Annotated in this window: 50 protein-coding genes, 1 tRNA gene and 2 pseudogenes (1 of these 53 running past the window's edge); 19 read left to right on the top strand and 34 right to left on the bottom strand. The window is 60.3% G+C overall.

Annotation, left to right across the window (positions count from 1 at the left end; genetic code table 11):
- From FS665_RS10840 to FS665_RS10820, 5 genes are all read left to right on the top strand, one after another.
- Positions 1–147, top strand: partial view of a helix-turn-helix domain-containing protein gene (locus FS665_RS10840; RefSeq protein WP_145187491.1) — the final stretch only. It extends 243 nt beyond the left edge of the window; 147 of the gene's 390 nt are visible here — the last part of the coding sequence; its start codon lies beyond the left edge, outside the window; it ends in the stop codon at positions 145–147.
- 63 nt (positions 148–210) lie between these two features.
- Positions 211–849, top strand: a complete 639-nt coding sequence (gene uvrY, locus FS665_RS10835; RefSeq protein WP_145187488.1) for a UvrY/SirA/GacA family response regulator transcription factor — start codon at positions 211–213, stop codon at positions 847–849.
- A gap of 6 nt (positions 850–855) precedes the next feature.
- Positions 856–2,679, top strand: a complete 1,824-nt coding sequence (uvrC, locus tag FS665_RS10830; protein WP_145187485.1) for an excinuclease ABC subunit UvrC — start codon at positions 856–858, stop codon at positions 2,677–2,679.
- A gap of 32 nt (positions 2,680–2,711) precedes the next feature.
- A complete protein-coding gene (gene pgsA / locus FS665_RS10825; protein WP_145187482.1) occupies positions 2,712–3,272 on the top strand; it encodes a CDP-diacylglycerol--glycerol-3-phosphate 3-phosphatidyltransferase in 561 nt (186 codons plus the stop codon).
- 63 nt (positions 3,273–3,335) lie between these two features.
- Positions 3,336–3,411 (top strand) — tRNA-Gly (locus tag FS665_RS10820).
- 163 nt (positions 3,412–3,574) lie between these two features.
- On the opposite strand, the gene FS665_RS10815 is transcribed toward FS665_RS10820, so the two are convergent.
- From FS665_RS10815 to tssB, 14 genes and pseudogenes are all read right to left on the bottom strand, one after another.
- Positions 3,575–6,880, bottom strand: coding sequence for a VPA1262 family protein (locus FS665_RS10815; protein WP_145187480.1), 3,306 nt, complete (start codon positions 6,878–6,880; stop codon positions 3,575–3,577).
- Positions 6,881–8,120: 1,240 nt separating this feature from the next.
- Positions 8,121–8,303 carry a DotU family type IV/VI secretion system protein gene (locus tag FS665_RS10810; RefSeq protein ID WP_145187477.1) on the bottom strand — a complete coding sequence of 61 codons (183 nt, stop codon included), beginning with the start codon at positions 8,301–8,303 and terminating at the stop codon, positions 8,121–8,123.
- Positions 8,304–8,436: 133 nt separating this feature from the next.
- Positions 8,437–8,697 (bottom strand): annotated as a pseudogene (locus FS665_RS10805) (PAAR domain-containing protein); the annotation flags it as partial.
- 25 nt (positions 8,698–8,722) lie between these two features.
- Positions 8,723–9,145 carry a hypothetical protein gene (locus FS665_RS10800; RefSeq protein ID WP_145187475.1) on the bottom strand — a complete coding sequence of 141 codons (423 nt, stop codon included), beginning with the start codon at positions 9,143–9,145 and terminating at the stop codon, positions 8,723–8,725.
- A 406-nt stretch (positions 9,146–9,551) separates the two neighbouring features.
- Positions 9,552–10,082, bottom strand: coding sequence for an Hcp family type VI secretion system effector (locus FS665_RS10795; protein WP_145187472.1), 531 nt, complete (start codon positions 10,080–10,082; stop codon positions 9,552–9,554).
- A gap of 131 nt (positions 10,083–10,213) precedes the next feature.
- Complete coding sequence (icmH, locus tag FS665_RS10790) at positions 10,214–11,083, bottom strand: type IVB secretion system protein IcmH/DotU (protein ID WP_145187469.1); 870 nt, start codon at positions 11,081–11,083, stop codon at positions 10,214–10,216.
- 1 nt (position 11,084) lies between these two features.
- On the bottom strand, positions 11,085–12,422 hold the full coding sequence (gene tssK / locus FS665_RS10785; RefSeq protein ID WP_145187466.1) for a type VI secretion system baseplate subunit TssK: 1,338 nt from the start codon (positions 12,420–12,422) through the stop codon (positions 11,085–11,087).
- A gap of 34 nt (positions 12,423–12,456) precedes the next feature.
- Positions 12,457–13,254, bottom strand: a complete 798-nt coding sequence (gene tssJ / locus FS665_RS10780) for a type VI secretion system lipoprotein TssJ (protein WP_145187463.1) — start codon at positions 13,252–13,254, stop codon at positions 12,457–12,459.
- Entirely contained in the window at positions 13,251–13,814 is a 564-nt protein-coding gene (locus FS665_RS10775) for an FHA domain-containing protein (RefSeq protein ID WP_145187460.1), read from the bottom strand. The genes tssJ and FS665_RS10775 overlap by 4 nt, the downstream gene beginning before the upstream one ends.
- Complete coding sequence (gene tssG / locus FS665_RS10770) at positions 13,811–14,827, bottom strand: type VI secretion system baseplate subunit TssG (protein WP_145187457.1); 1,017 nt, start codon at positions 14,825–14,827, stop codon at positions 13,811–13,813. Before tssG ends, FS665_RS10775 begins: the two co-directional genes overlap by 4 nt.
- Positions 14,791–16,557, bottom strand: a complete 1,767-nt coding sequence (gene tssF / locus FS665_RS10765) for a type VI secretion system baseplate subunit TssF (protein WP_145187454.1) — start codon at positions 16,555–16,557, stop codon at positions 14,791–14,793. Before tssF ends, tssG begins: the two co-directional genes overlap by 37 nt.
- Before the next feature lie 3 nt (positions 16,558–16,560).
- Complete coding sequence (gene tssE, locus FS665_RS10760; RefSeq protein ID WP_145187451.1) at positions 16,561–16,971, bottom strand: type VI secretion system baseplate subunit TssE; 411 nt, start codon at positions 16,969–16,971, stop codon at positions 16,561–16,563.
- Complete coding sequence (tssC, locus tag FS665_RS10755) at positions 16,968–18,458, bottom strand: type VI secretion system contractile sheath large subunit (protein WP_145187448.1); 1,491 nt, start codon at positions 18,456–18,458, stop codon at positions 16,968–16,970. The genes tssE and tssC overlap by 4 nt, the downstream gene beginning before the upstream one ends.
- Positions 18,459–18,474: 16 nt before the next feature.
- A complete protein-coding gene (gene tssB / locus FS665_RS10750; RefSeq protein WP_145187445.1) occupies positions 18,475–18,978 on the bottom strand; it encodes a type VI secretion system contractile sheath small subunit in 504 nt (167 codons plus the stop codon).
- 317 nt (positions 18,979–19,295) lie between these two features.
- Here tssB and vasI point away from each other — a divergent pair, with 317 nt between their 5' ends.
- From vasI to tssM, 3 genes and pseudogenes are all read left to right on the top strand, one after another.
- Positions 19,296–19,928 (top strand): type VI secretion system-associated protein VasI, encoded by a 633-nt coding sequence (vasI, locus tag FS665_RS10745; RefSeq protein WP_145187655.1) that lies wholly within the window; start codon positions 19,296–19,298, stop codon positions 19,926–19,928.
- Positions 19,916–21,385, top strand: coding sequence for a type VI secretion system protein TssA (gene tssA / locus FS665_RS10740; protein WP_145187441.1), 1,470 nt, complete (start codon positions 19,916–19,918; stop codon positions 21,383–21,385). The genes vasI and tssA overlap by 13 nt, the downstream gene beginning before the upstream one ends.
- Positions 21,382–24,989: pseudogene (tssM, locus tag FS665_RS10735) on the top strand (type VI secretion system membrane subunit TssM). Before tssA ends, tssM begins: the two are co-directional and overlap by 4 nt.
- 130 nt (positions 24,990–25,119) lie before the next feature.
- Here tssM and FS665_RS10730 read toward each other — a convergent pair.
- Complete coding sequence (locus FS665_RS10730) at positions 25,120–25,614, bottom strand: LuxR family transcriptional regulator (RefSeq protein ID WP_145187438.1); 495 nt, start codon at positions 25,612–25,614, stop codon at positions 25,120–25,122.
- A 219-nt stretch (positions 25,615–25,833) separates the two neighbouring features.
- On the opposite strand from FS665_RS10730, the gene FS665_RS10725 reads away from it, so the two are divergent.
- Positions 25,834–27,204 (top strand): oligosaccharide flippase family protein, encoded by a 1,371-nt coding sequence (locus FS665_RS10725; RefSeq protein ID WP_145187435.1) that lies wholly within the window; start codon positions 25,834–25,836, stop codon positions 27,202–27,204.
- 55 nt (positions 27,205–27,259) lie between these two features.
- Positions 27,260–27,976, top strand: a complete 717-nt coding sequence (locus tag FS665_RS10720; RefSeq protein WP_145187432.1) for a glycosyltransferase family 25 protein — start codon at positions 27,260–27,262, stop codon at positions 27,974–27,976.
- A 5-nt stretch (positions 27,977–27,981) separates the two neighbouring features.
- Here FS665_RS10720 and FS665_RS10715 read toward each other — a convergent pair whose 3' ends face one another.
- From FS665_RS10715 to FS665_RS10680, 8 genes are all read right to left on the bottom strand, one after another.
- Positions 27,982–29,946 (bottom strand): DNA topoisomerase III, encoded by a 1,965-nt coding sequence (locus FS665_RS10715; RefSeq protein ID WP_145187429.1) that lies wholly within the window; start codon positions 29,944–29,946, stop codon positions 27,982–27,984.
- Positions 29,947–30,085: 139 nt separating this feature from the next.
- Positions 30,086–30,514 carry a GNAT family N-acetyltransferase gene (locus FS665_RS10710; RefSeq protein WP_145187426.1) on the bottom strand — a complete coding sequence of 143 codons (429 nt, stop codon included), beginning with the start codon at positions 30,512–30,514 and terminating at the stop codon, positions 30,086–30,088.
- Positions 30,507–31,673 carry a cupin domain-containing protein gene (locus tag FS665_RS10705; protein ID WP_145187423.1) on the bottom strand — a complete coding sequence of 389 codons (1,167 nt, stop codon included), beginning with the start codon at positions 31,671–31,673 and terminating at the stop codon, positions 30,507–30,509. Before FS665_RS10705 ends, FS665_RS10710 begins: the two co-directional genes overlap by 8 nt.
- A gap of 81 nt (positions 31,674–31,754) precedes the next feature.
- Entirely contained in the window at positions 31,755–33,125 is a 1,371-nt protein-coding gene (gene purB / locus FS665_RS10700; protein WP_145187420.1) for an adenylosuccinate lyase, read from the bottom strand.
- 104 nt (positions 33,126–33,229) lie between these two features.
- Complete coding sequence (hflD, locus tag FS665_RS10695; RefSeq protein ID WP_145187417.1) at positions 33,230–33,853, bottom strand: high frequency lysogenization protein HflD; 624 nt, start codon at positions 33,851–33,853, stop codon at positions 33,230–33,232.
- Complete coding sequence (gene mnmA / locus FS665_RS10690) at positions 33,850–34,974, bottom strand: tRNA 2-thiouridine(34) synthase MnmA (RefSeq protein WP_145187414.1); 1,125 nt, start codon at positions 34,972–34,974, stop codon at positions 33,850–33,852. Before mnmA ends, hflD begins: the two co-directional genes overlap by 4 nt.
- Positions 34,975–35,034: 60 nt before the next feature.
- Positions 35,035–35,475, bottom strand: a complete 441-nt coding sequence (locus FS665_RS10685) for an NUDIX hydrolase (protein ID WP_145187411.1) — start codon at positions 35,473–35,475, stop codon at positions 35,035–35,037.
- Positions 35,476–35,630: 155 nt separating this feature from the next.
- On the bottom strand, positions 35,631–37,856 hold the full coding sequence (locus FS665_RS10680) for an NADP-dependent isocitrate dehydrogenase (protein WP_145187408.1): 2,226 nt from the start codon (positions 37,854–37,856) through the stop codon (positions 35,631–35,633).
- 424 nt (positions 37,857–38,280) lie between these two features.
- Between FS665_RS10680 and icd the strand changes: the two genes are divergently transcribed.
- On the top strand, positions 38,281–39,537 hold the full coding sequence (gene icd / locus FS665_RS10675; protein WP_145187404.1) for an NADP-dependent isocitrate dehydrogenase: 1,257 nt from the start codon (positions 38,281–38,283) through the stop codon (positions 39,535–39,537).
- A 67-nt stretch (positions 39,538–39,604) separates the two neighbouring features.
- Here icd and cspD read toward each other — a convergent pair whose 3' ends face one another.
- Positions 39,605–39,865 (bottom strand): cold shock domain-containing protein CspD, encoded by a 261-nt coding sequence (cspD, locus tag FS665_RS10670; protein ID WP_145187401.1) that lies wholly within the window; start codon positions 39,863–39,865, stop codon positions 39,605–39,607.
- Between the two features lie 231 nt (positions 39,866–40,096).
- Here cspD and clpS point away from each other — a divergent pair, with 231 nt between their 5' ends.
- Both clpS and clpA read left to right on the top strand, forming a co-directional pair.
- The gene (gene clpS, locus FS665_RS10665; RefSeq protein ID WP_003251220.1) at positions 40,097–40,459 is read left to right on the top strand and encodes an ATP-dependent Clp protease adapter ClpS; all 363 of its coding nucleotides are present in this window, start codon (positions 40,097–40,099) and stop codon (positions 40,457–40,459) included.
- 30 nt (positions 40,460–40,489) lie between these two features.
- Positions 40,490–42,760, top strand: coding sequence for an ATP-dependent Clp protease ATP-binding subunit ClpA (clpA, locus tag FS665_RS10660; protein ID WP_145187398.1), 2,271 nt, complete (start codon positions 40,490–40,492; stop codon positions 42,758–42,760).
- 85 nt (positions 42,761–42,845) lie between these two features.
- On the opposite strand, the gene infA is transcribed toward clpA, so the two are convergent.
- The 3 genes from infA to aat all read right to left on the bottom strand — a co-directional run bounded on the left by infA (position 42,846) and on the right by aat (position 44,609).
- On the bottom strand, positions 42,846–43,064 hold the full coding sequence (gene infA, locus FS665_RS10655) for a translation initiation factor IF-1 (protein WP_002553999.1): 219 nt from the start codon (positions 43,062–43,064) through the stop codon (positions 42,846–42,848).
- 101 nt (positions 43,065–43,165) lie between these two features.
- Complete coding sequence (locus tag FS665_RS10650) at positions 43,166–43,873, bottom strand: arginyltransferase (RefSeq protein ID WP_145187395.1); 708 nt, start codon at positions 43,871–43,873, stop codon at positions 43,166–43,168.
- A 55-nt stretch (positions 43,874–43,928) separates the two neighbouring features.
- Complete coding sequence (gene aat / locus FS665_RS10645; RefSeq protein WP_145187392.1) at positions 43,929–44,609, bottom strand: leucyl/phenylalanyl-tRNA--protein transferase; 681 nt, start codon at positions 44,607–44,609, stop codon at positions 43,929–43,931.
- 362 nt (positions 44,610–44,971) lie between these two features.
- On the opposite strand from aat, the gene FS665_RS10640 reads away from it, so the two are divergent.
- From FS665_RS10640 to cysG, 6 genes are all read left to right on the top strand, one after another.
- Positions 44,972–47,485 carry a DNA translocase FtsK gene (locus FS665_RS10640; RefSeq protein ID WP_178108325.1) on the top strand — a complete coding sequence of 838 codons (2,514 nt, stop codon included), beginning with the start codon at positions 44,972–44,974 and terminating at the stop codon, positions 47,483–47,485.
- A 62-nt stretch (positions 47,486–47,547) separates the two neighbouring features.
- Positions 47,548–48,171, top strand: a complete 624-nt coding sequence (gene lolA, locus FS665_RS10635; RefSeq protein ID WP_145187389.1) for an outer membrane lipoprotein chaperone LolA — start codon at positions 47,548–47,550, stop codon at positions 48,169–48,171.
- A gap of 12 nt (positions 48,172–48,183) precedes the next feature.
- Positions 48,184–49,509, top strand: a complete 1,326-nt coding sequence (locus tag FS665_RS10630; RefSeq protein ID WP_145187386.1) for a replication-associated recombination protein A — start codon at positions 48,184–48,186, stop codon at positions 49,507–49,509.
- Positions 49,506–49,880 (top strand): fluoride efflux transporter CrcB, encoded by a 375-nt coding sequence (crcB, locus tag FS665_RS10625; RefSeq protein ID WP_145187383.1) that lies wholly within the window; start codon positions 49,506–49,508, stop codon positions 49,878–49,880. Before FS665_RS10630 ends, crcB begins: the two co-directional genes overlap by 4 nt.
- A 30-nt stretch (positions 49,881–49,910) precedes the next feature.
- Positions 49,911–51,191: a serine--tRNA ligase gene (gene serS, locus FS665_RS10620; protein ID WP_145187380.1), complete on the top strand. Its 1,281-nt coding sequence runs from the start codon at positions 49,911–49,913 to the stop codon at positions 51,189–51,191.
- The gene (cysG, locus tag FS665_RS10615; RefSeq protein WP_145187377.1) at positions 51,192–52,583 is read left to right on the top strand and encodes a siroheme synthase CysG; all 1,392 of its coding nucleotides are present in this window, start codon (positions 51,192–51,194) and stop codon (positions 52,581–52,583) included.
- Positions 52,584–52,621: 38 nt separating this feature from the next.
- On the opposite strand, the gene FS665_RS10610 is transcribed toward cysG, so the two are convergent.
- The 7 genes from FS665_RS10610 to FS665_RS10580 form a co-directional block, all read right to left on the bottom strand.
- Positions 52,622–53,581, bottom strand: coding sequence for a glutathione S-transferase family protein (locus FS665_RS10610; RefSeq protein WP_145187374.1), 960 nt, complete (start codon positions 53,579–53,581; stop codon positions 52,622–52,624).
- Between the two features lie 93 nt (positions 53,582–53,674).
- Complete coding sequence (locus FS665_RS10605; protein ID WP_145187372.1) at positions 53,675–54,679, bottom strand: glycosyl transferase family protein; 1,005 nt, start codon at positions 54,677–54,679, stop codon at positions 53,675–53,677.
- Complete coding sequence (locus FS665_RS10600; protein WP_145187370.1) at positions 54,676–55,011, bottom strand: TusE/DsrC/DsvC family sulfur relay protein; 336 nt, start codon at positions 55,009–55,011, stop codon at positions 54,676–54,678. Before FS665_RS10600 ends, FS665_RS10605 begins: the two co-directional genes overlap by 4 nt.
- Positions 55,008–55,304 (bottom strand): sulfurtransferase complex subunit TusB, encoded by a 297-nt coding sequence (gene tusB / locus FS665_RS10595; protein ID WP_145187368.1) that lies wholly within the window; start codon positions 55,302–55,304, stop codon positions 55,008–55,010. The genes FS665_RS10600 and tusB overlap by 4 nt, the downstream gene beginning before the upstream one ends.
- Positions 55,304–55,663: a sulfurtransferase complex subunit TusC gene (tusC, locus tag FS665_RS10590; RefSeq protein WP_145187365.1), complete on the bottom strand. Its 360-nt coding sequence runs from the start codon at positions 55,661–55,663 to the stop codon at positions 55,304–55,306. Before tusC ends, tusB begins: the two co-directional genes overlap by 1 nt.
- A gap of 1 nt (position 55,664) precedes the next feature.
- Entirely contained in the window at positions 55,665–56,057 is a 393-nt protein-coding gene (tusD, locus tag FS665_RS10585) for a sulfurtransferase complex subunit TusD (protein ID WP_145187362.1), read from the bottom strand.
- An 85-nt stretch (positions 56,058–56,142) separates the two neighbouring features.
- Positions 56,143–57,522, bottom strand: coding sequence for a nucleobase:cation symporter-2 family protein (locus tag FS665_RS10580; protein WP_145187359.1), 1,380 nt, complete (start codon positions 57,520–57,522; stop codon positions 56,143–56,145).
- Positions 57,523–57,671: the final 149 nt, after the last annotated feature.

Here is a 57,671-nt window from a genome sequence, read left to right as displayed (position 1 = left end):
CTGAGCGCTCTTCGGCGTTTGCCAGAGGCTGACAAGGCCGCTTTGCAGCACCTGTTGTTGCGTCTGGCGGGCGAGGCCGTCGGGGGTGAATCGGCCTGGCAGCCACGGCAAAACCGTCAGACGTTTCTGACAGAAGCATTACGCTAGGTCCGCTGTGAAAAATTTTGTTAAGGTGGCGGGATCCAATCGCCCTGTTGACGAGGTGTGTGCTTGATTAGGGTCCTAGTGGTCGATGATCACGATCTGGTGCGAACCGGTATAACGCGCATGCTGGCCGACATCGACGGCCTGCAGGTCGTCGGTGAGGCAGATTCGGGCGAATCGGCGCTCAGACTCGCGCGGGAGCTCAAGCCAGACGTCGTCCTGATGGACGTCAAGATGCCGGGTATCGGTGGCCTGGAGGCGACCCGCAAGCTGTTGCGCAGCCACCCTGACACCAAGGTGGTCGCTGTCACGGTGTGCGAAGAAGATCCGTTCCCGACACGGCTGATGCAGGCCGGCGCTGCCGGTTACCTGACCAAGGGCGCCGGCCTTGATGAAATGGTCCAGGCCATTCGCCTGGCTTTTGCCGGCCAGCGCTACATCAGCCCGCAGATTGCCCAGCAGCTGGCGCTCAAGTCGTTCCAGCCGCAGGGCTCGCCGTTCGATGCGTTGTCCGAGCGGGAAATCCAGATTGCCCTGATGATCGTCGGCTGCCAGAAGGTGCAGATCATCTCCGACAAGTTGTGCTTGTCGCCCAAGACCGTCAATACTTACCGTTATCGAATCTTCGAAAAACTCTCTGTCACCAGTGACGTCGAATTGACCTTGCTGGCCGTTCGCCACGGTATGGTCGACGCAAGCCTTTGATCCCCCATGTCTGAAGTTTTTGATGCCAGCGCGTTTCTTGCGACCTGCAGTGGTCGCCCAGGCGTTTACCGTATGTTCGACGCCGAGGCGCGGCTGCTCTATGTGGGCAAGGCGAAAAATCTCAAGAAGCGTCTGGCCAGTTATTTCCGCAAATCGGGCCTCGCGCCCAAGACCGCCGCGTTGGTCGGGCGCATTGCCCAGGTCGAAACCACCATCACCGCCAACGAAACGGAAGCGCTGCTGCTCGAGCAGAACCTGATCAAGCAGTGGCGACCGCCGTATAACATCCTGCTGCGCGATGATAAGTCCTATCCTTACGTATTCCTCTCGGACGGTGAATTTCCCCGCTTGGGCATTCACCGTGGCGCCAAGAAGGCCAAGGGGCGTTATTTCGGACCCTACCCCAGCGCCGGGGCCATTCGTGAAAGCCTCAGCCTGCTGCAGAAAGCGTTTTCGGTGCGCCAGTGCGAGGACTGCTATTTCGCCAACCGCACCCGGCCGTGCCTGCAATACCAGATCAAACGCTGCAAAGGGCCCTGCACCAACCTGGTCAGCCCTGAGGAATACGCCGAGGACGTACGCCATTCGGTGATGTTCCTCGAAGGTCGCAGCCAGCAACTGGGCAATGAGCTCAATGCTGAGATGGAAAAGGCCGCCATGGCCCTCAACTTCGAGAAGGCCGCCGCCCTGCGCGACCAGATTGGCCTGCTGCGCAGGGTTCAGGACCAGCAGCACATCGAGGGCGGTTCAGGTGACGTCGATGTGGTCGCAGCGTTCGTCAACCCGGGGGGCGCCTGTGTGCACCTGATCAGCGTGCGCGGTGGGCGAGTGCTCGGCAGCAAGAACTTTTTCCCGCAGGTGGGCATCGAGGAGGAAGTGGCCGAGGTCATGGCTGCGTTTCTCTCGCAGTACTACCTGGGCAACGTCGAGCGCGAGCTGCCGAGCGAGCTGATCGTCAATGTGGTGCACGAGGACTTCGAAGCCATCACCGAAGCGCTGCAGACCCTGCGCGGCCGTGAACTGAGCATCAGCCACCGGGTGCGTGGTACCCGGGCGCGCTGGCAGCAACTGGCGGTCACCAATGCCGAGCAAGCGCTCAATGCGCGCCTGGCCAACCGTCAGCACATGGCGGCGCGCTTCGAAGCCCTGGCTGAGGTGCTGGGCCTGGACGAAGTGCCGCAGCGCTTGGAATGCTACGACATCAGCCACTCCAGCGGTGAAGCCACCGTGGCCAGTTGCGTGGTATTCGGCCCGGAAGGGCCGGTCAAGTCCGATTACCGCCGCTTCAACATCGAAGGCGTGACCCCTGGCGACGACTACGCCGCCATGCAGCAGGCCCTGACCCGCCGTTACGGGCGTATCCGCGATGGCGAGGGCAAACTGCCCGACGTGCTGCTGGTGGACGGCGGCAAGGGCCAGCTGAACATGGCCCGCGAGGTGATGCAGGAGCTGGCCTTCACCGACCTGACCCTGCTTGGCGTGGCCAAGGGCGTGACCCGCAAGGCCGGTTTCGAGACGCTTTACCTGAACGATGTCGCCCACGAGTTCACCCTCAAAGGTGACAGCCCGGCGCTGCACCTGATCCAGCAGATCCGCGACGAAGCGCACCGTTTCGCCATCACCGGTCACCGTGCACGGCGCGGCAAGGCCCGGCGCACGTCGACCTTGGAAGACGTCGCAGGTGTCGGCCCCAAGCGTCGCCGCGAGCTGCTGAAACATTTCGGCGGCCTGCAAGAGCTCAACCGCGCCAGTATCGATGAAATCGCCAAAGCGCCCGGCATCAGTAAAAAGCTTGCCGAGTCGATTTATGCCAGCCTGCATAGCGAGTAGAATGCCGGCTCAACCCGCAGCCAGTCGTACCGATGAATATTCCAAATTTGCTCACCGTTCTACGCGTCCTGCTCATCCCGATCTTCATCCTGCTGTTCTACATGCCGTACCACTGGAGTTACCTGGCCGCCAGCACGGTGTTCGCCATCGCTGCCGCCACTGACTGGCTCGACGGCTACCTGGCTAGGCGCCTGCAGCAGAGCACGCCCTTCGGCGCGTTCCTCGACCCTGTGGCTGACAAGTTGATGGTGGCAGTGGCCTTGGTGCTGCTGGTGCAGGTGCATGCGAACTTCTGGCTGACCCTGCCGGCTGCGGTCATCATTGGCCGCGAAATCGTGGTCTCGGCACTGCGCGAGTGGATGGCCGAACTGGGCGCGCGGGCGCATGTGGCGGTCTCCAATCTCGGTAAGTGGAAAACCGCGGCGCAGATGCTGGCCTTGGTGATTCTGCTGGGTAATCCGCCGCTGGTGAGCTTCTGGGTTGTGCTTGGCTATGGTCTGTTGCTAGTGGCGGCAGCGCTGACCTTGTGGTCGATGATTCACTACCTGCTGGCGGCCTGGCCGCACCTGCGCGAAGGCTCCGAGCAGAAATAAACTTTTTTTGAATCAAGGGGTTGACGCCGTTTCAGATATCGCTAGAATGGCACCCATCACGACGCGGGAATAGCTCAGTTGGTAGAGCACGACCTTGCCAAGGTCGGGGTCGCGAGTTCGAGTCTCGTTTCCCGCTCCATATATCGATTTACAGGGCTTCAATGTTCTTTAAATCTTGAAAAAAGACGCTTAGGCGTCTTTTTTCGTTTCAGCTGGAACGTTAAATGTAGGCCCGCAGCGCCGATCTCCGCTATCGCTACCGCTACCGCTACCGCAGGGTGGCACTCGCTACTCTCGCGCAGCTAGTGGCTAACAGCCTGCTGAATGACCTGAGCGAGGCGGTGAGTTTCCAGCTCGCCAGCGTCGCCATCCACATAGCCAAGCAACTCAGTGCTGGCGGCATAATCCCGGAACCTTTCAGGAAGTCGATCGATGATTGCCCGGCTCTCGCGCAGCAGCTCGGTGAGGGAGGGCGTGCGGACTTCACTCAGCGCATCGATTCTTCTGGCTAACCCACAGAGCCAGAGATTTACTTCATGCGCCCTGATATGCGCTTGCCAGCTGACCTGAGCGCTGAAGGGGCGGCGAATCGTACGCGCTAACGTGTTGAAGATTCTCCACAGCTCCTGGACCATCTGCGCTTGCTCCTCATCCTCCAGATAGCGCGTTAGCAAGGCGAGCTCATCGGTGAAGGCTCCATCTGCAGCAAGCTTGAAGTACACGCTTTTACTCTCGGTGAGCGATTCGCGCCACTGGCTCGCCAGCTCGTTGAACCAGACCTTGCATACCTGGGTGCAACTGATGCTTTGCTGCTCCAGCAGGGGCACCAGCAACGATTCGAGGATCCACGGTGTGAGCTGGTGCAACCTGCCCAGGCGTCCTCGCAGCGGTTGCACAAGGTCGTCCAGTTGCTGGTCGGTCAGCGGACCGTCGATAGACTGCACCAGCTTGGTGATCAATGCAGGCTTGATGTCCGCCCCTACATAGTTCGCTTCGTTGATCAGCCAACAAAGTAGCGTTCGCTGAACGCTGGCAGGCCGAACCTGGTCAATCAGGCCAAGCGTTTCAACGCCCCAAGTGCCATCGTTGATAGCGTTCTTGAACGCATCCAGGCCTACCCAGTTGATGATGCTCGACTCACTGCGCAGCAAGGCTTCGATTCGCTCGTGATGCTTGTCGAAACTCAGTGAGAGACAAACAAGCTTCAGCGCCTCGATGACCAGCAGCGTTGGGCGCAAGCCTTTGATGGGGCTGGCACAGACCTCACTTAACCAGTCGACGAGTGCCTGAGGCGCATGAGTCCAGAGCAGCTTGAGCGCGTAGTAGTCACTCCACGCCGTGTCGGGCGGCGAATAGCTGAACGCGTCATGGGGGTTGGCGGCTGACAGCAGCAGTGAAGCGAGTGGCTGTGCGCGGTAGTGCTCAAGGTCCAACAGCGCCTTGCGCGTCCTGGGCTGCAGCGCATCGCGCCGAGCTGGCTCAAGATGCGCGAGCAAGGCGCTCTGCAAGGGCTGCGCGAGAGGCGTTGGGTCAGCTACGTACAGCGGCTCCTGCGAGCAGTGCGCCAGGACGTAGCCAAGCGCGTCCCAGGCCGTGTGGAATTCCTCGAGGGGTAGGCCCTGCGACCAAAACTTGGCGGGTATCTGCTCGAACAGTTTCGGTTCGAGCCGGCCGTCGCTCAACCTGCCTTTTCCATCGAGCTTTGCCATCAGTTCAGCGCCGGACGAGCCTGCAAGTTCTGCATCATCCAGCCACCAGGCGAGCACGTCTCCGGACCTGGGGGCGGCACTGAAACAGGAGCGTTGGTGCAGGGCGTTCGCCTCTGGCTCGTCTGTTGATTCGCTGAACGATGCCGAGTCGAAGATCAGCTTCGCTGACGGCGCATGCTTGCCGTCACCGTGGACCGTGCTCTGCAGGATCTGGTCGCAGTAGTCGAACACCTGCGGCATCACATCCAAAGGGATGGGCGTAGCCAACAGAGGATAGTTGTCGTTGGCGCGCTGGATCGAATTGGACAGTTGATAGCCTGCCAATGGTCGACCGTTGGCGGAGCGGATCAGGATCATTCGATCATGGATCTTGCTCTCTGGAACTGCCAGTACCTTCAACCGTACGTTACCGAAGTAGCCATTGCCCCAGCCTGCGCACTGGTCGAGAAGCTTGCCGATTCGGCCGGGCTTTTGCGCGCCGGCGTTGCCAGGGGCATTCGGCTCTTTTTCAGTGGTAATGATCAGGTAGTCGCCCGTGGCTGTGCCCATTCGGTGCAGCAGTTCGATGCCGACATCTTCCATGAAGGGATCGAACCAGGCGATTTGCGCATCGTGGTGCTTCTCGAAGATCTGACGCAACCACTGCGAAAGCTCAATCCGACTAGTACCGCCACTGTCGCTCAGGGTGAGGAAGAAACGGCCGGTGGACGGCGCTGGGCACAACTGCTTCATGGTGGTTTCAATGGATCTGTTGAGCGCTACCCATGGATCGTCAGCATGCCCTCCAAGCTGGGAGCGTGAGTCGCGCAGTGCTCGGCCTACTCGCGCCGTGGCTTGGAGTTGCGCTTGCTCCTTTGCCGGCACCTGCTTGCTCAACCAGTCGAATCGTCCATTGGCTCGGACAGGCTCGACCACCTGCATATTGAGATTCATGCTGCGCACGAAGTAACTGCCGGTCTGCAGCACCAGGAAGGACACGTCGCCCGAAGCACTGAGCGCGTAGATTTCCAGGGTGAACGATGTGCAAATCTGCTTCTCCAGGGCTTCGAGATTGAAGCGATGCGTGCGGGGGTAGCCTTCATCCTTGCCCAGTCTTGCGGTGTGAGTGGCCAATACGCTGTCGTCGCTATAAGCATTGATCACGACCAATAAATCCGTGGGGTCGCGTGTGAATGCCTCGTACAGAACCAGAGAGGCGTCATCGCCTTTCAAGGTGATGTCGTACCTGCTTTTTTCGGCGCGACTCTGGTTAGGGCTGCAGATGAACTCGAAATCCCCGATCCGCCAGGCATCCAACGCCGTGAAGTCCATTCCTGTGTCTGCGTTCAGACGCTCACATGCGGCTTTCGCTAGCGTCCTATCCAGCCCCTCCAGCATGGCAAACGTCTCTGCTTTGCCGTCGCAGGAGATGGCTGCGCTATCGACGCTGGCATGGGCAGTAGGGCTCAAGCGGCGCGTGCGGAATTGGAACAAGTCCCGCGTCGGCAGGTGCATGACCGGTCGTGCTACCGGTTTCTCCCCGAACAGGAGGCTGCCGAGCTTTTTCTCCACTTTGTCATCAAGGTGGATATCGGCCATTCGACTGGCGCCATGCAGGGTGGTGTTGGCAAACAAGTAATCCAGGAAGATCTTCAGGCGCTGCGTCGAAGTGTGCAACGTGAGGGTATGGGTCCTCGCCCAGCAACCGTCGTAAAGGACCGTTTTAGCGCTGCAGCTGCCGCTCCATTTATGCGATTGATGACAGCCTGCCAGCGAACGAGCATAGAGAAAGCGTAGCTCCGTAGCGCCTGCGCGATCGATCTCGAGAATCCAGAGTTGCGTGGTGGTCGCTTGCTGATCCTGCCCGAAGAGGTCGTGCAATCTGTAGTCTGAAGCCAGGAGATGGAATAGGGTGGTCATAGGGCGTCCTTTTGCGAGAAGTCGGGGACAGGCCCGGAGCCCATTGCCTGTGGGGTAGGTGCGCCGGGTTATGTCAATTTGATATCAGGCTGGAAGGGCAGCAGTTGACGGAGGGCAATGTTGGGAGGAAAAAGGAGCGTTTTATGGGCAGGAATCTTGCCGGACGCTACCGACGAGCCGATCATTCTGACCCTCGAGGAACTCAACTGCCTGCTCGACGGATTTGATCTGTAGCGAAATCGCCCTCATCAAGTTCTGACGCCGCGCTACGTGGCGTGACCCGGTATGACCCGGGGCATGATCTCTCTATCCGATGGCCTTGCGGATGATCCTGTCTAGCCCAAGCAGCTGCTGCTTGAGGCGCTTAATCGCCTGGAGGAATCGGACCAGGCTTACCAAATCCTCATCGTCGACCTGAAAGAACAGATCAAGCTGTTGCGCGACCGTCGCTCTGGGCGCAAGTCCTCATGAAAATGCTAATCGGGCTTCGTCAAAGTGTGAATCTTGCGAGTGGCTGCTGAAGCCACCATGGGATTTGGGTCTGTGGATAGCATGTGCAGAATATCACTTGGAACTTTGGGGTTGCATGCTATTCGGTGCCTTATCGTAGGGTCCGTGTCACCTGCGAGTCGCTCGAATACTAGTCTGCTGAGCTTTCGCTTAGTTGCTATTTTCCAGCGAACATCTATGTCTAGGCTTCGTGATAGGTGATCTACTATGTTGTCGGGAATATTTTTGTTTGCAGCTACGCATCTTTCGAGTTGAGGGTCTTTTCTAAGCACTTCAGTCCACACCTCAGTTGAAGCGGTTTGATGCGCAAATGTGACATCTTCGTCATTATCAGACAGGTTCTTGAATTCTTCGGCGGTATGGATCATTTATTTGCCCTTCTTGTCCTTGCAGCGCATTCCTTTAAGGTTCATCTTTTTTCCGGTGGGACCTTTGTGTTTTCCAGTCATGTAGTCACCATACATATCAGCATCCTCTTGATGTATTAACTGGTCGCCGTACTGTTTCATTACTTTCCAGGTTCATGGAGCCGAGCGCGTTGTAAAAACGCGCGGCGTAAGTGCACTCAAGACCGTAACGAGGAATCCCTTCCAGGTCGCCGCACTAGCTTCCTAGAATCGTGTAGGAAGTTTCGCTAAATACAGCACTTATCGTTTTTATGGGTGTAGCCGAACTTGCTGCGCCTGTCGGCGCAGTGACTGTTGAGTCAAATCAATTCGGCCAGGCCGAGTTATGGCTGCAGCAAAACTTGCAGCGAAGCCAATCCTTGTTCGGTGATGCCGTTTAGTTTGCTGGCAAAGTACATATAGACGCCGGTACAGAACACACCCATGACCGCCCAAAGGGTCCACCAGGGCAGTTGGCGGTTCATGCGATAGTGCCGAGGCGCCACGTTGGTGAACGGGTCGGTCAAGCGTTGTGAGGGATCCTTGGGGTCACAGAGTTCAAGGGAAAGGTCGGGCCTTGGACGTAGGCCGGGAGCGGCGGCAACAGACATACTGCTGGGATCTCTGTTGTTCGCCTACTCCACTTATCGAGTTGGCTAAGCTATGGACGCTGCCGTATGATGCGCTGGCGATCAAGTTTGCCCCGCAAGCGGTTTTCATGCCGTCGAGCGCGACCGGCACTCCGTTTACTCGGTAGGTGTCACTGCCCTCGATGATGGGGAACTCGCCCTTACATAGAGGGCAGAAAACCATGTTGCCTTTGCCAGCAGTAGGTTTTCCATTGAGGTTTGTGTGTGGAATGGACTCAATGACAGTGCCGCCATGGTTCGTTTTGTCTCCGTGTCTAATGATATTTTTCATGTCGTCTATGCATATCTGTAAGTTGTCATAGCTGAAGGAAGAAATTTCCTATTTCCCCGTTGTTTCCAATCTCAAAGTCTGTGCGTAGAAAAAGATATCCCATCCCGTCGGATAGAATTCCTTTTTCGTTCGCAAGGCAAATATCTAGGTCGGCCCCGTAGATAGATATTCGTCTGCGGGAATTTGTAATGGCTATTTCGTGTTGGAGCCATGCGTCTACGCCATCTACTTTAGATGCCAGATTTTCATCGTCATCGATTTCGGGGTTTATGGAGATGCTGGCGCTTCCGCTAGCGGTGATTTGTCGTGCTTCATCAAGGGCAAGTTTGGACTTTGTATATCCCATAACTTTGGCTGGGTTTTGAGTGTTTCTGTTGCTCAAGTAGCTGTAGTGTGTGGATAAGTTTTTGGTATAGGGGATAAAAATGGAAATCCAATAATCGCGCAATGTGTTTTTTTCGATAGCCAGGTTGCGGGAATCGCTATTAAATGACTTAGGGGCTGCCCGTGCGAGTCAACTGGCCATTGAATGTCAGCGGGGAGCCAAGCCTCCGGGCCAACATATGCACAGTTGTCTAGTGCAGAGGCGTCACTGAATATTATTTCGTTGTACATAATCTTCCTCATTAAGGGCAGCAGCAGGTCAAGCTGCTTAGGAATAGATTGGATTGATTTCGCAGCTTTCTCGCTTGAGACGCAGAAATTCCTGACTGTCGAAGAGCTCCTTGCCATACATCCATTTGTCGTTTCGATGGTGTTCCGGTTATGGTGTCGAAGGGGCATTGAGGTCCCGTTTCACTGATCTGAACGTTGAAGTCCGAGCAGGAAGCCCTGCCCGGAACCGCATGGTTAAATCAGACAGCCGCTGCCGCTTCTAGAGGTTTACGCCAGTCATCAGAGCCTGCTGTGCTTGCAGTGATGTGCTCCCATTCAATAGCCCGGTAGGCCATCGACACTTTGAAGAATTGGGTGAAGTCGCTGTTGCCCTTGTCCTGGACGTGCGGCATTTTAAGATCGATATTGACGATTACCGCGTCAGTCAGTTTGGTGGTGAAGAACCGCTCCTGCATACCCTCGACAGATGTCCGATACCAGCTGAGTTCCACTGTAGGCAGCATTTCGCCGCTGGACAGTGCGGTATAAAGTAGAGGTACGGCTTTGTTGAGCGAGCAGGTGAACACCAGAGGCCCGTGCACACGCTGTCCTGCTGGCTGACCACTTTGCGGGTCTGTTGGAACGGTGATGCGGTGATCGACCTCTTGAACCAGAATCTGATCCTCATGGCCTTGAACGTAGATATTGCCGACCGAGTCGCCAGTGAAGGCGCCTGCGGTGATGTTGCCTTGGGTCTTGCCTTCGATGGATATGTAAGCGGGTGTTGGCATGGCAGTTTCTCCTGCGTCCATGTGGATAAAGCACGCGCACGAGGTGGCGTGGCCATCGGGAACGATGGGCTTGTCAACAAAGCGAATGCCTCGTCAATTCGTTGAATTCCGTTACGCCGGATTGCGGCGGGCTACTGCTGCAGAATGCCGTTGAGCGACGCCAACACTTCGGTGGTGATCAGGTGCAGGCGGTAGCTGTAGATGCCGTAGGCTACCGCCATGGCAAAGGCGGAGATCACCAACGGGCTCCACCACGGCCATTGCCGGTTCATGCGGAAGTTGCGTGGGGCCACGTTTGTGTAGGGGTCGCAGACATGCTCTGGCGCCGGTCCGCGAAGCTCGCGGATGATCTCGTGGAGCTGGTGGATCAAGGCGTTCAAGGATTCTTCGCCCTTCGGGGCGATGGCGTATTTGCCCTTGAGGCCTAGGCACAGCGCGAAGTACATGAATTCCAGTACGTCCTGGTAGCGGGCGGGTTCAAGCATCAGGCGGGAGAGCACGGTGAAGAATTTCTCGCCACCCCAGGTTTCGTCGTGGAAGATGCTGAGCAGGGGTTCCTGGCTCCAGCAGCTGGCTTTGCCCCAGGGCCGCTCCATCACCGCTTCATCGATAAGCAGGCACAGGCCGTACGTGTACGCCAATACTTGGGTGACCTCGTAGCCGTGCTGGTGCATCTCTTCGCGGATGTTTTCGACTTGAGTGCGCACTTGCTGGTGCACTTCCTTGATGTTGGGCAACCTGTCCAGGGTCCGCAGGCGGATGACCAGACCCAACAGCGGGACGGCGGCGTCCAGCATGCGATTGGCATAGCCGCCGCGAAGCTGGAAATCAGGGTCGGCGGGATATCCCGAGGGCGGCGTATCCGCGTCATGTGCCTGGCCGTTGCCGTGATGCCAACTTGAGGCGGCTGACTCGTCGGCTGACACGTGCTCGATAAGACGCCGCAATTGATGTTTGGTGTGCCGGTCGTCATTGCCGCCAGCAGTGCCGATCCTGTCCAATTCATTCACTCCTTATCGCCCAGAACTGCAGCTCAAGCCCCGGGAATTCGCCGGCAATGTGCAGACCGAAGCCGTTTGAGTGCTTCATCGGTGCCCACGCCGAATCACGCCGGTCCAGCTCGAAGTAGATGAAGCCTGCGTGGAAAGGCAGGTCGCGTGGGGCCACTGGCAGCGCCGTCAGAGGAATGCCAGGCAGTTGCAGCGGTACCGCCTCGGCCAACGACTCCAGCGAGACGACTTTGGCTTTCTGCACGAACATCTGGCGCAAGGTCTGCGCCGGTAGATCGGCGCTTACTGCCAAGATGAAATCGGCATGATCGATCAAGCGACGGTCTTCCAGCGTGGCCGTCATCACACCGTAATCCAGCGTCTGCAAGGGCAACGATACGGCTCGGGGCTGCAGCACGGTGCTCAGCGCGCGGCGCAAGGTGTCTTGCAACGGCTTGAACGATGCGCGTAATGCGTTGTGCTGATAGGCGGGGCAGTGCTGTGGCAGCCGGCTCTCGTCGGTAAAAGTGACGAACTCGCCGCAGGCTTGGCTCATGTGCAGATAGAGCTGCTCCGGGTGGGTCTGGCCCTGACATGCCAGGTGCTGGAAACACGGCCACCACCGGTTCATGGCCTGCAGCAGGTTGAAATCGCGGACGTCGGCGATACCCGATTGGCCGGACGCGCCGATGCGGGCAGCGAGGTTGCGTGCGCGTTCGCGCAGGGTGTGGGTGATCTCCTCCAAGAAGCGTTGCAGCGCAGGTATGGCGCGCACTGAAACGCTGGTGGGATAGAAACGTTCATCCAGTTGCAGGCTGCCATCGGGGCGCCGCTCCAGAATTCGAGCCAAGGCCAGGCGGGTGTAGGCGCTGCTGTCGTCGGCCTTGCGTTTGAGCTGCAGGTTGGGCACTGCCAGGTCGACCTGGACCAGGTCACCGTCAGCGCTGTGGGTATCCTTGATTTCATGGGCCTGGGCGCTGTAACGGAAGTTGGCAGCATCGTCGGGCCAACTCACTTCGCGACCGCCTTCGGTACGCAGCGGTAGGCACAGGTAGATCTCGCTGTCGTTGGCGCCGTCGTCTTCGATCTCCAGGGGTGGCGGTGGTGGCAGGTCTGCCGGGATATCGAACACCGTGCCGTCCGGCATGATGCCGCGCGCACGGGTTATCGCGATTTTGCCGAGGCTCAGGTATTCGTCGTTCAACTGCAGTTCGCTGAACCCGTAGAACGCTGCATTGAGGCTGCCGAGGCGCTGGTGCAGGGCCGCTTCGCTGGCTCGAGCCGCTTGTTGGAAATGCTGCGGTTTGACGAACAGGCCTTCAGGCCATAGGACAGGGTTACGTGAGCTCATGAGCGCTCCGTGTCAGCGTGAGTAAGTAGTGCCATCAGTCTTCTTCCTTGAGCAGGACCTGCGTGTCGTTGAGCAGTACCGACAGGATGATCTGGTGGCCGCGGGGGGGAATGCGCAGCACTTGGCTCCAGGTGGCGTTTTCCTGGTTGCGGTAGTCGGCAATGACTGCGACGAACCGGGTTTCGGACTCGATTGGCGCAAAGGGGATGAACTTGAATTGGCCAGGACTCACCAGGTAGTCGTCAGCGCGCACGTAGGTGCTGCGCAGGGCCTTGGCCGGGTCTGCTTCCAACAGCTGGTAGACGCTGTTGCGCAGCAGTGAGTCGTCGCGCAGCTGCAGGATCTTGATGGCCATGGGCGTAGCGACAGGCTCGCTGGCTACGGTGGTCGTCTGGGGTAGGGTCAGCACCACGGTCGGGTCTTCGTAGCGCCCAGGCGAGCTCTCTTCCATGGGCGAGCGCGCCGGTTGATCGTCCTCGATTACCGGCATCGCGATGGGCGACATTGCCGGGAACTGTTCCTGAAGGTATGCGAACAGGGTTCCGACCTTCTCGGTCAACGCGTAGGGATCGCCCGCGCTCAAGCTGACCGCGTAGGGGCTAGGTTCCACTGCACCTAGCTGCTGCTCAACCGGCACCTCGACGCTGTGAGGGTTACCGTTGAGCGTCGCGCTGGCGTTGATGCTGAACGCAACCTGGGTGGGGTGTTCATTGGGTGGCCCGACGGGCACCGAGGGATCTTTGATCACCTGGCCGATTTTGCTCAGGGACGTGCAGCCCGAAAGCCCTATCGCCACAGTCAGCAGACCGGCCATGAATGAATGACGCGTCATGGGTGTGCTCCCACTTCCACGGCCTGCAAAGGATCGACTTGCTCGGTGCGCTTGACTGCCACGGCATCCAGCGCGGCCAGAGGGTCACTGCCGACACCTGGGTCGAAGGCCGAGCAGATTTCAACAGCGAACTCGCGGGTGGCTGGGGCGGCTTGCCGGGCTGCGGCCGGTACATCGTGTAGCCAGTGATCAAGGGATCGCTGATCAGGGCTGAACATATCCTCCAGTGAGCGCGTATCCGCCTGCGAGAGCTGAACGAGTAGCCGTAAAGCGCCAATGCGCAGTTGGTCACCGTCGAGCAATCGCCTGGTATTGAGCGGTCCCATGCTGTCAAGGTTGCCGTTCAGGTAAGTGCGCTGGCAGCGGTCGATGATGCAGAAATCACCCTCGATCCAGCGAATCTCGCAGTGGATCGGCGCAACAGTCTGATCACGATCATCGATCAGCCAGGTGGCTCCCGCGCTGCCGATGGTGCCGCCGGAGTCATCGAACTGGTGCCGGGCCGTGGCGTTGTGCTTCAACTGCCCAAGGTTGCTGATGTTCAAGGTCAATAGGCTCATGAGCGCCCCCGAAACCGCACGACCGGAGCGATCTGGCCATGGCGGTCATTGACGAAACTGGTCCAGCCCAGCAGAGCACCTTGGTTGGGGTGCAGGCAGAAGGCCGACAGGGCGTTCTGCTCGAGGCGAAGCTCCAGGTCGTAGGCCAGGGCGTCGCGCAACAGGAAGTCGATCAATGCACGCAAACGATTGAAGTTGATGCCACTTGGCAGCAGGTCACGCAGCTGCTCCTGGTCGAGCTCACTGATCACGATGGTGAACTTGCTGCTGCGGGTTCGCGTGCGGCTGCCGACCATGAAAGCGCTGCCCAGCTCGCCATTGCTGCGGCCCAGGCTTACCAGTTGCTGGGCGGTGGTGGGCACCAGGCGGGTTTCGAACTCGCGAATCTGCACCTGTTTCAGGTCGAAGCAGTGAGCGATGATGCCGGCGACGGTGCCGGGCGCACGGCTGCGGCTGGCGATGAGGCCGGCGAAGCTGAGCAGGCGGCTCCAGGGCAGCGCCGTGTCGCCGCGCAGCTGTTTGTCGTTCAAACCGAGCAGGGCAAAGATGTACTGCGAAAATCCATCGCTGGCACCTGGCTGGAAGCGAATGTAGTAACGGTATTTGCGCCAGATGCGGTGTAGCAGGCTGAGCAGGTAGTGATTGAAGAAATCGAAGAACGCCGGCCGCACACCGATGCCCTGTGCGTGCTCGTACGCTACCTGGTCCAGGTAATAGGAGGGCAGCGGCGAATCGGTGCCGTGCACGCCCATAAACGTGGTGCACACGCGGTAGCGGTCCGCGTCCCCAGGCATGCGTTCGGCTTTGTATACGTCCGAAACCGGGAAGGTCAGCCGCGGATCGCTGGCCAGCCGTACGCGCAGCCGTGTGGCCTGGTCCGGCCAGCGCGGTTCCAAGTCATCGCCGTGCAAGCCGTGCAGGCGCTCCAGCAACTGGAAGAAGTTGTACTGGTGTGCGTCGGCGAGCAGCTTGTCGGCTAGATCAGCGGTTGCTTGCCGGTCTGAATGGGCCATGTGTAACGCTCGTTGTTGGTGGTATTGATCACTTCCAGTTGATGGAAGGAATTGATGCTGGCGTACAGGGCAAAGAAGTGCGCGAGCACGCAGCCGAACAGGTACAGGTCGCCCTCGCAGACGAATGCGGCCTGATCCAGCTTTAGTCGGGTGCGCAGTCCACGAATGGGCTGGCCTTTGATCAGCCAGTCCAGGGGTTCTGTCTGAATATCCCGAATGCCTTCGAGGCGCTTATGGGTGGTGCGCGTCTGCTGCAGGTCATGCAGGGCCACGAAGTCATAGGCGCGAATCACCGCTTTCAGCGTCTCGGCTGAAAGCAGCGACAGGTAGTTGAGCGACATGTTGGAGATCAGGGCCCACTGCAGCTGACCGTCGAGTACCGGCCGGTAGGGGCGGGTTGGTGGACAGATATTGGTGTACGTCACCAGAGGTGGTGTGGCTTCAGTGAGCGCATTGATGTCATCGATGCCCAGCGCCAGTGGCAGGTCGCGGTTGGTGCAGGTCAGGTCGATGGAGGCGGTTTCCAGCTCGCCGATGTAAGCATTGGCATCCGCTCGCACGAAGGCGATGCGGTGCGCGACGCCATCACCCCGCAGCGAGTCCTCGAGGCTGTAGCGGTAGTACAAGGCCGTGCGCCCTTGCACATGCTCGATCTCATGGGCGAAGGATTCGAACGGGCGGAAGGTGCGCAGCTGTTCGCCGGTACTTCCGTCTGTTGTCGTGCGGGTGCTGATCACCCGATCGACACTGAAGATTTCATAGGCGTGCCGCTCTTTACCTCGGGGTGTGAGGTCAGCAGGGGCGTGCCGGTTGGAGAGGTCGATCGGTTCGGCGCTGTGGCTGAACAGGTTTATTGCTGGAGTGCAGAACAGGCTGAAATCCCCCTTGCCGATACGCAGCGAATCAGGGAGCTGGCGGGTGAAATGAAGCTCAAGGCCCACCCGCCTAGGGGCTTGATCGAGCCAGACGTTTTGCAGCCCTGTTACGCTGAAGAAGTGGAAGCGCTTTGGAAATACAAAGTACTCCTGCAAGATCCGGTAGCCGTCGAAGACGTTCTGCGGGTAAGGCAGCAGCCCCTCGTTCGAGCTGAAGCCTGGGAATAGAATGCTGCTGGCTGGCAGCCGGCGGATCTCCCCATTGATCGTCACGACGACATGCCTGAGGTACTGAGCGATCCACAGATACAGGGTGCGTGCAGTCTGGGTGTCACCGCTCAGGTGAAAATCCAGGCTGTCGCAACCAAGGGTGTTCAATGGTCGTTCGACCAAGGTGCCGAGGTCGATGCACACCACCGAACTATCGAGCGTCTGGGTGGCGCTCACCGATTCGATCTCGAACGGATGGATGTCGACCGCCATGCAGGTGCGAAACTCGCAGGGCACGCCGTCCACCGGTTTGGAGAACAGCTGTGCGCCTTTGGCGATACGTTGCGACTGACTGAGCGCTTGCTTGCGTGGCGTGAACTGGATGATCGTGGCGCTCGGCAGCGGACGCAGGTAATTGGGCCACAGCAGCTGCAGCATGGGGTGTGTCAGCTCCGGCAGGTCATCCTCCAACTTCAGGCGCAGCTTGGCCGTGAGAAAGGCAAAGGCTTCCATCAGGCGTTCGACATCCGGGTCGCTGCCACCCTTGCCTAGGAGACGGGCAAGCTGTGGGTTGTCTTTGGCGAAGTCGTTCCCCAGCTCATGCAGGTAACGCATCTCTTCGCTGAATCGATCCTTGAGTGACATCGGTCACCTCACTCGGGTGTGGCCGCTATGGCCGTTTACCAGCAGCTCCAGTTGCAGCTGCTCCTTCTGGTTGTTGACCTGAACGTGGCAGTCCAGCCTGAAGTGCAATTCCAGCGGGGCATGACAATCGGGCATGGCGTTGAGCGAACGTACGTGCACGCGCGGCTCGAAGCGCCGGATGGTGCGGTGGATGTCGGCGCTCACCTGCTTCAGCAAGTCGCCACTGCTAGCGTCGTGCCCGTTGAAATCACGCAGGCCCAGCTCAGGGCTGCTTTGTGAGCAGCCCTGACGGGCGTTGAGCAGTGTTTCCAGGTGGCGCTTGATGGCGGCGAATTTCTCGGCGGCGTTCTCTTGCCGAGAAGGTGTGCGGTTGGCGAGCTGATCCGTCATCAAGCGATCAAAAAATCCACTCATTGGGTATCGAGCCGGCCGACCAGGGAAATCTCGAAATTCGCGCCCATGTATTTGAAGTGCGGGCGCACGGCAAGTGAAACCTGGTACCAGCCAGGATCGCCGGCCACGTCGGACACCTCGACTTTCGCCGCGCGCAACGGACGGCGGCTGCGTACATCGGCTGACGGGTTCTCCTGGTCGGCGACGTACTGCTTGATCCACTTGTTGAGCTCGGATTGCAGATCCTTGCGCTCTTTCCAGCTGCCGATCTGCTCGCGCTGCAGCACCTTGATGTAATGGGCCAGGCGGTTGACGATGAACAGGTAGGGCAACTGGGTGCCGAGCTTGTAGTTGGTCTGCGCTTGCAGCCCTTCGGGGGTTTTGGGGAAGGTCTTCGGTTTCTGTATCGAGTTGGCCGAGAAGAAGGCAGCGTTGTCGCTGTCCTTGCGCATGGTCAGGGCGATGAAACCTTCTTCGGCCAACTCGAACTCCTTGCGGTCGGAGATCAGGACTTCGGTAGGAATCTTGGCCTGCAGCTGCCCCAGGGATTCGTACAGGTGCACCGGCAGGTCCTCGACGGCACCGCCCGACTGCGGGCCGATGATGTTCGGGCACCAGCGGTAGCGGGCAAAGCTGTCGTTGATGCAACTGGCCAGCAGGAAGGCAGAGTTGCCCCACAGGTAGTTGTCGTGCTTGCCGTCGATGTTCTCGTAGTAGTGATAGCTCTGGACGGGGTTTTCTTGCGGGTGATAGGCCGAGCGGAGCATGAAGCGTGGTCCGGTCAGGGCGGCATGGCGGGAATCTTCACTTTCACGGAATGCCCGCCACTTGGCATGTCGTGGTCCGGCGAAAATGTCCTTGATTTCCTTCAGGTTGGGCAGCTCTTCGAAGCTGCTCAGGTTGAAGAACTCAGGGGATGGGGCTGCGAGGAAAGGCGCGTGCGACATGGCACCGATAGAAGCCATGTAACTCAGCAGTTTGATATCGGGGGAGGAGGGCCCGAAGTTGTAGTTGCCAACCATGGCCGCAACGGGCTCACCACCAAATTGACCATAGCCGGCGGTGTACACGTGTTTGTACATACCGCTGCAGGTGATATCGGCGGCATTGTCGAAATCATCGAGCAAGTCTTCCTTGCTGACATGCAGAACTTCGAGCTTGATGTTCTCGCGAAAGTCCGTCCGGTCGACCAGAACTTTGAGGCTGCGCCACGAAGACTCAAGCTGTTGGAACGCTGGCTGATGCAAGATGCTATCCATCTGCTTGCTCAGTGCCCGGTCCAGTTCCGCAATCATCTGATCGACGCGATGCTTATTGATTAGTTGATCTGGATCATTGCTTTTGAGTATTTCCGTAATAAAGGCAGAGACACCCTGGCGAGCGACCTGATAGCCCTCTTGCGCGGGCGCTAGTTTGGTTTGCGCCATGATCTGGTCGAGCAAGGTAACATTGCTCAATATCTCGCCCGTTGTTTCAACGGCGACAGTAGTGCTGGTTCGCTGTGGCATGGGACGCTCCGTTGTCTCAGTCTTCTTGGGGTGCCTCAAGCACCAGGTCCAGTTCTTTGGCGAGTTGCTTGCGCGCATGCTCGTCGTTCAGCAAATCCTGCAGCTGCTTGCGGAACGTGGGCACGTTGCCCAGCGGGCCCTTGAGGGCGACCAAGGCCTCGCGCAGCTCCAGCAGCTTGTTCAGTTCAGGTACCTGGCGGGCGATGCGGTCGGGTCCGAAGTCGCTGATCGACCTGAACTGCAGGTTGACTGCCAATTCCGCATCCGGAGCCGCGCTGAGCGTGGACGGTACCGACATGGCGAGGCTGACATCGGCGTCGTTAAGCACGCTGTTGAAGGTGTGTTTATCGATGCGCATGACCGGCCGGTCTTCCAGCGCACGGGCATCGCTCAGGCCGAAATCGCCCATCACCAGCATCTTGTGCGGCAGCTCTACTTCGGCCTTCTCATCACCGGTGGCGGGTACGTACTTGATATTGATGCGCTCTTTGGGTGCAACCGATCCTGTGGATTTTGACATCGCAGAATCTCTCCTTGGTTTTGTGGGCGTAGTTCCTGGTAGTTGCGTAAGGGCTTCGATTTAGTTGTGTAGGAAACTTCTTTGATATCGGTGTACGGTATAAATAAAATGGCAGGCCTTGTTGTTGCTCGCCTAAAAACCATGTCGCCTTTATTGATATTTAGTCGAGCGAGAAAGTGTAAGAAAATATTTGTTTGTAGCCTTCGATTTCTATCGGCTAGGCTCTCGCTAGTTTTGTTCGCTGGGGGTCTGGCGGTGGGTTTTATACCCGCTGATGGAATAGGGCATATGCACTATCGAGAGGGAATTTGCTTGCGATGATTGGTAAAAATGCTTATGGCGCAATTCTTTCGCTGTCGCTTGGTTGTTTGCCGATAACCGCGTATTCCGATCAGGATTGTCCACGGATCGTGTCCAACCTTGAGCGCCTGGCCTGTTTCGATAGTTTCGCTGGAACACCTGCGCACCGTGTGCCTGTGCAATGGTCTGCACCGGAGCAAGACTCGCCTACCTTGCGCCGCGTGATGGCCCAAGAGGCGGAGCGGGCGCCGGATGACCTCACGTTTCGCCTAAGGTCTGAAGAGCACGGGCTCATGATCGCCGCACCTGCGATTGCTTCGGTCGCCCCCCATCCCTACCTGGTGATCAGCTGTGTGCAGAACATCTCCAGGTTGCAACTTGTCACGGCACGGCCCATCGATGCCGGACGCGTGACGGTCCGCTTGCAGGGCAAGCGTGGCGCTACAGTGCCGACACTCTGGCAGGTGACGGAGAACGGCCAGGTGCTCGACGCCGGTAGAGGCTTGCCGGGCATCGAGCAGATCAAGCAACTGATCGGGGCTCATCGCATTCAAGTCGAGAGTGATAACCCGACAGTCGATGGGTTGATCTTCGATGCTCAAGGCCTGGACCCGCTCATCGACGAGGCGCGCAAAACATGTCGCTGGTAGCGGAAATCAACGTGCAGGAAATGGCTCGGCTGCTAGCTCCCATCGACGCGCAGTCACCGGCCGGCCTGTTCGATGTGGAGGACGAAACCTACCAGGCCATTGACCAGGAAATGGTCAAGCTGGGCGGACTGCAGGCGTCTTCCATCGACTGGGCCTACATCGAGGAAGCGTCCCGCCAGTACCTGAGCCAGCAATGCAAGCACCTGCGCATCGCCGCTCACCTGAATGTCGCCTGGCTGCGCAGCCGATGCTGGGAGCGCTGGGGCTTTAGCTTGGCACTGCTGGCCGGTCTGGTCGAACACTACTGGGAAAGCTCTCACCCGAAACCTGGCCCAAAAGGGTTTCTGGGCAAGCGCAAGCTGGTCGCCCTGATGCTCAATCGTTTGATCGAAGCGCTGCCACGGCTGGATCGCTTTACGTACAGCCCGGCCCACGCGGCGGCTGCCCAAGACGCGTTGCAACGGTTGCAACGGGCTGCGCAATTGGATGAAGCGCTTCTTAGCGAACTTGAGCACCTGCTTGGCAAACACACAGAACTTGCCAACGGTGTAGGCGAGTCCTCTACCGCCTCAGCCTCAGTCGATACCTCATCGGTGAGCATCAGGCCTGCACCGCTGGCCGAAGTCATCGCTACACCCGTGCCTCGCGTGTCGTTGGGCAACGAGCGTGAATCACGCAGGGCCCTGCTGAGCATGGCCGAGCAGATCAACCAGCAAGACCTGTACGACCCGACGGGCTACCAGCTGCGGCGGTTTGGCTTGTGGGCCCATATCCAGTCGCCGCCGCCAACCAAGCAAGGCAACCGCACAGAGCTGATGGCGGTGCCACAGGATATCGCCGGCGATTACGAAGAGGCCCTTGCGAGGACTGCGGTTGACGCGGCATTGCTGCTGCGAATCGAAAAGAGCGTGACGGCTTGCCCCTACTGGATACGCGGCAGCTTCCTGGCTGCGACCGCTGCCACGCAACTGGCCATGAGTGAAGTGGCGCAAGCCATTCGCGCCGCGACCGCGCGGTTCGTGTCGCGCATGCCGGCACTGCTGCAGCTGTGTTTCAGCGATGGCAAGGTGTTTGTCGATGACCAATGCCTAGCTTGGCTCAAGGGCACACAAGGCGTATCCGATCAGGGCGCGGCCGCCCATGAGTTTGTCAGCCTGCGTGAGGAGTTGGTCAGCCAGCTGGAAACGGGCGGCGTCGAGCCGGTTCTGCTGCGGTTGCAGGGGATGCAGGCGGAGCTTCACGCCCCCCGTGAACGCTGCCATACCACCGTCATCGCTGCCGACCTGTTGGCCGCCCGGGGAGTGTCTTGGTTGGCCCGGGATTTGTGCGCAGGTGTTACCAGGACGATGCAGGAAACCACCGCCAGCGCCTGGGAGCCGGAGGTGTTTCAACGTCTTCAGCAGTATGCGGCGCCGCAGGTACAGGCTGAACTGAACAAGGAACGGGACTCACGATGAATCAACTGTGGAAGCACCTCAAGCGTTGGGGCTTGCCCCTGGTGACCCGTATCGGTCTGGCCATGCCACTGCTGCTCGGGCTGGGCGCTGTACTGTTGCTCGTTGCCATCTGGTGGCTCGGCCCGCAATGGACCTGGCGTGAGCAGCAGCCGTTGGCCAGAATGGCCCATCGTGGGCTGGCGAGCCTGGTGCTCGTGCTGGTGCCGTTGTTGGGCTGGCTCGTCGTGCTGCGCAGGCGTAATCGCCGCCTGCAGGCAGAGCGCAATCAGGCAGTGGCCGCGGAACTTGACCAAACCTTACCCTTCGTTCGAGCGCAAGAGAAAGCCTTGGACCAAGGCCTTGCGCGCTTTCTGCAAAATGCCGGCGGGCGGCGCGCCTTGTATCGATTGCCTTGGTACCTGGTGGTGGGCGACCAGCACGCGGGCAAGACCAGCTTCATTGACCGTACCGAACAAAGCTTCTCGCTGACCCGCATCGACAAAGCGCAGGCGCGTGGCCGACAAGCACAAGCGTTGGCCTACCCGGTCGGTTGGTGGATCAGCAATGATGCGGTGATCATCGATCCACCGGGCGCCTTCATCAGCCAGAAGTCGCGCTCAGCTTGGCCCGGCGAAGAAGCAGACGCATCGGAAGTACCGCCCGCTGCGCCGGCCAGGTTGTGGCAACACCTGCTAGGTTGGCTGCTGCGCAACCGCAGCCAGAGAGCCCTCAACGGTGTGTTGCTGGTTGTCGACCTGCCCGCCCTGTTGCACGTATACCCGAGCAGCGCATTGCATTGGCACAGGTGTTGCGCACGCGATTGTACGAAGTGAGCAGCCAGTTGGGCTCGCGCTTGCCCTTGTATGTAGTACTGACCAAGTTTGACCTGCTCGATGGTTTTGACCAGCTGTATGCCGGCCTTCCTGCGGCCACGCGGGAAAAGATGCTGGGCTTCACCTTCAAGCTCGATGCGACCGGAACGTTCGACGCCTGGCTGGAAGAGTATGGTGTTTACTACGATCAGTTAATCGGCCAATTGTTCGAGCAGGTGCTGGACCGGCTTGATACGTTGGGCGCTGCGCCATTGCGAGCACGTCTTTTCTCGTTGCACGCCCAGTTGGTCGGGCTGCGCCCGATACTGCTGGGCTTCCTGAAAGAAACGCTGGCAAGCGACCGTTTCACCACGCCGGCCTTGGTGCGTGGCGTGTACTGGTCTTCGGTCGTACAGCAAGGGGACATGCTCAATGCCTTCGTGCGTGAGGCGGCGCAGCCTTACAAGACCAGGCTTCCATTGCTTGAAGGCAAGGCACAGGGCAAGGCATTGGCCTATTTCATCCAGCATGCGTTCAAGCGCGTCATTTATCCGGAATCCGGGCTTGCCGCGGATAACATTCGCGTGGCGCGCAACAAGCGGCAGCTGCTTTGGGTGGGCACCGGGGTGGGCGTACTGGCATTTTCAGTCGCCATCGCCGGTTGGCAGCGTTACTTCGAGATCAATGGCGCCAAGGCCGCCAATGTACTCGCCAAGAGCAAGCAATACAGTTACCACGAGGTTGACCAGCGATTGGACCCGACCGGGCGCAACCTGCTTGGGCCGCTGGACCAGGTCCGCGACGCGGTCTCGGTATTTGACGATTACCGCGCCGCATGGCCGGGAGTTGCTGATTTGGGGCTGTATCAGGGGCGTGCCATCGGCCCTCGCATCGATGAGGCCTATTTGGGCCTGCTCTCCAAACGCTTCTTGCCTGCCCTGGCCAGCGGAGTGATCGAGGCCATGGATGCCGCACCGCCAGGCAGCGAGCAGCAGATGGCTGCCCTCAGGGTTTATCGGATGTTGGAGGATCGCCAGAACCGCCGGCCCGAATGGGTCGAGGAGTGGATGGCTCGCCAGTGGCAACAAAAATTCCCAGGCCAGGGGCAGTTGCAGGGCGACCTGATGCGGCACTTGAAGTACGCCTTGACCTACGTCGATACCGAATTGCCGCAGTACAACCAGCGTATCGCCGAGGTACAGCAGACGTTGCGCAGGATGCCGTTGCCAGAGCGGGTCTATGCCAGCCTCAAACAGCAGGCCGCCGAGCAACTGCATAGCGGCCTGGACCTGCGAAATCAGGTCGGCCCGGCCTTCGATGTGGTGTATCAGTCATCCACCGGTGCCAGCGACGTCGAAGGCGTGCTCTTGGAGCCGATGCTGACCGCCAAGGGCTTTAAGGAGTACTTCGAACCCCGCAGTCAGCGGTTCGCCGAACTGGCGATGGTTGATGAGTGGGCGTTGGGTGAGCGCGGCCAGTTGGATTACTCGGATGCCGACCGCGAGGCGCTGGGCGAACGGTTACGAAATCTGTACAGCGCCGATTTCATCGACAGTTGGCGGCGAGCCTTGAATGCCTTCTCGGTGGCTGACTTCCGCGATCTGGATCACGGGGTTGCGGTCCTGCAGCAGCTGACCGGGCCCGCAGCCCCTTTGCATCGGCTGCTGGATACCATCAAAGACAATACTTCGCTTTCATCCGCTGTGGGCGTCGATGCACTTGAGAAGGCTGAGGCGCTGCGGCCGGCAACCGGCAGGCCAGAGCAGCAACAGGCGTTGGCCATTCAGCGTGCTTTTGCAGGGCTGAGCGCCATGCTGCGAGCAACAGCTGAGAAGCCCAGCTATTACGACGAAATCCTTGCCGCGATGACCGCAGTTCACGATTACGCCAAGGCGGTGCAAGACAGCCCGGATAGAGGCAAAGCCGCACTCCAGGCGGTGCATCAGCGCTTCTCGATGACAGGCCAGGATCCGATCGGCACCCTGCAACGTGTAGCCACCAGCTTGCCAGAGCCGATCAACCACCAGATCAGAAAAGTCGCCGATCAAACGGCGCAAGTGCTCAACATCGAAGCCTTGCGGGAGCTGGAGCGACGCTGGGATGCGGAGGTTTACAGCTTTTTTCAGGAGCGCCTGGCTGGCCGCTACCCCTTCGTGGTGCGGGCGCCCGATGCCTCGCTGGACGACTTCGAGGCATTCTTCGGACCGAGGGGGCGGTTGCAGCAGTTCAACGACCAGTACCTGAAGGTCTTCTTGAAAGACAACCTCGAAGCTCTGCAGGCCAGCCAACACGGGCGCTCGCTGATTCGCAGCGACATTATCGAGCAACTTGAGCGGGCAGACCGCATCCGCGAAACGTTCTTCGATCAACGTGGCAACCTGAGTGTGCAGTTCAGCATCGAACCGCTGGGGCTCAGTGCCAATCAGCGCACCAGTCTGCTGGATCTAGACGGGCAGCTGATTTCCTATACCCATGGTCCGCGCCAGATCACCGGCATCGTCTGGCCAAATACGTTGAGCCAGCATGTGCGCAGCAACCTGACCTTGCTCAGGCAGAACGGTAATAGCAGCAGCCTGGAGTATCGCGGTCCGTGGTCGATGTTTCGCTTACTCAGCCGTGGATCGCTCATTGGCCGCACGGCAACCAGCGTGGACCTGAGTTTCAGCACCGCAGACGGCGTAATGCGCTACAGGCTGAGTGCTGAGAAAGCATTCAACCCGATCACTCAACAGCCGTTCGAAGGGTTCCAGTTACCACGCGGGTTGTTGCAGTACTCGTCCAAGGCACTGCAGACGGCGCGGGCTCGCCGATAGGCTAAGCGCGATGTGTATCAGGTAATCGCCGAGAGGCGAGCTTGTGGCTGAACGGGCAAGCGGCACTGGCTTTGGTTGTCCTCACCTAGCTGATTGGCTGTGACTGGAGATCGTGCTTCGGCTCAGGCAATCACTGTCGGTCAAGACAATGATTGCCTGAGTCAGGCGCGCCATCGCTGTATTCAACGGCAAGGTGCAGGCGCTCGCTCAGCCACATGATCCACGCCGACTTCAGATACAGTTCGTCGCGTGACACGCTGACATGGGGCCTCAATACTGCCAGGTAGCTCGAAGCCAAGCCAAGCCTAACGGGTTGTATCCAGCCATGACGAAGGCCCAGCGCATGGGCCTCGCGCCACCGATCTGGTGACCTGCGAAACGTCTGGGTGTCCCACAGCAATGGCAGGTTGGAATATCGGGCATGCTCAGGTCGAGTCCCCAGGGCCGCTTGCACGAGCTGTGCACCACCTGGCAGCAGGTTTCCTTCCGTGACGTTACGGCGATCAGATACGTAGGCGAAATGAAAATAGTGAAACCCCAGCGTATGGATGAGCCGGGGTAATTTCTCCAAGAGCGTAGGAAAGTCGCACGCATGCGGCCAGTCCTCTGCCGTGCAGTCAAGCATGGAACCTCCCTGTAGAATGCGCGCATTCTTTGACGTCAACGCCAGCGATGCAAGCGGTGGCTGTGGCCCTTCATTTCACGCTTGATCATGCTCAAGCGCAACTAGCAAAAATGCTAGGTGCGTTTTCGCAAATATCAATAAAAACACCTGACCCGCCCCTTAGCGATATGGCAGATCGCGACTATAGTAACGTCTTGAAAAATCAGGTCTCTGGGTGCCATGTCTACGATCGATGTCCCGTCCCCGCAAAGTCTTCGCAAACGCGTGCTGTTGGCTGGGGCGCTGAATATCGGCTCCATTGTTGCCTCCCAGGTGATCCGCTTGGGTGGCAACCTGTTGATCACCCGTTTGTTGCTGCCGGAAATGTTCGGTCTCATGGCCATCGCCACCACCGTGTCCGTGTTGCTGCTGTTGCTGTCGGATGTGGGACTGCGCCAGAACATCATTCAAAGCCCGCGCGGCGACGAGCCGTTGTTTCTCAATACGGTGTGGTCGCTACAGATCATCCGCGGCTTCGGATTGTTCGTGGTCATGCAGTTGGTCGCGCTGGGCGCTTGGGTGTCACAGCTTTACCAAGTGTGGCCAGCGCATTCCACCTATGCAGCACCGGAGTTGCCGGGGGTATTGGCGGTCACTGGATTCTTCGCGATTATCTTCGCCTTCCAGTCGACCAAGATCGACGTGGCCATTCGCACCTTCCAACAGAAGAAAGTGGTGTTGGTCGAACTGGTATCGCAAGTGGCAGGTTTGCTGGTAATGCTGATCATTGGCTACCTGACCCGGTCGATCTGGGCGCTGGTGGCGGCGGGCTTGGTGTCGACGCTGGTTACCACGGTGCTTAGCCACATGATCTTTCCTGGGCATCGAGATCGCCCACAGTGGGACCCGGTCGCCCTCAAGGAAATCATGAACTACGGACGCTGGGTGTTTCTCTCCTCGGCGGTGGGGGTGTTGGCGATGCAGGGCGACCGCATCTGGTTTGGCGGCAGCATGACGGTGGCGCAGTTGGGGGTGTATTCGATTGCCATCGGTATCCTCGCTGCATTTCAGACCAGCCTGTTGCGCTTGGCCGGGGCAGTAGCCTTGCCGGCTTTCAGCGAAGCCGCCCGCAGCGGCGACAAGGACCGTCTGCGCCAGCTGTACTTTCGCTTTCGCTTGATGTTCGATGTGCTGACGCTGTTCACCTGCGGCTTTCTATTCACCGCCAGCCCGCTGATCATTCAATGGTTATACGACGAGCGCTACCATGACGCCGGCGAGATGATGGCAGTGCTGTCGCTATCGCTGTTCACCTTGCGCTACAGCCTAACCCAGCAGATATGGATGGCGCTCGGCCTGACCAAGTACATGGCGATGGACAACATCATCCGTGTGGTCGCGCTGTTCACGCTGATGCCGCTGCTGCTGGCGATCGGCGGTGTGCACTACGCGCTGTGGGGCGTGGCCCTGCATACCTTCTTCACATTGTTCCTGATCTTCAAGGTCAGCCACCAATTGGGCATGTTGAGCATCAAGCGCGAGCTGCTGGTGCTACCGGTACTGCTCATTGGCGCGTTATGCGGCGAGTTGCTTAGCAAACTGTTCATGTGAGCTGCTTCAGGCTTGCAATTTCGTGGCGTCGATCAGTGGTACGAAGGACTGAAAGATGAATGTAATCGAGTATTTTGATCGAACCCGGATCATCAACATACCTGCCAGAACCGACCGCCGTCAGGAAACGACAGCTGAATTCGCTCGCCACGGCTTTGCTCTGGATAACGAAAAAATCGGCTTCTATGCTGCCGTTCAACCTGACGCTCAAGAGGGATTTCCGAGTATCGGTGCGCGGGGATGCTTCTTGAGCCACTTGGGCATCCTCGAAGAAGCCGAGCGGCTCAACGTCGACAACGTGCTCATTCTGGAAGACGACATTCAGTTTTCACAGCGCATCGGTACATTTGGCAAGCAAGCTGTCGAAGCGTTACGAGGGTTGGAGTGGGACATTCTGTACTTGGGCCACTCCTGTGAAGGCAACGCCGATGAACCCGGCTGGGCGTTGGTGGACGGACCGATTCACCTCACTCACTTCTATGCGGTGAATGGCAAGAGCCTGGCTAAATTGCGTGCGTTTCTCACTCAAGTGCTGGAGCGTCCACCGGGACATCCAGAGGGCGGGTCTATGCATTACGATGCAGCGCTAAACACGCTGATCCATACCGACAAGAGCATCCAAGCGTACTACTTCACCTGGAATCTGGGTTACCAGAGGCCTTCGCGCACTGACCTGCATACACTGTCGATATTCGACCGGTTGGCGATCTTACGGCCGGTCATGGCGCTGTACAGGCGCTTGAAGGCGGCAAAACTTAGGCGGGTTCGCTAAGCCGATCAACCGCTGCTTTTACGCCTGGACTGTCGCGGCTTGCTGGCCTTGGCCTTGGCCTTGCCCTCGGCCGCTTTGCTCTGGCCACCAGCACGGCGCTTTTTCTTCCACGGTGGTGATTTGCCCACGGCAGGCCCAGTGATGGTCATGCGCATCGAGCGGCAGCGTTCGACCAATTTGCCCATCCAGGCCGACTGCCGTGCAACGAATGCTTCCAGGCTCATCTCGCCGCTTTGCACCATATCCAGCGCCTGCTCCCAGATGGCTGTGGTGCCGGGATCGGCGATCGCCCGAGGCACCGCGTCGATCAGGCTGCACGCGGCCGGCGTCGCCGACAGGGCCTTACCCTGCTTGACCAGGTAGCCACGGTCAAGCAGGCCCTGGATGATACTGGCGCGCGTCGCCTCCGTGCCAATGCCGGTAGTTTCCTTGAGCTTCTGCTTCAGGCGTGGGTCGTCCACCAGCTTGGCGACATTTTTCATGGCTTTGATCAGGTCGCCTTCGGTGAAGGGTTTGGGCGGCTGGGTCCACAGATCCTTGAGTTGTACGCCTTGCACGGCACATGCCAGCCCTTGTTGCAGGGGAGGGAGGACCTGAGCCGGCTGCGCTTCGCGACCTTTGGGCGGCGTCAATGCCTCTGGCAGGGCGCGGCGCCAGCCTGGCTCGACGATCTGTTTGCCCACCGCCCGCAAGGCGTGACTTGCGCAGTCGAGCTCGGCCTGGGTGCGGTCGTACTCATGGTTGGGCAAGAACTGCGCGAGGTAACGCGCGCGGATCAGGGTATAGACCGCCTTGTGCTTGGCAGGCAAGCGAGCGGGGTCGCTGGCCGCTGCGGTGGGGATGATGCCGTGGTGGGCGCTGACCTTGGCGTCGTTCCAGGCCCGTGATCGGCGTTGCGGCTGCAGGTGCGCCTGCAATGGCGCCAGGCTGGCATCGGCACGCTGCAGCGCAGCGAGAATAGCGGGCGCTTCGCCGTGTTGGCTCACCGGCAAGTACCCGCAGTCACTGCGCGGGTAGGTGATCAGTTTGTGGGTTTCATACAACGCCTGGGCGATATCCAAAGTCTCCTGCGCGCCCAGGCCGAGCTTTTTCGAGCACAGCTCTTGCAGCGTGCCGAGGTCGAAGGGCAGTGGCGCAGCTTCACGCACGCGCTCGGTGGCCACGTTCAAAACCTGCGCAACAGCGGCTGCCTGCATGTCGGCCGCTGCTTGCTGTGCCAGTGCTTGGTTCAGGCACCGGCCTTGGTCATCGCAGTGTTCGTCAGGTGCGCGCCAGTGTGCATTGAACAGATGACCCGCGCTTTGCAGCTGGACTTCGATGGCCCAGAACGGCACTGGCACAAAATCGGCGATGCTGCGATCACGGTCCACGACCAGGCGCAGGGTAGGGGTTTGCACCCGGCCCACGGGCAGTACCCCTTGATAACCGGACTGTTGACCCAGCAGGGTGAAAAGCCGGCTCATGTTCATGCCGATCAGCCAATCGGCGCGAGATCGGCCCAAGGCCGAATGATACAGGTTGAAGGTCTGCTGACCCGGTAGCAGGTGCGCCAGCGCCTTGCGTATCGAGGCATCATCCAGGGCCGATAGCCACAAGCGCTGGATGGGGCCGCGGTAGCGGCAGTGCTCGATCAGCTCGCGGGCGATCATTTCGCCTTCACGGTCGGCGTCGGTAGCGATCACCAGTTCGTGCGCTTCGCCCAGCAGCCGCTTGACGGCCTTGAACTGGCTAGCAGTCTTGGGCTTCACCAGCATCTTCCAGCTCTGCGGAATGATGGGCAGGTCAGTCAGGTTCCAGCGCTTGTAACGCGCGTCGTAGCTGTCGGGTGGCGCTGTTTCCAGCAGATGGCCGACGCACCAGGTGACGCACACATCGGTACCTTGCCAGCAGCCGTCGCCCTTGCGGTTGGCACCGAGTACTTTAGCGATATCTTTGGCCTGGGAGGGTTTTTCGCAGAGATACAGGCGCATGGCCGGAAACGCTTTATCTGAAATGTTCGGGCTAGGATGCGCAAGCGTGGGCGCACAGGCAAGCTTTATCTGTATGGATGTACAGTTTTATGTTGCTTGCAGTTGCGCGCTCCCGCTGGGGGAGCGACGCACTGCCGGATCAGGCGCGTGAATCGCGCACCATGTCGACGTGGGGAATGCCTGCCTCGAGGAATTCCTCACTGATGACACGAAAGCCCAGGCGCTCGTAGAACGGCGTCGCGTGAACCTGAGCACTGAGCGTCTGTTGGCTCAGATCACGATTCTGCGCTTCTTCGATCACCGCGTACATCAACGCGTCGCCTACCTTGAGGCCGCGCCAATCCTTGAGCACCGAGACTCGGCCAATGGTGCCGTCGGGCAGCAGGCGAGCCGTGCCAATCGGGTAATCGCCTTCCAGGGCCAGGAAATGCGCAGCGCCCGGATCATCCGAGTCCCATTCAAGCTCCGGCGGCACATGCTGCTCGGCGATGAACACGGTCTCGCGGATGCGGCGGATGTCGGCGTTGTCCTTGTGCCAGTCGGCAAGGCGGACACGAATCTTATTCATTGGCGAATCCCAGGCTTCCTTGTTTGATCAACTGCTGTACCAGCATAAGGCCATCTTCATCCTGCAGCCATTGCTCAAGGTTGTCGATGTGTAACGCGTCGGCCGAGCACACCAGCTTCAACAGGTCGCGCAACTTGGCCGGCAGCGGGCAGCTGCGACCACTGGCGAACAGCATGAGGTCGTCGTTCAGTTCGGACCAGGCCAGGCGCGCGGCCGGATTGCGGATCAGGATGGCGCCGTCTTCCAGAGCGTCGATCAGCTCGTCTTCGCTCAAGTCGTCGCCCACCACTTGCTCGGGATAGCGCGGTTCGGTCATGAACTGGCCAAACCAGGTGAGCAGCAGGTCCTTGTCGCCCATGTGCTTGTCCATCAACGCTTTCAGACGATCCAGCGCTTCGTGCTGAATCTGGTGCGGGTCGCTGACGGGCTGTGCGTCGGCGTCGCTGTAGCGCTCTTCATCGGGCAGGAACTGGCCGAGGAAGTCGGTGAAGTGAGTCAACACTTCCGCGGCGCTCGGGGCGCGGAAGCCAACCGAATACGTCAGGCAGTTGTCGACCGCAACGCCGTAGTGAGCCAGACGTGGCGGCAGGTAGAGCATGTCGCCGGGCTCCAGGGTCCACTCGCCGGTCTGTTCGAAATCAGCCAGGATACGCAGGTCGGCATGCTCGAGCAGCGCGCTGTCGCTGTTGCACATCTGACCCACTTTCCAGTTGCGCTCACCATGGCCTTGAAGCAGGAATACATCGTAGTTGTCGAAGTGCGGACCGACGCTGCCGCCTGGCGTGGCGAAGCTGATCATCACATCATCGATACGCCAGCTCGGCAGAAAGCGGAAATGCTCCAGCAGCTGCGCGACTTCCGGGACGAATTGGTCGACCGCCTGAACCAGCAAGGTCCAGTCTTTTTCCGGCAGTTCGGCGAAGGTTTCTTCAGTGAACGGGCCGCGGCGCAGCTCCCATGGATGGGCGCCGTGCTCGAGCACGATGCGCGACTCGACTTCTTCTTCCAGCGCCAGGCCTGCCAGTTCGTCCGGGTCGATCGGGCTTTCGAAGTCTGGGAAGGCCTGGCGCACCAGCAGTGGCTTCTTTTGCCAGTAGTCGCGCATGAATTCGCGGGCCGAAATGCCGCCGAGCAGCTGCAGTGGAGTATCAGGATTCATGTTCAACCTATTGATAAAACGTAATTTTTGTCCGGGAATAAAAACGCCCGGCTAGGCCGGGCGTTGAGCGAGGCGCTGCGCTTAGACGCGCTTGGCCTGCGCTGCCGCATTACCGATGTAGGTAGCGGGAGTCAGCAACTTCAATTCAGCCTTGGCCTCGGCGGGCATCTCGAGGCCATCGATGAAGGTCAACAGTGCCTCGGGCGTGATGCCTTTGCCGCGGGTCAGCTCCTTGAGCTTCTCGTACGGGTTCTCGATGTTGAAGCGACGCATGACGGTCTGGATCGGCTCGGCGAGCACCTCCCAGCAGGCGTCCAGGTCGGCGGCGATGCGCGCCTGGTTGACTTCAAGCTTGCCAATCCCCTTGAGGCTGGCTTCGTAGGCGATGACGCTGTGAGCAAAGCCCACGCCGAGGTTGCGCAAGACCGTAGAGTCGGTCAGGTCGCGCTGCCAGCGCGAGATCGGCAGTTTGCTGGCCAAGTGCTGGAACAGCGCGTTGGCGATCCCCAGGTTGCCTTCGGAGTTTTCGAAGTCGATCGGGTTGACCTTGTGCGGCATGGTCGAAGAGCCGATTTCACCCGCCACGGTCTTCTGCTTGAAGTAGCCCAGCGAAATGTAACCCCAGACGTCACGGTCGAAGTCGATGAGAATGGTGTTGAAACGGGCGATCGCGTCGAACAGCTCGGCAATGTAATCGTGCGGCTCGATCTGTGTGGTGTAGGGGTTGAACTGCAGGCCCAGCTCGTCTTCGATGAAGGCGCGGGCGTTCTGCTCCCAGTCGATCTGCGAATAGGCGGACAGGTGGGCGTTGTAGTTGCCCACGGCGCCGTTGATCTTGCCCAGCAGCGGCACGGCGGCGACTTGGGCGATCTGACGCTCCAGGCGGTACACCACGTTGGCCAGCTCTTTGCCCAAGGTGGTCGGTGAAGCCGGCTGACCGTGGGTGCGCGACAGCATTGGCACGTCGGCGTGAGCGTGGGCCAGGGCGCGGATGGCCTCGGCAATCTGGCGCATCAGCGGCAGCAGCACGTCATCACGGCCGGCGCGCAGCATCAGGGCGTGAGAGAGGTTGTTGATGTCTTCGCTGGTGCAGGCGAAGTGGATGAATTCGCTCACCTTGGCCAGTTCTGGCAGTTGAGCGGCCTGCTCTTTGAGCAGGTACTCGATGGCCTTGACGTCGTGGTTGGTGGTGCGCTCGATTTCCTTGACGCGTTCGGCGTGCTCAAGCTTGAAGTCGTTGGCCAGGCTGTCCAGCACGGCGTTGGCTTCGGCGGAGAACGCCGGCACTTCGCCGATCTGCGGGTGCGCGGCCAGACGCTGCAACCAGCGCACCTCCACCAGGGCGCGGAATCGGATCAGGCCGAATTCGCTGAAAATGGGGCGCAAGGCCTGGGTTTTGCCGGCGTAACGGCCGTCTACAGGGGAAACCGCAGTGAGCGAAGAAAGCTGCATGGGGTGTTCTCGGACAGTCAGGCTTTTGGAGGGCGCATATCATACATGAAAAACTGGCTGGGAGGGGGAGGCTCAAGCTGCAAGCTTGCAGCTCGTCGCTTGCCTCAGCCCTGACGCATCATGTCATAAAGCTCGTTGAGCAGCTTGCGGCGGCTGAACACCAGCTGCCAGCGATGTCCGCCCAGTTGACGCCACAGGCGGGCGGCGCGGATACCGGCCAGGAGCAGGGCGCGGATCTTTGAAGCATTGCTCGGCTGCTGGAGAAAACGCATGTCGCCGTGAACCTGAATACGTTGGCGCAGCGTACTCAAGGTATCCTGGTACAGCCCGCCGGCCGATGCGATGACGTTCTCGTGCACCAGGCCGAAATGATCGGCCTGGGACTGGATCTGTGGCAGGCGATTACCGATGGTGTCGAGCAGGTCGCCGCGTTTGTGCAACTGGCGCTCCAAGCCCAGCATCGACAGGGCATAACGCAGAGGTTCACGCTGCAGGCTGCTCGGATCGCGCTCCAGGGCGCCGACCAGGGCGCGGTAGCCATCGCGCAGGTTGAGGTCGTCGCCGCCAAACACCTCCAGCGTGTCCTTGGGGTCGCGCACCAGCAGGCTGCCGAGCATGCAGCCTATGTCCGCCTCGCTGGCCTGCCCGGTGCGGGCGATGCGATCGACCAGTACCGCGGCTTGGAAGACGCCGCCAAGGGCAGTCAGTTGCTCCTGCAGCGTGCTCATGCGCGCGGGCTCCATGGCTCTGCGGTTTCGATCACACCGCCACCCAGGCACACTTCGCCGTCATAGAACACCACCGACTGGCCCGGGGTCACCGCGCGCTGCGGTTCATCGAAGACGGCGCGGTAGCCGGTTTCGGTACGCTCCAAGGTGCAGGACTGATCGCCCTGGCGATACCGAACCTTGGCCGTCAGCTGGCGCGGGCGGCTCAGGTCGATGGGGTTGACCCAAAAGATTTCCGAGGCGAGCAGGGCGCGGGAGAACAACCATGGGTGCTCGTTGCCCTGGCCCACCACCAGCACATTGCGGGTCAGGTCCTTGTGCAGCACATACCAAGGCTCGTCGCTGGCATCCTTGAGCCCGCCGATGCCCAGGCCTTGGCGCTGGCCAATGGTGTGGTACATCAGGCCATGATGGCGGCCGATCACTTCACCTTCAGTGGTTTCGATGTCGCCGGGCTGGGCGGGCAGGTATTGCTTGAGAAAATCGCTGAAACGCCGCTCGCCAATGAAGCAGATGCCGGTGGAATCCTTTTTCTTGGCAGTGGCCAAGCCGTGTTTTTCGGCAATGGCGCGCACTTCGGGCTTTTCCAGTTCACCGACCGGGAACAGCGTGCGGGCGATTTCGGCACCGCCAACGGCATGCAGGAAGTAGCTCTGGTCCTTGTTCGGGTCCAGGCCCTTGAGCAACTCGGTGAGCGTGCCGGTATCGCGGCGGCGAACGTAATGGCCGGTAGCGATCAAGTCGGCGCCCAAGGACAGGGCATAGTCGAGAAAGGCTTTGAACTTGATCTCCCGATTGCACAGGATGTCCGGGTTCGGCGTGCGACCTGCCTTGTATTCTTCAAGGAAGTGCTCGAACACATTGTCCCAGTACTCGGCGGCGAAGTTGGCGGTGTGCAGCTTGATGCCGATGCGGTCACAGACAGCCTGGGCATCGGCCAGGTCTTCGCGGGCGGTGCAATATTCGGTGCCGTCGTCTTCTTCCCAGTTCTTCATGAACAGCCCTTCCACCTGGTAGCCCTGCTCGATGAGCAAGAGGGCGGAGACGGAAGAGTCCACGCCGCCGGACATGCCGACGATGACGCGGGTCTTGGCGGGGTCTTTGAGTGCTGGGCTGGTCATGGTTACCGGTGTGTATCTAAGGGGGAAAAGCGCCGAGTCTATCAAACCCGCAGCGCCGCGTCAGTCGCGCAGCAGGTCGAGGCTGTGCAGCGGGCCGTTGAGGTAATCGTCCAGACAGCGCGGCACCAGCTCGCTGCGCCAGCGGGCAGGGTCTGCCAGCAGTTCTTCGCGGGTCAGCCAGACGGCGCGGACGATGTCGCTGTCCAGCGCGAGGTCGTGGTGGTGACGTACCGGCCGTGCGGCGAAGCAGATGCGCTGGTAGGTCACGCCGTTGCTCGGAGCGGTATACAAATAGATGCCGACCACACCGCTGAGCTGCACTTCCCAGGCTGTTTCTTCGAGGGTCTCACGCAATGCGGCTTGGGCAATGGTTTCGTTGGGTTCGAGGTGGCCAGCGGGCTGGTTGAACACATGCTGGCCAGCTTTGAATTCTTCGACGAAGAGAAATTTGCCTTCGTCCTCCACAATAGTGGCGACGGTAATGTGCGGATGCCAAGACACGGTAGATCGCTCCTGATTGGCTGCAAGCTGCAAGTAGTCGGATCCAGCTGCAGCCGGAGCGCCTTCACTTGTAGCGTGCCGCTTGAAAGTTGCCGCTTGAAAAAGCACAAACCCCGGTGCGTGGCCGGGGTCTGGGCGGTTACTTCAAGCGAGCCTTACAGCGCAGCGATGGCACTGTTGAGGGTCTGGCTTGGGCGCATCACCTTGGCGGTCAGCTCGGCATCCGGGGCGTAGTAGCCACCGATATCGGCCGGCTTGCCCTGGACCGCGTTGAGCTCGGCGACGATGGTGTCCTCGTTCTCGCTCAGGGTCTTGGCCAGTGGGGCGAAGCGCGCCTGCAGGGCGGCATCGTCAGTTTGTGCAGCCAGGGCCTGGGCCCAGTACAGGGTCAGGTAGAAGTGGCTGCCGCGGTTGTCGATACCACCGACTTTGCGCGATGGCGACTTGTTGGTGTCGAGGAACTTGCCGGTAGCCTGATCCAGGGTATTGGCCAGGACCTTGGCGCGCGGGTTGTCATAGGTGTTGCCCAAGTGCTCCAGGGAAGCTGCCAGGGCGAGGAACTCACCCAGCGAATCCCAGCGCAGGAAGTTCTCTTCCACCAGCTGCTGCACGTGCTTGGGCGCCGAACCACCAGCACCGGTCTCGAACAGCCCGCCGCCGTTCATCAGTGGCACGATCGACAGCATCTTGGCGCTGGTACCCAGCTCCATGATCGGGAACAGGTCGGTGAGGTAGTCGCGCAGCACGTTGCCGGTCACCGAGATGGTGTCCTTGCCTTCGCGGATACGGGCCAGGGAGAACTTGATGGCCTCGACCGGCGCCAGGACACGGATATCCAGACCGCTGGTGTCGTGATCCTTGAGGTACTTCTGCACCTTCTCGATCATCACGCCGTCATGGGCGCGGGCTGGGTCCAGCCAGAACACGGCCGGCGTGTCGCTCAGGCGAGCACGGTTGACTGCCAGCTTGACCCAGTCCTGGATCGGGGCGTCTTTGGTCTGGCACATGCGGAAGATGTCACCGGCTTCGACCTGCTGCTCGAGCACGACCTTGCCTTTGCCATCGACCACGCGGACCACGCCGTCGGCCTGGATCTGGAAGGTCTTGTCGTGGGAGCCGTACTCTTCGGCCTTCTGCGCCATCAGGCCAACGTTCGGCACGCTGCCCATGGTGGTCGGATCGAAGGCACCATTGGCCTTGCAGTCTTCGATGGTGGCCTGGTAGATGCCGGCGTAGCAGCGATCCGGGATGATCGCCTTGGCATCCTGCAGTTCGCCAGCGCTGTTCCACATCTTGCCCGAATCACGGATCATCGCCGGCATCGAGGCGTCGACGATGACGTCGCTTGGCACGTGCAGGTTGGTGATGCCCTTGTCGGAGTTGACCATCGCCAGGGCTGGACGCTCGGCGTACAGGGCCTGGATGTCGGCTTCGATCTCGGCCTGCTTGTCGGCTGGCAGGTCCTTGATGCGGGCGTACAGGTCACCGATGCCGTTGTTGGCGTTGAAGCCGACTTCGGCCAGCGCGGCGGCGTGCTTGGCCAGCACGGCGTCGTAGAAGGCTTCGACGATGACGCCGAACATGATCGGGTCGGAAACCTTCATCATGGTAGCTTTCAAGTGTACCGACAGCAGCACGCCGGACGCCTTGGCGTCGGCGATCTGCTCGCCGATGAAGGCCTTCAGCGCTTTGCGACTCATGGTGGCGCAATCGACGATTTCAGCGGCCTTGACCGCGGTCTTGGCCTTGAGCACGGTGGTGGTGCCATCGTTGCCGACCAGCTCGATGCGCAGGCTGTCGTCGGCCTCGATCAGGGCAGCTTTTTCGCTGCCGTAGAAGTCGCCGCTGCTCATGTGGGCAACGTGGGATTTGGAGTCGGCTGCCCAGGCGCCCATTTTGTGCGGGTGTTTGCGGGCGTAGTTCTTGACCGACAGCGGCGCACGGCGGTCGGAGTTGCCTTCCCGCAGTACCGGGTTCACGGCCGAACCCTTGATGCGGTCATAGCGGGAGCGCGATTCTTTCTCGGCTTCGGTGGACGGCTCGTCGGCGTAATCAGGGATGTTGAAGCCCTTGCCTTGCAGTTCCTTGATCGCGGCCTTGAGCTGCGGCACCGAGGCGCTGATGTTCGGCAGCTTGATGATGTTGGCTTCAGGGGTGGTAGCCAGCTGACCCAGTTCCGCCAGGTGATCGCCTACTTGCTTCTCAGCGCCCAGTTGCTCCGGGAAGGCGGCAAGGATACGGCCAGCCAGGGAGATGTCGCGAGTTTCGACGGCGATGTCAGCCGAAGCGGTGAACGCCTCGATGATCGGCAGCAGCGAGTAGGTGGCGAGGGCAGGGGCTTCGTCGGTGAAGGTATAGATGATCTTGGAACGGGTGGGCATGCGGGTTAACTCTCTGTGTGCTGAGCGTGCTCGAGTCTCGTGGTGCGCAGGGTAGGCGCATCGCCCTGGCAATGCCATGAGCGGAAAGTCGAGAGGCTGCGAGCTGTGATGGTGGATGCATCAGTCGAGCGTCAAGTGCCGAGCTGCGGTAACAGCCCAGGCTGGGTGGCCAGGCGTCGTGCCTTGATGGCCGAGGGCGGTCCGCATTTCCTGGGATTCGCCCCGATGACCCTTCGGTCGCGGCGCAGTATATCAAACCCATCAGGCAATTCAGCAAGGCGAAGTGACATCGGCGCCATTTATAAGACCAAAGACGTAGCCGCAATGTGGTGTATTGCCGCAGCGCTTGCAGGTGGGCGGATGTGGTTTAGGCTCATTGGATCGCATGATGTCCAATCACATCCGACAGCGGAGTAGTGCAAGCATGGGATACCAGAAAATCCAGGTGCCGACCGACGGGGCGAAGATCACCGTCAATGCCGACCATTCGCTCAACGTGCCTGACAACCCGATCATTCCCTATATAGAAGGTGACGGCATCGGCGTCGATGTTTCGCCAGTGATGATCAAGGTGGTCGATGCCGCCGTTCACAAGGCTTACGCCGGCAAGCGCAAGATCGCCTGGATGGAGGTCTATGCCGGCGAGAAAGCGACCCGGGTGTACGACCAGGATACCTGGTTGCCCCAGGAAACCCTGGATGCAGTCAAGGAGTACGTGGTTTCGATCAAAGGGCCCCTGACCACGCCGGTAGGCGGCGGTATACGCTCGCTGAACGTGGCCCTGCGTCAGCAACTGGACCTGTACGTATGCCTGCGCCCGGTGCTCTGGTTCGAAGGTGTGCCAAGCCCGGTCAAGCGCCCGGGCGATGTGGACATGGTGATCTTTCGCGAAAACTCCGAGGATATCTACGCCGGCATCGAATGGAAGGCAGGCTCGCCGGAAGCTGACAAAGTCATCAAGTTTCTCAAGGAAGAAATGGGCGTTACCAAGATCCGCTTCGACCAGGACTGCGGCATCGGCGTCAAGCCCGTGTCGCGCGAGGGCACCAAGCGCCTGGTGCGCAAGGCCCTGCAGTACGTGGTCGACAACGACCGCGAGTCGCTGACCTTGGTGCACAAGGGCAACATCATGAAATTCACCGAAGGCGCCTTCAAGGACTGGGGCTACGAAGTGGCGCGTGATGAATTCGGCGCGCAGTTGCTCGACGGCGGGCCATGGATGACGTTCAGCAATCCCAAGAGCGGCCGTGAAGTGGTGGTGAAGGACGCCATTGCCGATGCCATGCTCCAGCAGATCCTGCTGCGCCCGGCCGAGTACGACGTGATCGCGACGCTCAACCTCAATGGTGATTACCTCTCCGACGCCCTGGCGGCAGAAGTGGGCGGGATCGGCATCGCGCCAGGCGCCAACTTGTCGGATACCGTGGCCATGTTCGAAGCCACTCACGGCACCGCGCCCAAATACGCCGGGCAGGACAAGGTCAACCCGGGCTCGGTCATCCTGTCGGCGGAAATGATGCTGCGTCACATGGGCTGGACAGAGGCAGCCGACCTGATCATCAAAGGAACCAACGGCGCGATTGCCGCTAAAACTGTGACATATGATTTCGAACGCCTGATGGAAGGCGCGCAATTGGTGAGCAGTTCCGGCTTTGGCGAGGAAATAATCAAGCACATGTAGGCAGACGAAACCGGCCGCTTGGCTAGACAGGCGGCCGGTCGTTCGACACCCGGCAGAGAGGGCGCGATCAGGCTTGCACGGCTTCGCCTTCGGAGTGGCCAACGGCACTGGCGGCGGCGACCGTGGCGGCGTCCCTGATGTTCACCGCGTGCATGCCCTTGGGCCCCTGGACCAGATCGAAGATCACGCTCTGACCGGCTTTGAGCGTCTTGTATCCGTCCATTTGAACCGCCGAGTAGTGGGCGAACAGGTCTTCGGATTTGCCCTCTTCGTTGACGAATCCATAGCCCTTGGCATTGTTGAACCACTTGACTTTACCGCTTGCCATCCCTATGTCCCTCTGCAAAGGACTCCATCACTGGAGTATCATCCACGTCATCCGCATACGAACCATGCGAAAAAATCTGGTTGACTGCGCGGATCTTTATCGCCCACGGTGGGTTCTTATTGGTTGTAACACCGTTTTGCCGATAGTCAAGGTCAGGTGGCGCGTGCGCCAGCGGCCGCGTATGCAGTCAACCCACAACCTTAACCTGTCGCTCATGATGAAATTCTTTCCATGCATGCACCCAGCGAGATTCGACTAACATTCAATCAGGATCGCCCGCAATCGAATGAGGACGACGGCTCAGGGCTTGCGGTACAGGAAGCCAAGCCGATCCTGCAGGCGCCACCGATGTACAAGGTGGTTTTATTCAACGATGACTACACGCCGATGGATTTCGTCGTCGAAGTGCTCGAAACGTTCTTCAGTCTGAACCGCGAGCTGGCGACCAAGATCATGCTGACCGTCCATACCGAGGGGCGGGCAGTGTGCGGATTGTTTACCCGTGACATCGCCGAAACGAAGGCCATGCAGGTCAACCAATACGCCAGGGAAAGCCAGCATCCGCTACTCTGTGAAATCGAGAAGGACGGTTAATCGCCGACCACTTGGGTATGAGGTGAAGCTATGTTAAACCGCGAGCTCGAAGTCACCCTCAATCTTGCCTTCAAGGAGGCCCGTTCGAAGCGTCATGAATTCATGACCGTCGAACATCTGCTGTTGGCACTCCTGGACAATGAGGCTGCCGCGACCGTTCTGCGCGCCTGTGGCGCTAATCTCGACAAACTCAAGCACGACCTGCAAGAGTTCATCGACTCCACCACGCCGCTGATCCCTGTCAACGACGAAGACCGCGAAACCCAGCCCACCCTGGGCTTCCAGCGGGTGCTGCAGCGTGCCGTTTTCCACGTGCAGAGCTCCGGCAAGCGCGAAGTCACCGGCGCCAATGTGCTGGTGGCGATCTTCAGCGAGCAGGAAAGCCAGGCGGTTTTCCTGCTCAAGCAGCAAAGCGTGGCCCGTATCGATGTGGTCAACTACATCGCCCACGGCATCTCGAAGGTGCCCGGTCACGGCTCCAATGCCGAGAGCGATCAGGAAATGCAGGACGAAGAAGGTGGCGAGACTTCTTCCTCGAGCAACCCCTTGGACGCTTACGCCAGCAACCTGAACGAACTGGCACGCGCCGGCCGCATCGATCCGTTGGTCGGCCGTGAGCAGGAGGTCGAGCGCGTGGCGCAGATCCTCGCGCGGCGCCGCAAGAACAACCCGCTGCTGGTCGGGGAGGCCGGTGTCGGCAAGACTGCCATCGCCGAGGGTCTGGCCAAGCGTATCGTCGACGGTCAAGTGCCTGATCTGCTGGCCCAGAGCGTGGTGTATTCCCTTGACCTGGGCGCGCTGTTGGCCGGCACCAAATACCGCGGCGATTTCGAGAAGCGCTTCAAGGCGCTGCTTGGCGAGCTGCGCAAGCGCCCGCAGGCCATTCTGTTCATCGATGAAATCCACACCATCATCGGCGCAGGCGCGGCATCGGGCGGGGTGATGGACGCTTCCAATCTGCTCAAACCGCTGCTGTCGTCTGGCGAAATACGCTGCATTGGCTCGACCACGTTCCAGGAGTTCCGCGGCATCTTCGAAAAAGACCGCGCGCTGGCGCGGCGCTTCCAGAAGGTCGATGTCAGTGAGCCGTCAGTTGAAGACACTGTCGGTATCCTGCGCGGGCTGAAGGGTCGCTTTGAAAGCCACCATAACATCGAGTACAGCGACGAAGCCCTGCGCGCCGCTGCTGAGCTTGCCTCTCGGTACATCAATGACCGGCACATGCCAGACAAGGCCATTGATGTGATCGACGAAGCAGGTGCCTATCAGCGCCTGCAGCCTGAAGCCAATCGCGTCAAGCGTATCGATGTGCCGCAGGTTGAAGACATCGTCGCGAAGATCGCGCGTATTCCACCCAAGCATGTCACCAGCTCCGACAAGGAGCTGCTGCGCAACCTCGAGCGCGACCTCAAGCTGACGGTGTTTGGCCAGGATGCGGCGATCGACTCGCTGGCGACTGCGATCAAGCTGTCCCGCGCGGGCCTCAAATCACCGGACAAGCCGGTGGGGTCGTTCCTCTTTGCAGGCCCGACCGGCGTCGGCAAGACCGAGGCAGCCCGGCAGTTGGCCAAGGCGCTGGGTGTGGAACTGGTGCGCTTCGACATGTCCGAGTACATGGAACGCCATACCGTGTCGCGCTTGATCGGTGCGCCGCCTGGCTATGTCGGTTTCGACCAGGGGGGATTGTTGACCGAGGCCATCACCAAGCAACCGCACTGCGTGCTGCTGCTCGATGAAATCGAGAAGGCTCACCCTGAAGTGTTCAACCTGCTGCTGCAGGTGATGGACCATGGGACCCTGACCGACAACAACGGGCGCAAGGCTGATTTCCGTAACGTGATTTTGATCATGACCACCAACGCCGGCGCTGAAACCGCTGCGCGGGCGTCGATCGGCTTCACCCATCAGGATCATGCCTCCGATGCCATGGAAGTCATTCGCAAGAGCTTCACGCCGGAGTTCCGCAACCGCCTGGACACCATCATCCAGTTCGGCCGCCTGAGCCACGAGACGATCAAAAGTATCGTCGACAAGTTCCTCATCGAGCTGCAGGCGCAGTTGGAAGACAAGCGTGTGCTTCTGGAAGTCAGCGATGCTGCGCGCGGCTGGCTGGCAGCGTCGGGTTACGATGTGCAGATGGGTGCACGGCCGATGGGTCGGCTCATCCAGGACAAGATCAAACGGCCATTGGCCGAGGAAATCCTGTTTGGCGAGCTGGCCGAGCATGGCGGCGTGGTACACGTCGACCTGCGCGATGGCGAACTGGTGTTCGACTTCGAGACCACGGCCGAGGTGGCGTAGTCGTCGGGGGCGCGCTATGCAGCCCCCGATAGCTTCACAGGCACAAAAAAGCCCGGCATTTGCCGGGCTTTTTCATGGCTGAAGCTTAGCGCGCGCGGTAGGTGATGCGGCCTTTGCTCAGGTCGTAGGGCGTCAATTCAACGCGGACCTTGTCGCCAGTGAGAATACGGATGTAGTTCTTGCGCATCTTTCCGGAGATGTGCGCGGTTACGACGTGCCCATTTTCCAACTCCACGCGGAACATGGTGTTGGGCAGGGTGTCGACGACAGTGCCTTCCATTTCGAAGCTGTCTTCTTTCGACATGCAGTAGAGCCCTCGGATCCAGTGTTGGCCCGACGCATAACCGCACCGGGCAAAAAAGTGGCGTGGATTATGCCGGAAAACTGTGTGTCAAGCCAATGCTTTCAGTTCAGGGTCACCCAGCGCTGGTTTATCAACAACTCGATAGGCCGATACTGCGTCTTGTAGTTCATTTTCTTGCAGTTCTTGATCCAGTAGCCCAGGTACACCGCCTCCAGGTCCAAGCGCAGGGCCTCGGTGATCTGCCAGAGAATGGCATAGCGCCCCAGGCTGCGCCGCTCTTCGTCGGGTTCGTAGAAGGTGTACACCGCTGATAATCCGTTGGGGAGCAAGTCGCACACCGCGATCGCCAGCAGGCGGCCGTTGAAGCGAAACTCGTAGAACCAGCAGAACGGCAAGTCGCGCACCAGAAAGGTGGAAAATTGATCGCGGCTTGGCGGGTACATGTCGCCATCGGCGTGCCGAGTTTCGATGTAGCGCCGGTAGAGATCGAAGTATTCTTCGGTGAATGCCGGGCGCGCTGCCGTGACGGTCAGGTCGGCGTTGCGCTTGAGAATGCGCCGCTGTTGGCGGTTGGGGATGAACCGCGCCGCCGGGATGCGCGCCGGCACGCAGGCATTGCAGTTTTGGCAATGCGGGCGATAGAGATGATCGCCGCTGCGGCGAAAGCCCATTTCCGAAAGGTCGGCATACACATGCACGTCCATTGGCTGGCTGGGATCGAGAAACAGCGTAGTGGCCTGCTCGTCCGGCAGGTAGCTGCAGGAATGGGGCTGAGTGGCATAGAACTTCAACCGCGCCAGCTCTGTCATGATCGACCCCTTGGTGAGACGTTGCCTTAAGTGTATGCCAGCTGGCAGAACTCGCCTAGCGAACCCAGCTAGCGCTGCTGGGCTGGTCAAGGTGGGCAGCCAAGTACTCGGCGAAGCGAGCGCGGCTGATCGCGCGGGCGCCGAGGCTGTGCAGGTGGTTGGTTGGCATCTGGCAGTCGATCAGCACAAAGCCGGCCTGGCGCAGGTGCTCGACCAGCGTCACGAAGCCGACCTTCGAGGCATTGTCAGCGCGACTGAACATCGACTCACCGAAGAACAGCTGGCCGATCGCCAGACCGTACAAGCCGCCGACCAGGGTGCCGTTTTCGCGCACCTCGACCGAATGTGCGATGCCGCGCCGATGCAGTTCGCAGTAAGCGTCGCGCATGGTGTCGGTGATCCAGGTGCCGTCGGCATAATCGCGAGGTGCTGCGCAGGCATCGATGACCGCTGCAAAGTCTGTGTCGAAGCTCACCTGGTAGCGGCCTTGGCGCATCAGTTTGGCCAACGACCGTGAAACGTGCAGCTCATCGGGCACCAGCACGGTACGCGGGTCCGGCGACCACCATAGGATCGGCTGGCCATCCTGGTACCAGGGAAAGCAGCCATGACGATAAGCCTGCTCCAGGCGCTCAGGGCTCAAATCGCCGCCAGCAGCAAGCAGGCCGTTGGGGTCGTGCAGGGCCTTTTCCAGAGGCGGGAAGGTCAGCGAATCGCGGGTCAGCCAGGTGAGCATGGTCTATGGTGCGCTAGGGGAGGGGAGTGCTCAGCATGGCGTGCAGGGTGGGTGGGGTCAATGCTGGCAGAGGCATGGGCCATGGGCTGGCAGCAAATTGGGCAATTTCCTACACATTCATCAAGCCCCTGGCACCATCGGCGACATTTGCTGTCACACCTGTGCAAAAACACAGCATAAGCCTTTGTCACGAAAGAAAATGCATGCTCAAATTGCAGCCTATGAAAGTCGCCCACCCTACGAGCGCCATACGGCGTGCCGCGATGGCGGCTGGCGGGCAGTAATGTTAAAAGTAGTGGTTCCACGGCCGAGTCCCGGCCGAGCTCTACTGGACGCGCAGCACGCGCAGGAATAGACGCGTTTTGAAGAAATCCACCGCAACTCCAGCTCCTTTGCCAGTGCCCCTGTGGCGCCAGCAGTTGCACTATCGCCTGAAGGAGGGTGCGCTGATCGCGGTCGGTGCCCTGTGCCTGTACCTGTGGATGGCACTGCTGACCTACGACACTTCCGACCCGGGCTTCAGCCACACCAGCAATGTCGACCAGGTGCAGAACGCTGCCGGGCGTGCCGGGGCTTATTTCGCCGACGTCTTGTTCATGGTGCTCGGCTACTTCGCTTACATTTTTCCGCTACTGTTGGCGATCAAGACCTGGCAGATCTTCCGTGAGCGGCACCAGCCCTGGCAGTGGAGTGGCTGGCTGTTCTCCTGGCGTTTGATTGGCCTGGTGTTTCTCGTGCTGTCGGGCGCTGCGCTGGCGCATATCCACTTCCATCCGCCTGCCAGCTTGCCGTTTTCGGCAGGCGGTGCGCTTGGCGAAAGCCTTGGTGACCTGGCCCGCAGCCTGCTGAACGTGCAGGGCAGCACGCTGATGTTCATTGCGTTGTTCCTGTTCGGCCTGACCGTGTTCACCGACCTGTCGTGGTTCAAGGTGATGGACATGACCGGCAAGATCACCCTCGACCTGTTCGAGCTGGTCCAGGGCGCGGCCAGCCGCTGGTGGGAGGCGCGCAACGAGCGCAAACGCCTGGAAGCGCAGCTGCGCGAAGTGGATGAACCGGTCTTCAACCTGGCGCCAAAGGCTGCCGAGAAGCCTGAGCCTGCCGCCAAGCCGGCCTTGCGCGAGCGCATCTTCAAGCGTGAAGCCACCGCTCAGCCGGTCGAGCCGCGCGAGCCAACCTTCGACGACGAACCGATCACGCCGCGCGAGCCGACCCTGGCCCGTGAGCCTGTGGTGGCGCGCCAGGCGTTGATCGCACGCGAGCAGCCAAAGGCGCCGACGCCGACCATCGTGCCACCTTCGGCGGCACGTGCCCCCGAGCCGATCAAGCGAATCGTGAAGGAAAAGCAAGCGTCGCTGTTCGTTGACAGCGCCGTCGAAGGCACCCTGCCGCCGATCACCATTCTCGATCCGGCCGAGCAGAAGAAGATCGAGTATTCGCCTGAATCGCTGGCCGGGGTCGGCCAACTGCTGGAAATCAAGCTCAAGGAATTCGGCGTCGAGGTTTCGGTGGACTCCATCCACCCGGGTCCGGTGATCACCCGCTACGAAATCCAGCCGGCAGCAGGGGTGAAGGTCAGCCGTATTGCCAACCTGGCCAAGGACCTTGCTCGTTCGTTGGCAGTAACCAGTGTGCGGGTGGTCGAGGTTATCCCCGGCAAAACCACCGTGGGTATCGAGATTCCCAACGAAAACCGGCAGATGGTGCGCTTTTCCGAAGTGCTGGCCACACCGCAATACGATGAGCAGAAATCCCCGGTCACCCTGGCGCTGGGGCATGACATCGGCGGCAAGCCGGTGATCACCGATCTGGCCAAGATGCCGCACTTGCTGGTCGCCGGTACCACGGGTTCGGGCAAGTCGGTGGGGGTCAACGCGATGATCCTGTCGATTTTGTTCAAGTCCAGTCCGGAAGACGCGCGTCTGATCATGATCGACCCGAAGATGCTCGAACTGTCGATCTATGAAGGCATCCCGCATCTGCTTTGCCCGGTGGTCACCGACATGAAGGATGCCGCCAATGCCCTGCGCTGGAGCGTCGCCGAGATGGAGCGCCGCTATAAGCTGATGGCGGCCATGGGCGTGCGTAACCTGGCCGGCTTCAATCGCAAGGTCAAGGATGCCCAGGAGGCCGGCGAGATTATCCACGACCCGCTGTACCGCCGTGAAAGCATGGACGATGAGCCGCCCGCGCTGAAAACCCTGCCGACCATCGTCGTGGTGGTCGACGAATTCGCCGACATGATGATGATCGTCGGCAAGAAGGTCGAAGAGCTGATCGCCCGTATCGCGCAGAAGGCGCGCGCCGCGGGTATCCACCTGATCCTCGCCACCCAGCGTCCCTCGGTCGACGTGATCACCGGCCTGATCAAGGCCAACATTCCAACTCGCATGGCGTTCCAGGTGTCGAGCAAGATCGACTCGCGAACCATCATCGACCAGGGCGGCGCCGAACAGCTGCTCGGTCACGGCGACATGCTGTACATGCCGCCGGGTACCAGCTTGCCGATTCGCGTCCACGGTGCATTCGTTTCCGACGACGAAGTGCACCGTGTGGTCGAGGCCTGGAAGCAACGCGGCGCCCCGGACTACAACGATGACATCCTCAACGGCGTCGAAGAGGCTGGCAGCGGCTTCGAAGGTGGCAGCGGTGGTGGCGACGGGGACGACTCCGAAACCGACGCCCTGTATGATGAGGCCGTGCAATTCGTGCTAGAGAGCCGTCGCGCCTCGATCTCGGCCGTGCAGCGCAAGCTCAAGATCGGCTACAACCGCGCCGCGCGGATGATCGAAGCCATGGAAATGGCCGGCGTGGTAACGCCAATGAACAGCAACGGTTCGCGGGAAGTGATTGCCCCTGGTGGCCCGCGCGATTGACCGATACCTGCCGGGTTTCCTACACGACGCTCGGCTTTTCCATACGCTCAAAGAGGATTCCCATGCGCGCGATTCGCATGCTGTTGGCTTCTGCCCTTACCCTGGGCTCGGTTACTGCTTATGCCGGTGAGCAAGATGTGCAGCGCCTGACCCAGTTGCTGGAAAAGTCCCAGACCATCCAGGCCAATTTCTCCCAGCTGACCCTCGACGCAGGCGGCACCAGCTTGCAGGAAACCTCCGGCAAGATGACCGTCAAGCGCCCAGGTCTGTTTTACTGGCACACTGATGCGCCTCAGGAGCAGGTGGTGGTGTCCGACGGCAGCAATGTAACGTTGTGGGACCCGGACCTGGAGCAGGCCACCGTCAAGAAGCTCGATCAGCGTCTGAACCAGACCCCGGCACTGCTGCTCTCTGGCGATGTGTCGAAGATCAGCCAGAGTTTCGACATTACCTCCAAGCAGCAGGGTGATGTCATGGACTTCACCCTCAAGCCCAAGACCAAGGACACGTTGTTCGATTCGTTGCGGGTATCGTTCCGCAAGGGTCTGATCAATGACATGCAGTTGATCGACAGCGTCGGTCAGCGCACCAACATCCTGTTCAATGGCGTCAAGGCCAACCAGGCCGTGGCGGACAGCACCTTTACGTTCGACATCCCCAAAGGTGCCGACGTCATCAAGGAGTAAACAGAGCGCGTCATGGACCTGTTTCGAAGCGAACCTGTGGCCCAGCCTCTGGCGGCACGCCTGCGTCCTTCCAACCTGGACGAGTACGTTGGCCAGGAGCACCTGTTGGCGCGTGGAAAACCGCTGCGCGAGGCACTGGAGCAGGGTGCACTGCATTCGATGATCTTCTGGGGCCCGCCTGGAGTGGGCAAGACCACCCTGGCGCGGTTGCTGGCGCAGTTTTGTGACGCGCACTTCGAAACAGTCTCGGCGGTCCTGGCCGGAGTCAAGGAGATTCGCCAGGCGGTCGAAGTGGCCAAGCAGCAGGCCGGGCAGTATGGGCGGCGAACCATTCTCTTCGTCGACGAGGTCCACCGCTTCAACAAGTCCCAGCAAGATGCCTTTCTACCCTATGTCGAGGACGGCACCCTGCTGTTCATCGGCGCCACCACGGAAAACCCTTCGTTCGAGCTGAACAACGCGCTGTTGTCGCGGGCGCGGGTGTACGTGCTCAAAAGTCTCGACGAGCCCGCCCTGCGCAAGCTGGTCGATCGCGCGCTGACTGAAGAGCGCGGCCTGGGCAAACGCCACCTGCGGGTTGGCGATGAAGCCTTCAAGATGCTCATGGCCGCCGCCGATGGCGATGGCCGGCGCATGCTCAACTTCCTCGAAAACGCTTCCGACCTTGCCGAAGATGGCAGCGAAATCGACGTGCAGATGCTGCAAAGCCTGCTGGGCGACAGCCGTAGACGCTTCGACAAGGGTGGCGAGGCGTTTTACGACCAGATTTCTGCGTTGCACAAATCGGTACGCGGCTCCAACCCCGATGCCGCACTCTACTGGTTCGCGCGCATGCTCGATGGTGGCTGCGATCCGCTGTACATCGCCCGGCGGGTGGTGCGCATGGCCAGCGAGGACATCGGCAATGCCGACCCCCGTGCCCTGAGCCTGTGCCTGGCGGCGTGGGACGTGCAAGAACGCCTGGGTAGTCCCGAGGGCGAACTGGCAGTGGCGCAGGCAATTACCTATATTGCCTGCGCGCCGAAGAGCAATGCCGTGTATACCGGCTTCAAGGCCGCGATGCGTGAGGCCGCCGAGCACGGTTCGCTGGAAGTGCCGCTGCACCTGCGCAATGCCCCGACCAAGCTGATGAAGCAGTTAGGCTATGGCGATGAGTACCGCTATGCCCATGACGAGCCCGACGCCTACGCGGCCGGTGAAGACTACTTCCCAGACGCGCTTGAGCCGCGGCAATACTACCAACCCGTGCCGCGAGGCCTGGAGTTGAAAATCGGCGAGAAGCTCCGCCATTTGGCCGATCTAGACCGCACTAGCCCGCGACAGCGGAGAAAACCATGATTGCGCTGATTGCCGCCGTAAGCGCCGGCGGGGTAGCTGGCACGTTGCTGCGTTTTGCCACCGCCACTTGGGTCACCGCCCAGTGGCCACGGCATTTCTATCTGGGTACGCTGGCGGTCAACCTGCTCGGTTGCCTGCTGATCGGCTTGCTGTACGGCCTGTTCCTGCACAAGCCGCTGGTGCCTGTCGAGTTGCGCGCCGGCCTGATCGTGGGGTTTCTCGGCGGTCTTACCACTTTTTCCTCCTTCTCGCTCGATACCGTGCGCCTGCTTGAAAGTGGGCAAGTGCCGCTTGCATTGGGCTATACCAGTATCAGCGTAGTGGGCGGGCTATTGGCCACCTGGGCCGGCCTGTCCCTCACTCGCTTCTGAACCAACACCTACCTATAACGAGAGAACGATATGCTCGATTCCAAACTGTTACGCGGCCAACTTCAGGAAGTGGCGGATCGCCTGGCCTCCCGTGGCTATAGCCTGGATGTCGCGCGCATCGAATCACTGGAAGAGCGCCGCAAGACGGTGCAGACCCGTACCGAGCAGCTGCAGGCCGAGCGTAATGCCCGCTCCAAGTCGATTGGCCAGGCCAAGGCCAAGGGCGAAGACATCGCGCCGCTGATGGCCGACGTCGAGCGCATGGCCAACGAGCTGGCGTTGGGCAAAACCGAACTGGACGCGATCCAGGCCGAGCTCGATGGCATCTTGCTCACCATCCCGAACCTGCCGGACAGCAGCGTGCCGGTCGGTGCCAGCGAAGACGACAACGTCGAAGTACGCCGCTGGGGTACGCCGCCTGCCTTCGATTTCGACATCAAGGATCATGTGGCCCTGGGCGAAATCAGCGGTGGCCTGGACTTCGAAGCTGCCGCCAAGCTTTCCGGCGCCCGCTTCGCCGTGCTGCGCGGCCCCATCGCACGCCTGCACCGCGCCCTGGCGCAGTTCATGATCAACCTGCACACCGGCGAGCACGGCTACGAGGAACACTACACCCCGTACCTGGTGCAAGCGCCTGCGCTGCAGGGCACCGGGCAGTTGCCGAAGTTCGAGGAAGACCTGTTCAAGATCACGCGCGAAGGCGAAGCCGATTTCTACCTGATCCCGACGGCCGAGGTGTCGCTGACCAACCTGGTGGCCGAGCAGATCCTCGATGCCAAGCAGCTGCCGCTCAAGCTGGTGGCCCATACCCCGTGCTTCCGTAGCGAGGCCGGCGCATCAGGCCGTGACACCCGCGGCATGATTCGTCAGCACCAGTTCGACAAAGTCGAGATGGTCCAGGTGGTCGAGCCGGGCAAGTCGATGGAAGCGCTCGAAGGCCTGACGGCCAATGCCGAGCGTGTGCTGCAGCTGCTCGAGCTGCCATACCGGGTGCTGGCCCTGTGCACCGGCGACATGGGCTTTGGCGCCGTCAAGACCTATGACCTGGAAGTGTGGGTGCCCAGCCAGGACAAATACCGCGAAATCAGCTCCTGCTCGAATTGCGGCGACTTCCAGGCGCGACGCATGCAAGCGCGCTGGCGCAACCCGGAAACCGGCAAGCCGGAGCTGGTGCATACCCTCAACGGTTCGGGGCTGGCTGTAGGCCGTACGCTGGTGGCGGTGCTGGAAAACTACCAGCAGGCGGATGGCTCGATCCGTGTGCCAGAAGTGCTCAAGCCTTACATGGGCGGCATCGAGGTCATCGGCTAAATGGATTACCTGCCGCTGTTCCACAAGTTGCAGGGCGGCCGTGCGTTGGTCGTCGGCGGCGGCGAGATTGCCTTGCGCAAGGCGCGCTTGCTGGCCGATGCCGGCGCCGCGCTGCGCGTGGTCGCGCCGGACGTCGACGGCCAACTGGCCGCATTGGCCCGCGAAGGGGGCGGTGAGGTGCTGGTGCGCGGCTATCAGGCTGCGGACCTGGCAGGTTGCCGACTGGTCATCGCCGCCACCGACGATGCGCAGCTCAACGCCCAGGTATCGGCCGATGCACAGGCGCTCAGCGTGCCAGTGAACGTGGTCGATGCGCCAGCCCTGTGCACGGTGATCTTTCCGGCCATCGTCGACCGTTCGCCCCTGGTCATCGCGGTGTCCAGTGGCGGCGATGCGCCAGTGCTGGCACGGCTGATCCGGGCCAAGCTCGAGGCGTGGATTCCCGCCGCGTACGGTGAGTTGGCAGGCTTGGCTGCGCGTTTTCGGCACACGGTCAAATCGCTCTATCCGGACGTCAATCAGCGCCGTGGCTTCTGGGAGACGGTTTTTCAAGGCCCGATTGCCGAGCGCCAGTTGGCCGGACAGGGTGGCGAAGCCGAGCGGATGTTGCAGGCCATGGTCGACGGCGCGCCGATGCAGCAAGGAGGCGAGGTGTATCTGGTGGGCGCGGGGCCGGGCGATCCGGACCTGCTGACTTTTCGCGCCTTGCGGCTGATGCAGCAGGCCGACGTGGTGCTGTACGACCGTCTGGTGGCCCCGGCGATCATCGAGATGTGCCGGCGTGATGCCGAGCGCATCTATGTCGGCAAGCGCCGGGCCGATCACGCCGTACCCCAGGACCAGATCAACCGTCTGCTGGTCGACCTGGCGCAGCAGGGCAAGCGGGTACTGCGCCTCAAGGGCGGCGATCCGTTCATCTTCGGCCGAGGTGGCGAAGAGATCGAAGAGCTGGCCGAGCAGGGTATCCCATTCCAGGTGGTGCCAGGCATCACCGCGGCCAGTGGTTGCTCGGCGTACGGGGGCATACCTCTCACCCATCGCGATTACGCCCAGTCGGTGCGCTTCGTCACCGGGCACCTCAAGGACGGCTCCAGCAACCTGCCCTGGCATGATCTGGTGGCTCCAGCCCAGACCCTGGTGTTCTACATGGGATTGGTTGGACTGCCCACCATCTGCGCGGAACTGATTCGTCACGGTCGTGCGGCCAGCACTCCGGCTGCGCTGGTGCAGCAGGGCACGACGCGCAATCAACGGGTATTCACCGGTACCTTGGCGGACCTGCCTGATCTGGTCGCCCGGCATGAGGTGCATGCGCCTACGCTGGTGATTGTCGGGGAGGTGGTGCAACTGCGCGAGAAACTGGCCTGGTTCGAAGGCTCACAAAACAGCTGAAGCAAAAGGGGCCGCACTTGAAATGCGGCCCTTTTGCTTCAAGCCTGCCAGATACCCTTGCCTGGCAGCCGCTGCCGATCATGCGGCTGAGTGAAGTCCTGCAGCGGCCCTTTTGGCACGATGCCGTTCGGGTTGATGGTCTTGTGGCTCATGTAATAGTGCTTCTGGATGTGCTCCATGTTCACCGTGTCTGCCACCCCCGGCCATTGGTACAGCTCGCGCAGCCAGTTGGACAGATTGTGGTAGTCGCTCAAACGGCGCAGGTTGCATTTGAAATGCCCGTGATACACGGCATCGAAACGCACCAGGGTGGTGAACAGGCGGATATCGGCTTCGGTCAGGTATTCGCCGGCCAGGTAGCGGTTGCGCTCTAGCAGCGCTTCCAGATGATCCAGCTCGTTGAAGACATCGTCGAACGCTGCCTCGTAGGCATCCTGGGTGGTGGCGAAACCCGCGCGGTACACGCCGTTGTTCACGGCTGGATAGATGCGTTCATTGAGCGCCTCGATGGTAGGTCGCAGCGGTTCAGGGTAGAGGTCCAGGGCGTTGCCGGTCAGCGCGTTGAAGGCTGTATTGAAGATCCGAATGATTTCCGCCGACTCGTTGTTGACGATGCGCTTCTCCTGTTTGTCCCACAGCACCGGCACGGTCACCCGGCCGGTGTAGTGTGGGTCATCCTCGGTATAGCGCTGATGCAGGTACTGCAAGCCGTCGAGATGGTCGCCGCTTGAGCCCTGCCGTTGATCGAAGGTCCAGCCGTGATCCTGCATCAGCCAGCTCACCACCGAGACGTCGATCAAAGGCTCCAGTCCCTTGAGCGCGCGTACGATCAAGGTGCGGTGTGCCCACGGGCAGGCCAATGAAACATACAGGTGATAGCGACCTGCTTCTGCGGCTGGGAGCTCATTGCGGCGTTGGGCGCTTTCGCGCTTGAAGCTGCCGTCCTTGCCATTTTCATACCACTGATCATGCCAGCGGCCGTCGATCAAAAGGCCCATGGTGAGCTCCTCGAAACACAAGTTGGTTGTCGTTGGAGCCCAGTCTAGGGAATATCGTTCGAATAACTAGCGCAAAGAGTGCGCACCAATTATCTAGATATTCGATTGATTACGCGCGGCCCAGTAGCTGCGGGCCATGGCGAAGGCTTGCTCGCGGTCATGGTGCAAGCCACGTAACGCCAGGGCGATAGTGGCGATCACGGCCATTTCACCATAGCTGTCTTCGGCTTCGCCGCGCCATACCGCCACCAGTTGCTCAGGTTGCAAGCTTGCCGGTTTGACGTGCCGGCGCTCGCTCATCGCAGGCCATTGTTCATCCCATGCATCGCCTGCCGTCGTGCCATACAAGTGGCTGATGACGTCGGGATTTACCTCGATCTCGCCACCGTCCCCTTTGATGACCACGGCATGGTCGCCCAATAGCCGGCTGGCCTCACGGTGTACTGCCTGGTAACCAGGGTGAAAGATACTCTGCAGGCCGCAGCGTGCGCCCAGCGGGTTGAGTACGCGCGCCAGCGAGTGAATGGGTGAGCGCAGGCCGAGGGTATTACGCAAGTCGATCATGCGCTGCAGTGCCGGTGCCCAGTCCTGCAAGGGCGCGAACGCCAGGCGCTGCTGATCCAGCGCTCGGCTGACCGAGGCCCAGTCACGGCACAGCGGGATTTTCAACAACACCAACAGTTGCTCGGTGTACAGGCGCCCAGCGGTATGCGCACCGCCGCCATGCATCAAGATGCGTACGCCGTTATCGGCCAGACACTTGGCGGCCAGCAGGTACCAGGGAAGGTGACGTTTCTTGCCGGCGTAGCTTGGCCAGTCGATGTCCACGGCAATCGGCGGCGCTTGCACGTGCGCGCGCACTGCCTCGGTGAAGCCGGCAAGCTCTTCGGCGCTTTCTTCCTTGTGCCGCAGCAGCATGAGAAAAGCGCCCAGCTGGGTGTCCTCGACTTTGTCTTCAAGCAGCAAGGTCATGGCGGCGCGGGCTTCATCGCGAGACAGCCCGCGCGCGCCGCGCTTGCCTTTGCCGAGGATGCGCACGAATTCGGCGAACGGGTGCTCGTCGGGGGTTTGCAGGGTAAGCGGGCGAGCTACGGTCATATGCAATTGGTCGGCTTGGGCAGGCCCGCGAGCTTCGCGGCGAGCTTGGCAGGAGTGCCATTGAACAGGCGGTTAAGGTGCGGGCTGTTGCCTTTTTGCGCGCCCAGTTTGAGCGCGGCGTACTTGATCAGCGGGCGGGTGGCTGGAGAGAGCTGGAACTCATCGTAAAACTGCCGCAGCAGTTCAATGATCTCCCAGTGATCGGCGCTCAAGGTAATTCCTTCGCGTGCGGCCAGCGCGTGCGCGACAGGGTGGGACCACTCATGCAGATCAAGCAGGAAACCATCTTTATCCAGGGCGATGAGCTGCTCGCCAACGTGCAATGTGCTCATAGCCAGCTGTTCACCTTGTCAAAGCGCAAGGTCAGCTCGACGAAGGCCGAGTAATCAACGCTTTGCATCAATGGACTGTCGATGGCGCGTGCCTTGAGGTCTTCATCGAGGGCGAACAGGCGATGGCTCAGATTAGCCCGGATCAACTTTGCCTGTGGGTCGCAGCCCTCGTGTAGCGCGTAGACTGCATCGCCGCACAGTAAAAGGGCGTCTTCACTGCCCAGCAGGCGTAGGCAACTGTCGAGCCGGTCGTCATTGAATGGCGAATGGGAAAGCACGTGGAGGGTCGGCATCAGAGTGTCACCACTTGGTCAAAGCGCGCGATCAGCGCTTGCAGTTCGGCGTCGTCGAGTACTGTCACAGCAGGCTCCAGGCCCTCACTGGGCATACCGCGCCGGGCCAGGCTACGCTGGCAAGCGAACAACTCGTCGACGCCGAACAGCGGCAGGGCCTGCAGATTGGCCGCAAGGTTCTTCTGTTGTACCGCGTCAGGCTGCTGAGCAGGTGCCAACTGCAGCACGCCATCGTCGAGAAACAGCATGGCCAGGGGCAGGTCGAAGGCGCCGCCGGCCAGAGCGATATCCAGCGCTTCGCGCGCCGAATGGCCGCTCCACGGCGCCTGGCGGCTGATGATCAACATGGATTTGGCCATTTCAGTCGCCTCCGAAGCAGACCAGGCGGTCGGCGAGTTGAGCGGCTTCATGCAACTGGCCAAGCCCCGATAGTTCCCAGGGCCTGGGCAGATTCACCGCAGCGCGTTGGTAGCGATTGGCTTCGGCTTCATCCAGCACCCCACGGCGCAGCGCTGCGGCGATGCAGACTACGGCGTCGAGTCGCTGCTCGCTGACAAAGGCACGCCATTGGCCAGCGATATCCTGCTCATCTTGGGGCGCGACAACGTTGGCTGAAGCGCTGTGCACGCCGTCTTGATAGAAAAACAATCGGACAATCTCGTGCCCGCCAGCGAGCGCCGCCTTGGCGAAGCGCAAGGCGCGCCGCGAGGAAGGGGCGTGGGCCGGGGAAAACACCGCAATAGCGAATTTCATGGGCAACTCATGCAAATGGATGCCGTCATGATAAAACAAAAAGCCCGCGCAAGTGGGCGCGGGCTTGCACGGACGAAGAGGCGTATCAGGCGTCTTGTCTGGTTTCTGGCAGGAACCAATTAAGCAGCAGGGCGCAGATACCCCCAGTGGCCACGCCCGATTCCAGTACGTTGCGCACCGCGGCGGGCATGTGCGCAAGGAATTCGGGCACCTGCGCAACACCCAGGCCCAAAGCCAGTGACACCGCGATGATCAACAGTGCCCGGCGATCCAGGCGGGTGCTGGCCAGGATGTTGATGCCAGATGCTGCGACTGCGCCGAACATGACCATCGCCGCACCACCGAGTACCGGCTCAGGCACTGCCTGGATCACCCCGGCTACGCTCGGGAACAGGCCGAGCAGTACCAGCATCACGGCAATCCACACGCCGATGTGGCGGCTGGCGATGCCGGTCAACTGAATCACGCCATTATTCTGGGCGAAGATCGAGCTGGGAAAGGTGTTGAACAGCCCTGCCAACAGCGAGTTGGCGCCATTGACCAGCACGCCGCCTTTGATCCGCTGCATCCACAGCGGGCCTTCGACCGGCTGGCGCGACACTTTACTGGTGGCGGTGACATCGCCGATGGCCTCCAGCGAGGTCACCAGATAAATGACCAGCATGGGAATGAACAATGCCCAGGAGAAACCCAGGCCAAAGTGCAGTGGGGCCGGTACTTGGAACAGGGCAGCCTCGTGCATGCCGGTGAAGTCCAGGCGGCCTAGATAACCGGCCAATGCGTAGCCGACCGCCAGTGCAATGACGATGGCGCAGCTGCGCATCCACACCACAGGGACGCGGTTGAGGATGACGATCACCGCCAACACCGCGCCGGAAAGCAGCAGGTTCTCACCGTCAGCGAAGGTGCCGTTGGCCATGGCGCCAAAACCACCGCCCATGCTGATCAAGCCGACCTTGATCAGCGTGAGGCCGATCATCAGCACGACGATGCCGGTGACCAGGGGGGTGATCAGCCGTTTGACGAAAGGCAGGATTCGCGAGACGCCCATTTCCACGAACGAGCCTGCGATCACCACACCGAAGATCGCTGCCATCACGCTTTCCACGGGTGTGCCTTGCTTGACCATCAGCGCACCACCGGCAATCAGCGGGCCGACGAAGTTGAAACTCGTGCCTTGCACGATCAACAGCCCAGCACCGAAGGGGCCGAAGCGCTTGCATTGAACGAAGGTGGCAATCCCCGAGATCACCAGCGACATCGAGACGATGAGGTTGGTGTCCCGCGGCGAGACGCCCAGCGCCTGGCAGATCAACAGGCCAGGCGTGACGATCGGCACGATGATCGCCAGCAGGTGCTGCAATGCCGCCAGCAGGCCGATCAACAGCCGCGGCTTGTCTTCCAGGCCGAGCACCAGTTCATTGGCAGGCGCTGACGCGCCCGGGCTGTTTTCGTGTGAGCTCATGGCTGAAGCTGCCCCGGAGAAAAAAGGAGCGCATTCTACGGGCAGAACCACGATTGCGGTAGAGGCGGGGACGATACCGACACGTTCTACGGGTATTCGCCAATTTTCCTGACTCGCAAGTCAGGCGGAGGTGATGAAAAAAGCCCGCC

The sequence above is a fragment of the Pseudomonas sp. URMO17WK12:I11 genome, from assembly GCF_007677725.1.
Classification (GTDB): domain Bacteria; phylum Pseudomonadota; class Gammaproteobacteria; order Pseudomonadales; family Pseudomonadaceae; genus Aquipseudomonas.
Note: the sequence above shows the minus strand (reverse complement) of the source record. Positions and strands in the feature narration are given on the sequence as shown.

Bases quoted from the DNA above. Each gene is read 5' to 3' on its own strand.
- tssK (WP_145187466.1), bottom strand. From the start codon at position 12,422: ATGAGCTCACGTAACCCTGTCCTATGGCCTGAAGGCCTGTTCGTCAAA.
- hflD (WP_145187417.1), bottom strand. From the start codon at position 33,853: ATGAGCACGCTGCAGGAGCAACTGACTGCCCTTGGCGGCGTCTTCCAA.
- FS665_RS10600 (WP_145187370.1), bottom strand. From the start codon at position 55,011: ATGAGCACATTGCACGTTGGCGAGCAGCTCATCGCCCTGGATAAAGAT.
- FS665_RS10650 (WP_145187395.1), bottom strand. From the start codon at position 43,873: ATGACAGAGCTGGCGCGGTTGAAGTTCTATGCCACTCAGCCCCATTCC.
- tssA (WP_145187441.1), top strand. From the start codon at position 19,916: ATGTCGCTGGTAGCGGAAATCAACGTGCAGGAAATGGCTCGGCTGCTA.
- FS665_RS10705 (WP_145187423.1), bottom strand. From the start codon at position 31,673: ATGAATCCTGATACTCCACTGCAGCTGCTCGGCGGCATTTCGGCCCGC.
- tusC (WP_145187365.1), bottom strand. From the start codon at position 55,663: ATGGCCAAATCCATGTTGATCATCAGCCGCCAGGCGCCGTGGAGCGGC.
- tusD (WP_145187362.1), bottom strand. From the start codon at position 56,057: ATGAAATTCGCTATTGCGGTGTTTTCCCCGGCCCACGCCCCTTCCTCG.
- FS665_RS10630 (WP_145187386.1), top strand. From the start codon at position 48,184: ATGGACCTGTTTCGAAGCGAACCTGTGGCCCAGCCTCTGGCGGCACGC.
- tssE (WP_145187451.1), bottom strand. From the start codon at position 16,971: ATGAGTGGATTTTTTGATCGCTTGATGACGGATCAGCTCGCCAACCGC.
- FS665_RS10610 (WP_145187374.1), bottom strand. From the start codon at position 53,581: ATGGGCCTTTTGATCGACGGCCGCTGGCATGATCAGTGGTATGAAAAT.
- FS665_RS10680 (WP_145187408.1), bottom strand. From the start codon at position 37,856: ATGCCCACCCGTTCCAAGATCATCTATACCTTCACCGACGAAGCCCCT.
- clpA (WP_145187398.1), top strand. From the start codon at position 40,490: ATGTTAAACCGCGAGCTCGAAGTCACCCTCAATCTTGCCTTCAAGGAG.
- vasI (WP_145187655.1), top strand. From the start codon at position 19,296: ATGATTGGTAAAAATGCTTATGGCGCAATTCTTTCGCTGTCGCTTGGT.
- clpS (WP_003251220.1), top strand. From the start codon at position 40,097: ATGCATGCACCCAGCGAGATTCGACTAACATTCAATCAGGATCGCCCG.
- tssG (WP_145187457.1), bottom strand. From the start codon at position 14,827: ATGGCCCATTCAGACCGGCAAGCAACCGCTGATCTAGCCGACAAGCTG.
- tssB (WP_145187445.1), bottom strand. From the start codon at position 18,978: ATGTCAAAATCCACAGGATCGGTTGCACCCAAAGAGCGCATCAATATC.
- icd (WP_145187404.1), top strand. From the start codon at position 38,281: ATGGGATACCAGAAAATCCAGGTGCCGACCGACGGGGCGAAGATCACC.
- cysG (WP_145187377.1), top strand. From the start codon at position 51,192: ATGGATTACCTGCCGCTGTTCCACAAGTTGCAGGGCGGCCGTGCGTTG.
- FS665_RS10580 (WP_145187359.1), bottom strand. From the start codon at position 57,522: ATGAGCTCACACGAAAACAGCCCGGGCGCGTCAGCGCCTGCCAATGAA.
- FS665_RS10795 (WP_145187472.1), bottom strand. From the start codon at position 10,082: ATGCCAACACCCGCTTACATATCCATCGAAGGCAAGACCCAAGGCAAC.
- crcB (WP_145187383.1), top strand. From the start codon at position 49,506: ATGATTGCGCTGATTGCCGCCGTAAGCGCCGGCGGGGTAGCTGGCACG.
- FS665_RS10725 (WP_145187435.1), top strand. From the start codon at position 25,834: ATGTCTACGATCGATGTCCCGTCCCCGCAAAGTCTTCGCAAACGCGTG.
- lolA (WP_145187389.1), top strand. From the start codon at position 47,548: ATGCGCGCGATTCGCATGCTGTTGGCTTCTGCCCTTACCCTGGGCTCG.
- FS665_RS10715 (WP_145187429.1), bottom strand. From the start codon at position 29,946: ATGCGCCTGTATCTCTGCGAAAAACCCTCCCAGGCCAAAGATATCGCT.
- purB (WP_145187420.1), bottom strand. From the start codon at position 33,125: ATGCAGCTTTCTTCGCTCACTGCGGTTTCCCCTGTAGACGGCCGTTAC.
- tusB (WP_145187368.1), bottom strand. From the start codon at position 55,304: ATGCCGACCCTCCACGTGCTTTCCCATTCGCCATTCAATGACGACCGG.
- FS665_RS10720 (WP_145187432.1), top strand. From the start codon at position 27,260: ATGAATGTAATCGAGTATTTTGATCGAACCCGGATCATCAACATACCT.
- pgsA (WP_145187482.1), top strand. From the start codon at position 2,712: ATGAATATTCCAAATTTGCTCACCGTTCTACGCGTCCTGCTCATCCCG.
- infA (WP_002553999.1), bottom strand. From the start codon at position 43,064: ATGTCGAAAGAAGACAGCTTCGAAATGGAAGGCACTGTCGTCGACACC.
- FS665_RS10815 (WP_145187480.1), bottom strand. From the start codon at position 6,880: ATGACCACCCTATTCCATCTCCTGGCTTCAGACTACAGATTGCACGAC.
- cspD (WP_145187401.1), bottom strand. From the start codon at position 39,865: ATGGCAAGCGGTAAAGTCAAGTGGTTCAACAATGCCAAGGGCTATGGA.
- tssJ (WP_145187463.1), bottom strand. From the start codon at position 13,254: ATGACGCGTCATTCATTCATGGCCGGTCTGCTGACTGTGGCGATAGGG.
- FS665_RS10775 (WP_145187460.1), bottom strand. From the start codon at position 13,814: ATGAGCCTATTGACCTTGAACATCAGCAACCTTGGGCAGTTGAAGCAC.
- aat (WP_145187392.1), bottom strand. From the start codon at position 44,609: ATGCTCACCTGGCTGACCCGCGATTCGCTGACCTTCCCGCCTCTGGAA.
- FS665_RS10605 (WP_145187372.1), bottom strand. From the start codon at position 54,679: ATGACCGTAGCTCGCCCGCTTACCCTGCAAACCCCCGACGAGCACCCG.
- tssC (WP_145187448.1), bottom strand. From the start codon at position 18,458: ATGCCACAGCGAACCAGCACTACTGTCGCCGTTGAAACAACGGGCGAG.
- uvrC (WP_145187485.1), top strand. From the start codon at position 856: ATGTCTGAAGTTTTTGATGCCAGCGCGTTTCTTGCGACCTGCAGTGGT.
- FS665_RS10710 (WP_145187426.1), bottom strand. From the start codon at position 30,514: ATGAATAAGATTCGTGTCCGCCTTGCCGACTGGCACAAGGACAACGCC.
- serS (WP_145187380.1), top strand. From the start codon at position 49,911: ATGCTCGATTCCAAACTGTTACGCGGCCAACTTCAGGAAGTGGCGGAT.
- FS665_RS10730 (WP_145187438.1), bottom strand. From the start codon at position 25,614: ATGCTTGACTGCACGGCAGAGGACTGGCCGCATGCGTGCGACTTTCCT.
- mnmA (WP_145187414.1), bottom strand. From the start codon at position 34,974: ATGACCAGCCCAGCACTCAAAGACCCCGCCAAGACCCGCGTCATCGTC.
- tssF (WP_145187454.1), bottom strand. From the start codon at position 16,557: ATGTCACTCAAGGATCGATTCAGCGAAGAGATGCGTTACCTGCATGAG.